The following is a 57671-nucleotide window of genomic DNA, read 5'->3' as shown; positions in this document are numbered from 1 at the left end:
GAGGAGGCTGGCGCGCGGATGCGTCGATGCGGGGGAATTGATCTGTACGAATGGCTGCTTCCGTTCTTTAACCGCAGCGGCAGATATGGCACGACTGCCGAACTATTGAGAGCATTTCCTTATCCCGGCGATGCGTCATCCCAACCTGACGGCGAAGCTCCAATCTTTGGGCGCGACTTCGCAACCTTTCTCAATCTCAGCTTGCCGGAATCGGACCCCGTTTGGGGGGGCTTCAAGTTCGACGGCGTGTTGATGAAAGCACTCACGCTGCAGCAGATCACCTCCAATCCCGAGGTGGGTCATCTGACTGCAGAAAGGAAGCACGCGAAGCATCTGTTCGCCCGCTTTGACCGGATGCCTGAGAATGCCATGTTGTCGATGACGATCATGATCACCCCCCAGGACGTGGTCCGCGACCAGGTGGAACGCATCCGTGATCGCTCGAAAGCGAAAAGTCCCGATGCTGAAAAGACCTCAGATGAGTGTAATAAGATTTTACGGCACATGCAAACGGGGGACTGGCTTTTGCCCACTTTTACGGTGCTGTACCTCTCCGGGACCAGCGAGAAAGCGCTACGCAAGGATATTGCAGCAGTCAATGCCCGGATGGGAACCTCGGGTTTTCGCTTCATCGAACCTGCACATGATCTGACCTCACTCGATGCCTTTGTTCGGGGCTTGCCTATGTGCTTCGACCCGCAATTCGACGCGAAGTACATGAAGCGCACACGGTTCCTCTTTGCATCTCAGATCGCTGCCATGTCGCCGGTGTACGGACGGCAAAGGGGCACCGGACATCCCGGCTTTCCGTTCTGGAATCGAGGTGGAGAGCCGCTTTGGATAGACCCGCTGAATCCACTAGACCGAAAAAAAAATGCTCACATGCTCACCTTGGGGCCGACGGGCGCCGGCAAATCGGCCACGTTGAATTTTCTGGCACTGTTCCAAATGGCTATTCACCGGCCTCGGTTGACAATCGCGGATGCGGGAAAATCGTTCCAATTGCTCAAGGACTACTTTAGGACGATGGGCTTGACCACGCACTCCGTCGAGCTCACACCCAACAACGATGTCTCGCTTCCACCGTTTGCCATGGGCGCCAAGCTAGTCAGGGATCCGGAAACCATCGCCGCTTACGCCGCCGCGAGGACGTCCGCAGACGTCGCCAGGCAGCTCGAAGAGAGGATAGAACAAAGCTTGATGGACGGCCCGCCGGACCATGGGGAGGATGCTGCCGGGCGCTCCTCAATGGACCAGGACGACGAAAAACGGGATTTCCTTGGGGAGATGACCATCGCCGCGATCATGATGATCACCGGTGGCGAACCGAGGGAGATTGAGCGCATGACGCGTGCAGATCGATACGTCGTGAGCCGCGCGATCATCGCCGCATCGATGGAGGCACAGAAAGGTGGCAAACCGCATCCCCTCACACAAGACGTGGCCAAGGCACTCATGGACATGAATCAGGATGGGACGCTGCCGCACGAGCGGCGCGAGCGTGCCTACCACATGGGCGAGTCGATGATGGTCTACACGATGGACCTAAGAGGCAAGCTCTTTAATAGATACGGACAACAGTGGCCGGATGCTGACGTCACCCTGGTGGAACTGGGCACGCTTGTCAAGGACGGATACGAAGACGCTCTGGCTGTCGCCTACACGGGCCTGCTAGACCACGTGCACGCCAACGGTGAGGCCCATCAGCACGAGGGGCGGCCCCATATTTTCCTGACGGACGAAGGCCATCTAATCACTACAAATCCGCTGCTAGGACCAAAAATTGTGAAGGGTACGAAGATGTGGCGAAAGCTGGACCTTTGGTTCTGGCTCGCCACGCAAGATATGAAGGACTTCCCGGAATCGATGAGCCGGGTGCTGAACATGTGCGAATTCTGGTTGCTCTTGACCATGGAAGCGGAAGAGGTGAAGCAAGTGTCGCGGTTCAAGTCGCTCACTGAAGAGGAGCGACTGTTGATGCTGTCGACGCGTAAGGAGCCACCTAAGTACACCGAAGGAGTGCTACTCAGTAGTACGCATAAGGGGCTGTTCCGGAACGTTCCGCCCCCCTTAGCTATTGCACTGGCGATGACAGAAGGGCACGAGAAAGCGTGGCGCCAGCGGATTATGAATCAATTTGGGATTACGGAATTGGAGGCGGCAGTACGCATCGCGCGTGAGCTTGCCGTACGTGCAACATGAGCATGTAGCGCGGCGATACGTAAAGGACAACGAGATGAACAGGAACAGGTCTGATCTGTGGACCGGCATTGGCAATGCAATTGTGCGTACCAAGGGACACTTACCGATTGTGATCGTGGAGCGAGAAGAGTCGAGGTTCAGGGCGGCATTAGCGGCGCATTTCATCGGCAAAGCGTTGGCCGATCACGACACCCGACGTGCATGTCAGTCCTACGTGAGCATGTTTGGGCACCCGCATCTCCCAGCCGACATTGTCAGTGGTGGGAGACGAAGTTCGTTGGCCGATCTGGCTAGCGTTCCGCTTGGAGCGCTGTATGGGGTGGAGCTGATCGCGATAGATGGGCCGGAAAGTATGTTGGTCACCATGCCGGCCAGGCTTAAGCGTTTCATCAATTGCTGTGCGCAGCGTGCGGAGACGGTGGTGATACTGACGGAAAGTGCAAAGCGTCTTGTCGACGCCGGGATCGACGGCACGCTGATGATTGTTGGGGCGAGTACCGATCAGAGACTTCTTGCCCGGTCAAAAAATAGCAGTGGAATGGTGTCGGAAATCCAGCTGGCAGCGCTTATACGGTTATGTCATAAGCGAAAAGGGGATAGCAATGATGACCAATAGTCTGATAGCGGTTTTTTTATTAGCAGCTGCGACCAATACGGTAGTAGTGCCAGGAACTCGACTCACGAACACACATCCCGCGAATGTGGTGATTGAGCGCCCATCGATTGGCATAAATAGCTCGCGCCCAGTAACAACTGTGGAAGTCTTTTCGAACTCAGCAATCTATCTCACCAATATCCGCGATGCGCGCGTGTATGTACTGGACGCGATGGAAGCGCTCGATAGTGAGCTTTCCGCTGGATTGCCAGGGAACGAGCTGGAGGCACAGAGCATTTTGCGCCAGCGCCTGCACGCCCTTGGCGCAGCGGCGCTTGCCCGCCGAACCAAGTCGGCTGCCGAAGGTATCGTTCAAGCGGCCCGGTACGGTGTTGACCGTATTCCCGCCGTGGTTATCAATGGTGAGGCAGTGATCTATGGCGAGACTGATATCGATCTGGCGCGTAGCATTTTTCAGCATAGCAGTCGGCAATAGTTAGAAGGGGGGAGCAAGTGAATACTTTAATACAGGTATTCCTGACAGCTTTGGCGCTGCCTGGAGCATGTGCCTGGGCGCAAACCAATACCGCAGACATCGTGGCTAACACCCTCAAGGCCGTACCTGCATGCAGCAACTACAGGGTGGCGGGCGCTTGCTTTTGGCTAAAGTGTGAAGCATTTCCACCGCATTGCCGCGTGATCAGTAATGTGAGAATCTCCCATTTTTCACCCGAGGTCGTTGTCAGCACCTGGCATGATGCGGCGAGCCATCCCTGGGCCGATTATGGCCGGACGGTCACGAAGGCGGTAGGCGGAGTCGCCTCCGGCCTCGTTGGCATGGCAACCGATTCCGCTGGCAGCAGATTTTCTGGTGAGCGAACCGACCGCAATATCCTCTATCGTGATGCCGATGCCATCGGTAACCCTACGTCGATGATCGGTCTGGGTAACTCGGCAAGCCAGAACAGTGCAGGCGTTTTAGCGCCGGCAATACCGGATGAGAGCGAGCTGAGAAAATTTTTGCGAAACCCGCGCGTCAGTAATCGTAGTGATACTGCTACTGCGGCCGCCTCATCGGATATTGAAGCACTGCGACGCGGGGCGGACATTTATACCCGCGGTGCGGCGGCAGTTGCGCAAGTGCGTCAGACACTGGCATCCGGCGCGCCGACGTCCACCGCTCCTGCCGACAGCCTGGCGCGTGCCGCGGGGTTTGCGGCACCGGCCGCCGCAAGCGGTTTGATGTGTCCATCGACGTCGAAGGGTCTGATGGTGCATTTTCATTCCTATCTAGATGCGTTGGTATGGCGCGGCATCGTGCCGGCCGAGCTGTTATACCCGTCGACGTATCTGCCCGGGGTGCAAGAAGTTGGCAGCTCTGGCCTCAACACTTGGGGGAGCCTGTACCCACGCGTGGGCGCGGTGACGCAGCAAATACCAATGAAGGGTGCTGCGGTTTTGGCCCAACGGGTGGCAAACATTATTTCTCAGTCGGCGCAACCGCATGTGTACGCAGCGCTCTCATCGGACTCGGGATACCGGTACTTCGGACTCGGGCCAGTGCTTCCCAACGATTCTAAAGACTCGAAATGGCAGCGGCTGTATCCACATCCTTCCGCGACCTGCGAAGTGTTCGGTACCAATGACGCCTTGTCGCTGACCACTTGGGGCGATGGTCAAAGCTCGTCCGAAGAGGCCTATAGCTGGAATCTATGGCGGCGCCTGGAATGCTGCAAGGTAGAAGGCATCTTTATCGGATCGATCGCATTTTGAAAAGGGGGAGGTAATGAACTCATTTTACCAATATCGCATGTTCATTGTGCTGGTTGCTGTATGTGCCGGGGCAACATCTGCGATGGCTCAAACACAGGATGTACCAAGATCGCAGTCCCAGCTTTATTACCGCATCGGTGGCAGTGCGCCTGCCGCTCGATCTCCGAATCCGAACGCTTTGGCGGTCAAGATGGGATTTGGCATCAAGCTCAACGCTAACTACACCTGCGGCAAGTTCGACGTCGGACTTAGTTGGGCCAATCTGATGAACGGATTCAGTAGCCTCGGTACCCAAATCACAGGTGCCGTCAAAGCTGGGATCAGCGCCCTTCCGCTGTATGTTCTACAGCGCGCCCAACCGGGCTTGTATGAGCTTTTTCAGACGTATGCCAAGAAGGCCGAGATCAGCGTGAATGCGGCGCTGGACAGCTGCGAACAGATGGAAGCGCAGATCAAGCAGGGGAAGGATCCCTATGCGAAGTGGGTAGGCCTGGCCAAGGGCGAGGGGTGGAGCGTGGAAGCCGGCACGAATACGGATGTTGTATCTGCGAAAAGCAAAGTCGAAGCGGACAACGGCCGAAAGGGGGTCACCTGGATCGGCAATAAGGTTGCTGGCGGCTTTACGCAACCGGCTATTCGTCCCGTGAACGATATCGTCGTAGCTGGCTACAACCTGACGATGATGCAGCCTGTCACCGCCTCCAACACGGCGAACTACTCGACAGGCGGCACGCCACTGGGGAAGGTATTTCCACGCCCGCAGGACGCTGCAGACTTCGCCGTCTCCGTCCTTGGAGACCATCTGATTGCCACGTGCGACGAAACGTCCTGTGCCCCAAAAGGTGTATATACGGCAATCGGCTTGCAACCGAAATATGACGCCGAGATCCCGGCCGCGCTTAACCAGGTGAAGCTTGCAATCAGTAGCAGTAGCCCGACCTATGCAGCCCTGGCTGCATCTGGTGCGCCCGACGTCTCGATCACAACGGATGTAGTGCGCGCGATTCGTGAGCTTCCAGCGGATATGCAGGCGATTAGTTCCGAACGCATCGCCAAGGAAATAGCACTTGCCCGTACTATCGAAAAGGCACTGGCAGTGCGCGCGGTGCTGATATCGGGAATAAGCCTGCCAGAGGTGCAAAAGCATGAGCCGGCCGTGGCGATTGCGAAGGAGAAGGTTGACCAGTTGACCCAGTTCATCCAGGACCTGTTGTTCGAGAGCCGTGTTCGACGAGAGATTGTCTCGGACACTGCCGGCTCCTTGCTGCAGGCGTATCAAGGGCGGCGGGCCATAGCGGCGCCTCTGCCGACCCAGCAGCCAGCGGATAAAAACATCATGAACAACGGTCGAGTGAAGTGAGGATGACATGTTCGACAATAGCTATTTGCTCAAACGAGCACAATTTCGGCTGAAGAACACGCCGTATTCTACGGTGCTGTGTCTCGCGGGCACGCTGATTCTGCTGATGCTTGCCATGGTCATGCTGGGTGGATTGTGCATGGTGCTTGGAGGGTTGGCAGACGAGGCCTGGGCAGTTCTGGAGTCCATTGTTATTGATCTCGTCCGGCAGAGGCGGTGGTGAGGCCGATATGTCCGACAAGATACGCTCCATTAAACACGCAAACACCCGGCCGAACAAATCGCTGTATCGCGGCCTGTTTCGCGCTGCGGGCATGTTGCTTGTAACCATGCTGGCCATGGCAGTGCTGGTCGCACTGGGTCTGCTGCTCTTGCTGGTATCAGACGAAGCCCGCGCGTTGTTCGAATTCATAGCTCGTTACCGCATAGTTGCCTACTGTATGCATCTGGTTGTCACGATCTGTCTGTGGATCGGGTGGGAGAAGATCGTTGCGTGGCTGGTGACGCGCGGCGTGGCGCCGGAATCCGCGCGCGAGGTACTGATCGAACGCAAGGGCAGGTGGTTCGCCGCGCTGGTGACGCTTCAACTCATTTTGCTGGCATCTGCAGCTGGCCAGCTTGCGTAGCGGAGGGAATATGGGTGTCGATAGTTACCTTGAGCTGTACACCACGCTCTACGGCTGGTTCTTTAGCGGCGTGATATGGAGCGTCCTGTCGGCGAGCGGGATCATCTACATCCCGTTTTTGGTGACAATTGTGCAAGTCTGGCGTGAGGGGCATGAGATGGACGACGATGCGCAAGGCACAGCCTGGATGATTCGACGGATGGAAGTCGAATTGTTTTCGGCGATTGTCGTGTTTGCACTCTGCCTCGTTCCCTCGTCCATCACATCGCTGTCGACCATGAAACTGTATCACGCGCCCACGCCGACTTCGCTTCAGCCAGCCCCGGTGAAAGCCACACCCTCTGCATCGGACAGCAGCTACGGTCGTCCCGAGGTTTTCGGTAACACTGTGCCCAGCATTGCGGCCATTCCTCCATGGTGGTATACGGTGCTCGGTATCAGTAGCGGAATTAACGCCGCCACGCGCGCTGGGATCCAGGGAGGCATCCGGGATTTCCGCCAGTTGGAGGATCTGGCCCATATTGCGACGGTCGAAGATCCCCAACTTCGATCCTCAGTACAACGTTTCTATAGTGAGTGCTTCGTGCCGGCCAGATCCCGGTTTCTGACGGCCGGAAGCCCGTCGCCTGTCGCGGCTGCGGAGATCGCGAAATACGGGCAGGCGGACACCGACTGGATCGGAAGTCACGCGTTTCGTGATGATCCCATGTTGTATGCCGATTTGTATGCCAGGAGTGAAGTGGCCGGCTTCCCATTCAATCCCTCTCGCGATGTCGATGTCAATACATCCGCAGGTAGCCCGGCTTTGGGACGGCCGAGTTGCAAGGAATGGTGGGAGGCAGGTACTCACGGACTGCGTGATCAGTTGAGTTCGACTATTGGCGGGCTTCAGGGACTGGGTGCGGCAGTTCGGTCGTTGACGCCTGGTATATCGGAAGAAGAGCATAGGGACTGGGAGGCTAGGCTGGCGTACCAGAAGACCGCTCCTACCTACGTCGACAGCGAATCGATGACAAACGGTATCGGCGGCGAGACGGGGGGAATCGGCTGGCTTATGCATCTGCCGGCGAACATCGCTGGCGCGGCCGGTACCGGCTGGCAGGCGTTCCAGGCGTCGGCATCGATGAAGCCCTTGATCTATTTCATGACAATTGCACAGCCGCTTATTCTCATGGGGATATACATTTTCCTGCCCATCATTCTGGTGTTCAGCAGGTACAATCTGGCCGTCATGTTCATCGGCGCGATTGGCATTTTTTCAGTGAAGTTCTGGACAGTGATGTGGTACGTCGCCCGGTGGATGGACGATAATCTCATTGCTTCGATGTATCCCGGCATAAGCGGCAACGCATTGCTGGAGTTTGCACTCGACAATCCCACGACCGAAAACACTTACAAGCGTATTGTGCTCAACATGGCACTGATGCTGATGTTCATCGGTCTGCCCATTCTTTTTAGCGGCATGATGGCGTGGATAGGCATCAACGTCGGCCACGGCGTGCAACGGATGCTTAGCGATGCTGTCAATTCCGGGCGAGACGCTGGGCAGACAGGGAGCAATATCGCGGGCGGCGCGGCAAAAAGGTTCACCAAATGAATGCTACTTCATTTCGTCGGGACGGCCATTCCAACTGTAACCATCATTGTCCCAAGAGTAGCGTCGCGCACGCGCATCCCTTTGGGGGCGCTCCTTCTTTCCCCCTGCGCAGAGCGCCAGTAGCTCAATCAGGATCCTGCCGGCCCAAACCAGCGCGAGACCCAAAGAACCTGCGAGCCAAAATAACAGTCGAGCAATTTTCTTCATTGTCATCACGATGCACCTCCCTCGTTCTCAAGCATATATCTTTCGTCGAGGATGTAAACCCGAGGTTGATAACTCATGTGGAGCCAACATGGACGAGCAGACCGAACCTGTTGTGATTGAACCGCCCTTTGCCGGTGCCGCGGCGTTGCTGCCGGAAAGCACTCCTATCTGGAAAGCGACTGAAGGACAGATCGTCAACGCCCGATGGATGTTCCTTTCGCTGATCGGGTTCTGGCTTCTGCTGCCAGTACTGTGGACGGCATGGCGAATGATTCGGACTGCCTGCCATACCTACACGCTGACCACTCAACGTCTCAGGGAGCGTTCTGGTGTACTGGCTGTCCAGGTAGATGAACTTGAGTTGTACCGCGTCAAAGATATTGCGGTTCATCAGCCTCTGGTGCAGCGACTACTGGGACGCGGGCAGATAGTATTGCTGACCTCTGATCGGTCGACGCCCCGTGTCGTACTAAACGCGATCCCTGCTCCGGCGAAGGTCGCCGATCTCATTCGGGCACATGTCGAGCAGTGCCGTGTGCAAAAAGGTGTGAGAGAAATTGACTGATACAGATCAAAAAATCACCTTATAGGAGGATCTATGCTGCGATCATTTATTCCGCTTCTCGTACTTGGCTTCGGCTTGCTACACGGCCCGGCGGGTGCCGAATCGAATGGTTCCGTAATGCAGGACACGGGTTCTATTAAGGATGCGATTGAGCGGCGCACGGACAAGGGGGTTGTGATCGATAAAATCACTCCGACACCGATCGCTGGACTATACGAAGTGGTCGCCGGTTCGGATATTTTTTATACCGATGCCCGAGGACGCTACGTCATTTTGGACGGCCGGCTAATGGATCTGACAACCAAGGAAGATCTCACCCAGAAGAAGATCGATACACTAAGCAGCGTGAATTTCGGCGCCCTCCCCTTCCACCTTGCGTTGAAGCGGATTCAAGGCTCCGGCAAACGTGCCATCGCAATTTTTGAAGATCCTACCTGCCCTGCTTGCAAGGTGGTGCACAAGTTCCTATCACAGTTACCAGATTTGACGGTGTACACATTCCCGCTGCCGATTGCCTCGCCGGAAGCATTGCCGCTCGTGCGTGCGATATGGTGTCAGGCCGACCGTTCCAAGGCCTGGGAAGCCGCTATGGCCGGTCGACATCCACCGTTGGACAATGCATGCGATGCCACGGCGGTAGACGAAGTGATTGAACTTGCCGCTCGGCTCAAAATTGCCGGCACGCCGACTATTGTCTTGGCGGACGGACGTAGGATTGTCGGCGCGTTGCCCCCTCGCCAGTTGGTGGAGATGATCGATCAATTGGGCGCCGCGACGCGCTGAAAGGAAGGCACGATGAAATCGAGAGTCCTGTTGCTCGCCGCACCCATCGTGCTGTGCGCGCTGAACGGCTTTGCCAGGCCGTTGGATGCCACCGGCGCCTGTTCCTCGGCGGGTACGCTGGTGGCGGCAGATATGCATGTCGATCCGCGAATGGCGGCTGAGATCCAGCGCCGCGCCGCGCAGCTGCCGCCTTGGTTTTCCAGTGTTGCCCTGTCAAAGAACACCTTTCGTCTGTTCAGGACGGCGAACTCGGACGTTTTCGTGCTCACGCGTTGCAACCGGATGAACTGCGACGCGGAGCGAGCGTACATCGGCTTTGCGCCTCGCTCTGTCGGCTGGGGAGCGAGCTTGTATTTGGGTGCAGGGGTGGTTGAGTTGGGACGGCCAGTGGTTCCTGGTGCTGCGCAGGAGATCATGCCCGACGATATCGCACCGGCGGTTATTTGTGCACAGAACCTCGATTGGGGGAATTGATCATGCGGCTACGATTAGGGCCAAGTTCCTACCTTGGTCGGACAACTTGGCGCTCCAGCGTTGTCAGCTGGCTGATATTTGGAATGATCGGCTTGGCCGTGGCTGCCACCGGTTACGCTGACTTTCTAAAAGCGATTGCACAACGTGAGTCAAGCCTTAACCCCGGTATTGTCAACAACCAAGGTTATGCGGGTCTGTTCCAAATGGGCACCCTGGCGATGACGGATGCCGGCTATTATCGATCGAACGGTAGTGCGGTCAACAGCTGGGGTGGGACATTCACCGGCAAGAATGGTGTGACCTCGCTAAATATGTTCCTGGCCAATCCCGACCTGCAGGTCAAGGCGATCACCGCTTACTATGCGAAGCTGCAGGGTTATATCGATTATTTCGGTCTGTCCCAGTACGTTGGTCGAACGCTTAATGGCACCCAGATCACAGCTTCGGGCTTGATCGCTGGTGCCCACCTGGTAGGAATTGGCTCGCTTAAGCACTATCTCGACAGTGGTGGTTCCGTCGTTCCTCGGGACGGTAACAACGTTCCCGTGACTCAATACATTGCACAGTTTGGCGGCTATGCGGTCGCTGCGGTCGCGCCGACGTTTGCGGAGGTGCTCGCTGCGAGCCCTACTGGCGGTACTGGTTCAAATCCGTTGCCAACGAACCCTGGTGGAGGATCGCCGTCGTCACCGATCTTCCCAACGCCCCCGTCCTTCTCGAATCCGGATGCCGCGTTCGCTGCTGGTAGTGGCTACTCCATGGCTGAATTTGCCGAATTGTTCCGGATATTGTTCGGAGCGGTGCTCTTTCTTTGGGTCGCCTACACGTTTGTCGGTGCGTATCGCGGATATGCATCAGGAAAGCGTACCCCCATTTTTGTCAGCAAGATACAGATCAAAGTCGTCATTGTATTACTCGTGTTTATGGTGCTATTGCGCTGATGGTCGCTAGTGACCTCTTAATGAACTATCGGAAACCCAGTCCTGAAGACCGTGACCTATATCCATGGTGATGGTGGCAGCAACCATCTGATGATTGAAGCTAACGACGTGCATGCCGTCGCGTCCTGACAATTCCCACGGCAAAACATTTATCAGAGGAGAACTAACCATGAAAAAGTATCTTTACGCAATAATCATTATTCTGTCTGCCGCACACGCGCACTCAAATGCGACGAGCGCGGAAGGTTCGTTATCGAAACGTGAAGTGATTGAGAAAGTATCTCCGGTTGCTGCAGAGGCGTTGCGTCGCTTGGAGGTTCGTCGCGGTGTTTCCTACAAAAATTACGAGCTAAATTCTGTTATGCAGAATTCTGAATATAGACGCGAATATGCCACAGTTCACTACGAATTTTGTGCAAAGAAGGAAAACGCCACTAACCTCACGTGCATTGCTAAAAATTGATCATTGACGCAGCTGCATGGCGACTTGAACGGTTCGTACCAAGTTCGCGCGGGTTATTGGAACCCCAGATTTTTCCCGTTCCCGCCATGCGGCGCGGCGCACCAGGCATCGGTTTGCACGGCGCCAGCTCATGGACTATTTGAGCACTGGTTCGCCCTGGACGAAGTTAGGCACTATATGTTGCCAAAAATACTTCTGGACGAGTTGGTCGGCATGGGTTTTGACGTAAATCAGATACAGCTCGACACACTCACCATCGCCTTGACATAGTAACGTCGTGTTACTACTCTGTGTTAACTGTCTTAGGAGATAGACTATGAAAGTCTTCTTATGGTTGTATGCGGTAGTCGGCACGCTGTACTACCTGTTATATCTAACGGGTGCACCCATCATCGTGAAGTATGCGGTTGGCCCACTGTGGCTAATGATGGCAACCGCTCCAGTTGTCTTAGCTTTGTTAGCCGTTTTGCGGTTCGTTTGGCGGGTTGATCCTTGAATGTTGTTTGACTGGGTAGAAGAACATGGCCTCTATTGAAAACACCGGCGTGCTTGACGCAAGCGTATTCCGCACTATGCCAGACGAATTGCTGCTCGCTCAGGACTTAGTACAACAGGGTGCCGTGCATGCCATCAGCTTTCTTCTGGAGCAAGGCTGCAATGAAGATACGGCCATGCAAATGCTGGCGTCGCTGCGGCAAAACGCCAGCCACATTCGAGCCGAAGCAAAGCGGCGCGGCAAGTCATTATTCGATCACGATCAGACCAGCTTCAATTAGATGAAAACACGCACATCAGCGATCTAGCCTTGGCAGGTACTGTGATTACGACTTCACCGAAGCGCATTCGCAAGAAGCGCGCACGGAGCAGGCATACCTGATGATTGCTGGCGTCGAAGCCGTAGGCGGATCTTTGGCCGCGGTCGGCTGCACACCACGGGAAATAATGCGGAGAACGGCCATGATGAACTACCGTCCAGTTGTACGCCGCGGCTGCTGTGGAGTCGGCGCCGCCAGATCGTGTCAATGGAAGCTAGTCGATGACGAGACTGGTACGTGGGTCAGTTCGTGCGGTGAGCGTTGGGCATTCATCAATGGCGGCCCGAAAGAAAATCGAGTCAGTTTTTGCCAGCACTGCGGTGGTACTGTGATTTGTGTTCGAGCAATATAGCCCTGAAATGGCAACCGTGCACCACGGTCACCATGGCGCGCGCCTCGCGATCATTAGGGCGCATCTGCGCTACGCCTGGAGCTGGTTGGACGAAATTGAAATTAACCTCACTCAGGGCCCAGATTGACATACACTTTCGAAAGGCCTAACATCGCTATATGATGATCTTTTCAGATCACCAAGTGCAAGTTGCTCCCTTTTCCTTGCACGTGCCCTAGCGCACGGGAGTTTCTCTCAATCTCAAGAGCATTCTGCTCTTAGCTTTTCTTTCCTATTTGCACACTGCTACCTATCCTAGTGGATGAGTGGTTTCGTGCTTCCTTTGTTCAATCTGGCCACCTTCCGTGGCCATTTTTTTTGGGGAGTTCAACATGAAAAAAGGATCCAACTATTGCGATGATGTCGCGAGAAAATTGATCACGCTGCTGGAGCGAGGCACTGCTCCATGGCAAAAGCCCTGGGCTCCATCGTCGCGTGGCTCAGCCCCATACAACATAGCTTCTGGACGAAGATACAAGGGTATCAATTCCTTGAATCTGATGGCCGAGCCATTTGAAGATCCGCGGTGGATGACGTTCAAGCAGGCGAACTTTAAGGGCGCGCGTATCAGAAAAAACGAGCGTGGTACGCCTATTCGGCGGTGGATCTTTTCGGAGGCCGCCGCGTCCGAAGAGCCCGACGATGCCGTCGCATCGAACAGTGTTCAGCCAACCGGCCGGAAGCCTAAAATGTACTTCACAACGGTTTTCAACGCTGAACAGGTAAGCGGGTTAGATCCCCTGCAGCCAGCTCAGCTTGAATTTGATCCAATCGAGAGGGCCGATCGGATACTGTGGCAATCGGGTGCTACCATAAAACATGACCAGCGCGATCATGCCTACTATGATGTGTTCGATGATGAAATGCATCTGCCGCCGCGTCGTCAGTTCAATTCCGCCGTAGAGTATTACGCCGTTGCGATGCATGAACTGGGGCATTGGTCCGGGCACCCGACCAGGCTCAATCGTGACCTTTTTCATCCGTTTGGTAGCCAGGAATATGCATATGAAGAACTGTGCGCCGAAATCGCGAGCATGATGCTTGGTGACGAGCTTGCGCTAGGCCATGATCCGAACCAGCACGCAGCTTATGTTGGTAGCTGGATCAAGGTCATCCGCGACGATTCACAAGCCATTTTTCGGGCATCTAACGCTGCGGAGAAGATCCGCACCTTTGTGCTAGAACTGGGTAATAGTGAGGGCGAAGTCGATCACGAGCGTTCTTTGTCAGGCAATGAAATTGACGATCTGTTTCCCCAAAAAAGCAGTGGACGGCAGCCGCCCCGCCAAGCGTAAAATCGGGTTGACAGCGACGTCCTCTCGTCCTATTGTTGATATTGAATTTGCTCGCACCTGAGCAACTGCGGTGGGTCAAACTCTTGCAACCCACACGTCCTGGCCAGCATCACCAGGATCAGAGTCTCTGTAGCGCTTCTACCACCCCGATCGGGAAGACCTCTTCTCGATCCCCTGGGGCTCGGATGGTCTTCCTTTCGCTTTTTTTGACTGGAGATCATCATGATGACCAATAACAGCCGCAATAATTCTTCGAAAACTTCTGGTTCGGCGCGTCAAGCCGTACAGGATAAAAATGCACCTGAGCCGTCAGGGTACTTCGATCTGCACACCAAGGGATGCGGCTATATGAACCGGATCCGTTGGGTAACTCTCAAGGGTAGCGGCCGCAAAGCAGAGGCGTTTTTGGCCTGTGCCATCAATGCGCTGCATGGACAAGTCGTCGATCCACAGTATAGTTACATGGATCTGCGGGTAAGCGGCCAAGAAGCGATCGAACTCGTCTCGGAGCTGATCAAGGATAGCGAAGCTGGTCGTAAGATCTTCGTCGCCTTCACCGTCGGCGATACTTATGCGCATGCCTATTTGCGAGATATCAAGGAGCATGGCCGTAAAACAGGTGAGCAGGAGCCGGCCGCCGTCATCAAAGGGCGCCTTCTCCTTATTACCCATATTGCGATCGATGACGTTGTGGTATTTCAACGCGATCGCGAAGAGCGAACCGATGATTTGTCCGCCGGCCTGCATGGTGGACAGGATGCAGGCGATGGTGGTAGTGGTGATGGCGATGGTCAAATGGATGAGCAACATAATCCGCTGGAAAATGCTATGTCGGACGGGCCAGCTGGTAGTGTTAGGCCATTCCCTTCACGCATAGGCGGGGTGGCAAGTCAGCCAGCCAGAGGGGTCCGCAACGTCCCGGAACCAGCGTTCCGCAGCAGTTCCCGTGGTCGCGTGTAGTTTCAAACTGAGAGTATGCAGAGCCTTAGCAACTCGATTTTTATGGTCTGATCCGAATCCCCTCAATACGAGGGGATTCTTTCCATTGCAGACTTGATGGGAGTCCGCTATGGAAAGAATGGCACTGATTTCACCACGTGTTTTCCAGTTTTTGACGCATCAAAAACTGGGTCTTTGCAACGCGTCAACTCCTGGAACGCGTACGGTCTTCGGACCTGGAGTCCTTGTGTAATGAGCGGTCCGCTCCGGCCAACCCCGCAAGTTGACGGCATGGATCGTGAGCTCCGGGTTTGGAATCCCGAAGCAAAGTCCCATCTGCAGCCAGTCTGGAGCTGGCTGCTTTCGCATTGAAAGCCGGGTCTAATCACTGTACCCACTCCCTTCGTTCAGCCAAAAGCAGTCACGACGTCCACGCGGCTTTCGAATGGTGGCGGCGCAAGCGGTAACACGCTCGCCATTCGAAAGCCGCGGGTTCCGCTGGAAGCTGAAAACTGGGCAGCAGCCGCCCCCAGAGCTGTAGCCTTTGCTGCTTACTCTAGCGCAAACCTGTTGTCACCCTTGGCCTTCGCATTCGGGTGATCCGAGAAGCACCGTCGCATAGTGACGATCACCGCCAGATCTTCATTGGCACTGGCCGCTGCGGAGAAGGCAAATTTCAAACTGCATCAGTCCCAGATGGGTTCCTGGAGGAGACATTCGTCTCTTCCAGGGAAGTACATGGCAATCTTACTCATTCATCTTCCTGGCAAGGTCCTGGCGCGTTGCGCCAAGCGACCCAACATTTTTTCATACTGCGTACGGCTCAGTTGAAGGCAATTTATTAAACCCGTTCGCTATCAGATGTTCGCGTTGATCGCAAGCGCATAACAGCTCCTTGCATGACATTTTTCCCAAGGACCTGTTACCCACCTCACGCTAAGTTAGCGGCATGCGGCAGGGCAATCCACTGTCGACTGGTCGGCTGCAGCGTCAGGAGGCTATTTCGACGCGGAATCAACCCGGTGATGGAGTTTCGATATTTTTGTGATGAAGGGAGATTCACGATATGGATACGTTTTCAAGTCGGCATCCCGTTTCAGTGATTCGGCCGACAAAGGAGCAGGTACGGCGCTGGATGGCGGATCGGCGGTGTTCTTCGTTGCCACCGCCATCGCAGAGCGAAATTCGGCGTCAGCTCGGATGGGAGCTCGTCCATCCAGAAACATGGTTGACGAGATAGCTAGGTAACGTTTACAGGAGGTTATGATGAAAATGATCACAAAAGACTTTCATGGCGCAGGTGTCGCGCCAGATAGCAACCACAGTTCGACAAAATGTGCTGGTCAACGGGAGAGGAATGACTATGTCCATTATCGCGTTGCGAAACGCGTCGAGGACTTGATCGTAGCGGCGGGCCAGATCACGGGCAAAGACCTGGCGGCCGAGATGAAAATGTCAATGGACCAGCTGCGTAAGTACACCAGATATCTGCAAGTCGGCGGCCGTGCGCACAAAATGCGAGGCTTGCAGTATCCGACCGGCGTGTGGATACCCGGTCCCGAAACTGCCCACGAACATGAGCGGGGCCAGGTACCGGTGCACCTGCGGGTGAAGCACTGGCAACGCTCCGCCTGTCGAGTTGAGCTGGTGGAAGCGCTTCTTTTTAACCGCTTTCCTGCTCTGACGAGTGCACTGCTCGATGACACCAAAAGGATAACGAATACCATTCGCTTTCCTAAAGCCGAGTAGATCCGGAATTGTCGTCGGCGCGTACAGATCCGGCTAAATGTTGCCTGTTGGATTTTGCTAAATTTGATATGTCATTGTAGTGGACGATTTTGGTCACTGCGATTACACTGACTTTTGAGGTACGCTGAATTTCGATTCAGTGCAAGCTAGTCAACCCCTGAAACTAGCGCAGCTTTTTGCTCGGGGTACATGTCCACCATCACCGCTCCTTAGGCCAGCCCTAAGGGCGACGCTCCGGGAGTTTTGCTGACCAAAGGAGCTTTTATGTCGAGCTTTCAATTTGATTCGTTAGGGTATTCCGAGCGTCTTCAAGAGGCGGGTGTGCCCGCGGCACAAGCTGCTGTTCACGCAAAGGTCATGGCCGAAGTTTTGTCCAGATCTGTTGCATTTCCGGAGGATATGATGAGACTTGAATCCTCACTGTTGCAGAAGATCGAATCCTCACAGTGGAGAATGACAACCGAGCTTGAGAAGCTTCGTAGCGATACGACGTTGCTCAAGGCAATGGTGGGTTTCTTGATCAGCTTGCAGCTTCCGGTGCTCTTTAAACTTTATTTCGGCTAGCCGCCGACATAATGTACTTCCCGCGTAGGAAATCTTCTACGCCTTGTCTGGCCTGTACCGGCATTTTTTGGTATGTGAGCCTCTTTTTGACCTTCCTTGTTCAATGATTTTTCCAGCGAATTTTTGCTTGGAGTTAGTCACTTGCGCGCAGTTTTTAATAAGTTTGTAGCTGACGTATGTGCCCGGCCGGGAAGAATACCTTCCCATCCGGGACTGCGTTCTCCCGGCTTTTTTTTACTTTTAGGAGAATGCTATGTCATCGTTGACCCTTGAACAAATATCCGTGGTGGAAAACGAAAGCATGTTGCTTGCAGTCGATGCATTTGCCGGCACAGGCAAGACCACCACTCTGGTTGAGTATTCGAAATGCAGGCCAGATAAACGCATCCTGTACATCGCCTTTAATAAATCGGTCGCATCGGAGGCCTGCGCGCGGTTTCCGGAAAATGTTCAGTGCCGAACCACCCATTCCCTGGCATACACCCGGGTGGGAAAACGTTATCAGGAAAAGCTTGGCAGTCCCAAGGCTTGGGAAATTGCCCAGACTTTTCAGTGTAATACCAAAAGGGCTAAGGATGCATTGCAGACTTTGGCCAATTGGTTCTGTTCGGCGGATTCTTTGGTCTCCGAGGAACACTTGGATGTGGAGCTGCAGGGTGATCCGGCCGGCGCGGCCGACATCGTGCAACTCGCGGACAAAGTGTTTGCTGCGATGAAGGATAAGCGGTCACCGATTAAGATGCCGCATGACGGGTATCTGAAGATATGGGCGCTTGAACTTCCGAACTTGGCATTTGACATTATCTTGCTCGATGAAGCCCAGGATACCAATCCGGTGACGTTGGACGTGGTGATGCGGCAGGACTGCCAGAAGGTGTTGGTAGGCGACCGGCATCAGGGGATCTATGGCTTTCGTCGGGCGGTCAATGCGATGGAGAAGGTGCAGGCAAAATCCCGCGTGGCGTTGACGCAGTCGTTCCGATTCAGTGAGCAGATCGCAGGTATCGCGAGTGCGCTGCTCGCCGACTTTAAGGGAGAGGAAAAAACCATCGTGGGACGCGCGGATATGAACAATGCCTGGTCCGTTGACCGGTCGCAACCATTTACGATCATTGGCAGAACCAACGCCGGCTTGTTCAGCAGTGCGGCGGAGTTGGTACTGGGCAGCGACGTGAAGTTGCATTTCATTGGCGGCTTCGACAGCTATGTCTTTGGGAAAGTTTTGGATGCCTATTTTCTATGGGCGGACGAACGGTCGCGGATTTCAAATCCCAGCATTGGCAGGTTCAATAGTTTCGTGGACTTCCAGCAATACGGGGTCGAGGCTGGCGACCTGGAGATCGCCGCGCTGGTGAAAACCGTCGAGCAATACCAGGGCCAGATACCGCGCATCTACGAAGCCATGAAAGCATCGCAGGTCAGTCTGCAAGAGAAGGCGGACGTTACCTTGACTACCGCTCATCGTGCAAAAGGCCTGGAGTTCGACCAGGTGCATATGCAAGACGACTTTATCGAGCTACCACCGGAAAAGCAATACGATCCGGAGGAAATCAACCTCTTGTATGTGGCGTTGACCCGCGCAATCCATGCAGTGAGGTTGCCCGAGAGCCTGACGCAGTGGTTGAGCGGACGGGGCCAACGGCAAGGCTCGGTAAAAGCCTCAGAAACCGGCGACGGTATCGAGCGCTGGCATTCACTGCGGGGTTCGATGTCCGAACGTGAGGACTGGATCCGGGAAAACGTTGAAGCGTTCGATCGGACTTCGGCAGATGTGATTCGGTTTCTCCTCCAGAAAGTCGACATTCTGAGGGAAGCATTGGGTTAATGCTGAGTGGAAGGCGCTTCTTACGAGGCGTCTCCTCTCTTTTTATTGTTTTAATTGAAACTATTTGAGTTGGATTTTGGTGAATATTTGGGCAATTTCGACAGCTGTGCAATATTTTTCTTGTAAACCAAGGAAAGTTATATACGTTTTTGACTGTAAACGTTAATATCCGGTCGCGTCATCGCTTTTTGGGTTTTTTTGCAAAAAGCGGCGACAATGCCAAAAACCACCAATCACCGAGGTAAGCGCATGTCCGCCAAACGAATTCTGCCTGCACGAAACGTCGTCGATATCGACGGGTTGATCCGCATCGCCGATCGCGCGGAGGCGACCCTGCTGCAGCTGCGTGACGATCTGTTGGCACCATGGCCACGGAAAACGTCACCCATGATATCGGGTACACGACTGGCACAAATGTGCCATATCGAGCGCACGAAGCTCAATCATCTCTGCAGCAAGGGAATCATACCAGCTGGTCAGCTGAAGGGTAACGGCCGCAGCCGCATGTTCACCCTGGCCGAAGCGCGAGCCATCGTGCGGCAGATCGGCCCGCACAAGCGGCGCCCTGCCGGCACCCTGGGTCTTGTCGTCTGCTGTGGCAACTTCAAGGGCGGCGTGGGCAAAACTACCACTACGGTTGCGGTGGCGCAGGGGCTGACCTTGATGGGACATGACGTTTGTTTGGTCGATCTAGATCCGCAGGCATCGACTACCACCTTGATGGGATTTGTGCCAGATGCGGAGGTGAACGAGGATATGACGGTCATGCCGGTCGTCTATGGTGACAAGGAAGATCTTCTCTATGCGGCACTACCCAGCTACTGGGACGGTATTGATTTGATTCCATCGTCGCCGGATCTGTTTGGCGCCGACTATTACTTGCCGAACAAGCAAGCCGGCGATCCGAATTTTCAGTTCTGGGACGTCTTGAACAAGGCCATGCAGCCGTTGCGTGAAAAATATGACGTAATTATTATTGACACGCCTCCTACCTTGTCGTACCTGGCGCTGGCCAGCTTCATGGCTGCAGACGGCATGATCATCCCCCTGCCCCCGGAAACGCTGGACTACGCATCGTCAACGCAATTCTTCCGGCAGTTTTCCGAGTTGTTCAACTCGATGCGGGAAGGCAAGGACATCGACAAGGAATTCGAGTTCATCAAGATCGTGCTGTCGAAGGTGAAGTCTTCAGTGTCGATGACCGATATCGTCAAGACGTGGATCAAGCAGACCTATCCGGAACTGCTAGGAACGGCTGAGATTCCGGAGACCGATCTGGTGAAAAATGCTTACGCGGAATTCAAGACTATTTACGATCTCGAGAGCTATGACGGCAGTCAGCGCACCTATAACCGTGCTATTGAGGCGTTCAATGCCGTCGTGGCGGAACTCGACGTTTCCCTGCAAACTTGCTGGGCGCACCGCGAAACGAAGGAAGCAGTATGAGTACCAAAGACGACAAACGCCCGCCGCGCGTCAATAAGCTGGCGGCGCGACTGCTTGGTCAGACGGCCAATCTGGAACGCAATGTCAGCGAGAATCCCCCTACGCCGATTGCCAGCCAGCGCAATGTGACCATGCCCGGCCAACTCGGCGCTTTCCGCCTTGATGCACTGAAGTACCAGGCCAAGATTGATGAACTGCAGCGGCAGCTCGAGGAGGCGCTGGCCAAACAGGCTGATGGCGGTTCAGAGGCCGAGTCCGCTGAGCTTCGCGTGCGCCTTGCGCAACTGCAGGAAGCAAGCCAGGCCGAAGTCGAGTCGCTTAAAGCCGCGCTTGACGAGGCGGCCCGCAGTGCGGGTGTGCCCTTCGAGGCACCAGTGGCCCGCATCCGCAAGATTCCTGGGCGCCAGCGACAGCTGACCAATGCGGAAAGGGAAGCGCTGTACGCCAACCTCGATAGCAACAAGCTGGTCACGCCCGTGACGCTGCGCCCTGCCCGGGATGGCTGGTATGAGGTGGTGTCCGGACATAACCGGTTTGATTTTTTTGTAGACCGTGGCCGCGCAACAATCCCTGCCGTACTGGATCTGTCGGACGACGAACACGCTGACCGTGATGCTTTCTACGCGAACTTGCTTCACAACACTCTGCCGGATTATGCGAAGTATGTAGGCTTCAAGAAACTGCTGGACGAAGATCCAAAGCTGACCATTGCCGATGTCGCAAAGCATGCCGGCGTGCCTCGAACTACAGTTGCCAATCTGATGGTGTTCGGCGAATTGCCGGCTGCGGCGATACCGCTGCTCGACGCACAGCAGGATAAGCTCGGCCGCAATGCGGCCGCCGAGTTGGCTGCGCTCCATGCCAAGGGCCACACCGAAGGGGTCATGGCAGCGATTGAATCGATTGTCAGTGGTACATCCTCCCAGTCAGAGGCAGTGGCGATGGCGACCAGGTCAGCTCGGCCTGCGATTACGCCGCGCGCAGCGCCGGCGCCGGTGACCGTACGCTCGGGGCGTGCAACTTATTGCAAGGTCCATCAGGCCAAAAAAGTGCTGCGTCTTGAATTTACCAGCGATGTGGATGCCGAACTGGCCATGAACGAAATTACCAAGGCGCTACAAGTCTTGGCTGATGGCAACAAGAAATAACCGGTCAATCAACGAAATATAAGGACTGCGATGACGAGCTAATCTGAAACGCTAACAATTTGATGCCCTGAAAAGCAAAAGGCCCGGCGGGAACCGGGCCTCTGCTAATGCTCTGGCAGTGCCAAAACATGAATCACGTACTCTTCAGCCGTGATTCTAGTTCGGTGCTCAAGTCAGTGCAAGGGATTTTTTACGCCTGTCACTTGGCAATTGGAGCTCCCATGAAGAATCATGGCCGAGGTGAGTATCTGCTCGCCCTAAAATTCGAACTATGTACCGGGCTTGTGCTACAAGCTGGCACCGTTTTGCTGCTCCCTGGGAGCAAAAGGTGAATAGCGTCGCTGAGCCCGATGCTCGATATTTCGAGCAAGGTACCGCCCTGCACCGGGTGCTGCAAGAGGCGGCCTATATTCCGCGGTGCAGCGACAACAAAACGGCGACCCGCACTCGCCCACGTGAGTTCGCGGTACGTTATCCGTATATGCAAATCAATCGGCCTGGTCTTGTCAGCTGGCTGATCTTTGACCTCGACCATGCAAATTCCATGATATGGGAAGATGCAGGCCTGCCTGCGCCAAACCTGATCGTGCGAAATCGCGCTTCCGGAAATAGCCACCTGTATTATGCGATTACCCCGGTGTGCACGACCGAGGCCGCGCGCGACAAGCCTATTGCATTCATGAAGGCCGTCTACGCAGCATTCTCGATAGCGCTGCGCGCAGATCCCAATTTCCACTCAGGACCGGTGGCCAAGACGCCAGGACATCCATGGTGGTCGACCGAAGAGTTACACAACTCAGTGTATGAGCTGGGCGCCCTGGCCGACTACGTCGACCTGGCCGTGGCAGCTCCTTGGGCAAAGAGAGTCAAGGTCGACGACATTGCACACTCCCGCCACTGTCTGCTCTTCGAGCATTTGCGCCACTATGCTTATTCCATCGTCAATCGTGAGCGTGAGAAGGGAAACTACGACAGTTTCGTACGCTGGCTTGATGCCAAAGCCCACGACTTGAATAGATTCACGCAGCAAGGCTTTGCCCAGGATCTGCCTGTATCGTCGCTGAAGGCAACGATACGCTCGATTGCGCGTTGGACGTGGACTAACTACACGGGCAGTGGCCGCTGCAAGCGCGGCATCATGCAGCTCGACCCGGACCTGCCGCTTCCGGCGCGCCAAAGCCTGGCTGCAGAACGCACTCACTGCGAACGGCAGAAGAGTACAGCGGACAGGATCCGCGCCGCCTGCAGGCTTTTGCTACAACGCGGAGAGAGTCTTACCCAGATCGCGATCGGACGCATCGCCGGCGTAACCCGGCAGACGGTGGCCACCTACAAAACGCTTGTTGAACAAGCCCGACAGGTTCTGAAAACGCCGGCTGCACCGAGCGCCGGCGCAGCCCTGGCGGATGTTAAGTTTGCTACACATCAGGTACCTGCAGTGGGGGTTGCTTTTTTGCAACTTGTTCCGCTTGCGGGTATTTATGGTGTGGCTGGTCAGATTGCTGTTGTTTCTGATGGTGGGCAGCAGGTCGAGGACGGATAATTTTTTCAGGATCGTGATCTTGGGGCTGGTGGTGCTTGCAGCATGTAGTCGGTTGCGTGCTGTTGGTGTTGGTTTTTAGGATGTTGAATTTATGGGTTTCCAAGTTAGCCGGGCGTGGCGACGGGGGTTCCGTCGGGGCGCAAGCAAGCGGGGACGCCCGCGCGCGAAGGCAGGCTCAAGAGCTTTTTTGTTCAGCGGGTTTTTTTAGCTGAAGCCGGCTCTTGCACAATCAAACAATCGAGCATACACTGTACATCCATACAGTATTCGTTGATAAAGATTGTGCTTTCTCATGGCTTTGCTCTGTTCTCAAGTTTGCTCTGAATTATCCACGGAGGTCACTGATCCGCTGGTGATTTCTCACGTCTGGCGTGCAAGTGAGCTGGCAGTGTCACACGATGTCAGCTGTTCGTCCGGATATTCGTCGCTGGATGGAGAATTGCCTGGTGCTGGCTGGCCACGTTCGTCGCTTATTGAGTTGCTTGTTCAGCAATCAGGTATTGGTGAGTTGCAACTGCTTAAGCCATTGCTTGCGAAGTTGTCGGATAAGCAAAGAATTGTAATGGTTCAGCCTCCTTATATTCCGCATTCGCTTGCATTCAAGATATGGGGCATCGATGTCGGTCGATTGCTATGGGTTCGGGCCCCCAGCACTGGGGATGCTCTTTGGACGACGGAACAAATACTTAAAAATGGTAGTTGTGGTGCTGTCGTGTTTTGGCAGAACCATATCCGCTCCGACTCGTTGCGGCGCTTGAATTTGGCCGCCCAGGGTGCAGAAACATGGTTCTGGTTGATTCGTCCTATGGCGTGCGCAAGTGAAGCCTCGCCCGCGTCCCTTCGGCTGGGAGTTCGACCAGCGATGGGTGGTGTCCACGTTGAGGTTTTAAAGCGACGTGGTCCTGTTTCCGATAAAACCTTGTTTATTCCGCTTGCTGATATGCCTACTGGTCGTCACCCCGTGCATCATGAAAACGCCCCTGCTATTAACTTTATACCTGCCGCTGTTACCGCTCGAAACGCTCCGCCCGTCTTGGTCTGAGTCAGGCTCTTATGTGGTCGTGGATGGTGGAAAAGTGCTGGTCGCTTCGACAGAGGCGATCGATGCCGGCGTGCGAATTGGCATGCGGTCTGGCGGCGTGGAGACCATTGCACCTGGTGCGATCATTTTGGATCGTGAGATAGAAAAGGAATCGCGAGCGCTCGATTCCATCGCGATGGCCATGCTGCAGTTCACGCCCGAGGTTGCGTTTACTGATGATTTCAGCCTGTTGCTTGATGTCGGTGCGAGTCTTGCGTTGTTTGGTGGTCCGCTTGCATTGTGTCGGCGCGTACGCGATAGTATCCGCCTCCTCGGATTTACCGGGCGGTTGGGTGCGGCGCCGACGGCGGAAGGTGCCTGGCTGCTTGCTCACGTAAAGAGTGGACGGCATTCTCCGCGTAGAAGGTGCCTGCAATCCGCAACTCTGGCTTTCCGCCTCGACGGGTTACCCTGTTCACTTGTTCCATCCGCCGCGCCATTCCTTACCTGGTTCGATGGTATCGGCGCCAGTACGCTGAGCGATGTGCGGAAATTGCCGAGGGCTGGACTGCTACGGCGGACGAGCAAACAGCTCTTGCATGCCCTCGATCGTGCGTACGGCGATATTGAAGAGATGCATCGCTGGATATCGGTGCCGGCGCAATTCTTCGCCCATATCGAAACCTTCGATCGAATCGAGCATGCGGAAGCGTTGATGCATGGCGCCACGACCTTGATCTTGCAGCTCACAGGCTGGCTTGCTGCACGCCAGCTGGCCGTTATTACTTTTAGACTGCAGCTGGAGCACGAGCGCGGCCGTTCTGCAGTGCCGCCGACGCCTGTCGAAATTTCCTTGGCCGAGCCGGCGTGGAAAGAGACGCATTTGTTGCGGCTGTTGCGGGAGCGCCTGGCCAAGACAGAATTGAGCGCGCCGGTCATTGGTCTGCGACTGGAGGTGGTGCAGCTCGAACCGAGGCAGCCGCTGACCGATCAGCTGTTTCCGGAACCGGGCGGCTCGCCGGCTGATTTCACTCGTCTGTTGGAACTGTTGTCCGCGAGACTAGGTCCGGAAAACGTTTTGGTGCCGGTGGCGTCTCCCGACCATCGGCCCGAGCAGTGCAACAGCTGGGGGCCGGCCACGGCAAAAATGGCCTCTTCCACTGTAGATGAATTGGTATTGGATCGTCCGTGTTTTGTGCTGCCCAAGCCGATACAGCTGCTGACGCGCGACGAACGGCCGTTTTATTTGAGCCCTCTCAGGTTGATACGCGGACCTGAGCGACTTGAGGCCGGCTGGTGGGATGCGAAGTCGGTCGCGCGCGACTACTATGTGGCGCAAGGTACCGATGCGACGTGTTACTGGATTTACCTTGAGCGCACCGCGGATAGTCGCTGGTTTCTGCATGGGCTTTACGCCTGACCGATGCGTGCCATGGCGACCGCCCTCCCCTCCTATGCCGAATTGCAATGCGTGAGCCATTTTACGTTTTTGCATGGCTCGTCCGCGCCAGAGCAGCTGGTGCAGCGCGCCGCTGGTCTGGGCTATCACGCTCTGGCTATCACCGACGAATGCACGGTGGCCGGTGTGGTGAAGGCACATCTCGCCGCTAAAGAGGCCGGCCTCAAGTTGCTGATCGGGAGCCAGATGCTGGTGACGCCGGAGGATGGCACCCCGCCCTTCTCCCTCCTAATCTTGGCCATGAATCGGAACGGCTATGGCAACTTGTGCGAGCTGATCACCGTCGCCCGCAGGCGCGCGAAAAAGGGAGAGTATCTTGTGCGGCCTCGCGATATCGCGGCGCCGCCGCCTGACTTGGCGGCGTTGCGTGGTATGCCCGATTGTCAGCTGATACTGCTGCCACACTATGGAGCGGGACTCGAAGTTATCGAGCGGCAGGGGGCCTGGCTGTTGCAATGTGCCGCTGGTCGTGCGCGAATCGCACTGACCTTGCACTTCCGATCACGCGACCAGGAACACAAGGACATCGTCGCTGCTGTCGCTGCGCAGTTCGACTTGCCCGTGGTGGCTACCGGCGACGTCGTGATGCATGTGCGCTCGGCCAAGCCTCTGCAGGACACCATGACCGCGATCCGCCATGGTGTGCCTGTTGCACACTGTGGCTATCGGCTGGCGTCCAACGCCGAGCAGCACCTGCGCTCCAGGGTCCGGCTGGGGAATCTTTACTCGCGCGCCGCGCTCGAGGAGACGGTCCGCGTCGCAAATCTGTGTACGTTTTCGCTCGACGAGTTGCGTTACGAATACCCGGTGGAGATTGTGCCAGAGGGGATGACGCCAAACGGTTATTTGCGGCAGCAGGCTTACCTCGGCGCCCACTGGCGGTATCCCGCGGGCGTGCCGGCCAACGTCCAGTCTCTCATCGAGCGGGAGCTCGAATTGATTGCTGAGATGTCCTACGAGAGCTACTTTCTCACGGTCTACGATATCGTGCGCTTCGCACGGGCCAACAGGATTTTGTGCCAGGGACGGGGTTCGGCGGCCAACAGCGCAGTGTGCTACTGCTTGGGCGTGACCGAGGTCGATCCATCGCGTGGCACCCTGCTGTTCGAACGATTTATTTCCAAGGAACGTAACGAACCTCCCGACATTGACGTGGACTTCGAGCACCAGCGCCGTGAGGAGGTGATCCAGTATATCTATCAAAAATACGGCCGCACTCGCGCTGCACTCACGGCCGTTGTCATCAGCTATCGCCCGAAGAGCGTGTTGCGTGACGTGGGCACTGCGCTCGGCGTTGATCTTTCCATTGTCGACAAGGTGGCCAAGGCCAACCACGGATGGGGAGGACGGGCCGAACTGGCGGAGCGCATGCACAGCTGCGGACTGGATCCCGAGTCCGACGTCGCCCGGAAGTGGGCTTTTCTGGCTGAGCACATGATGCGCTTTCCGCGTCACATGTCACAGCACCCTGGCGGCTTCGTGATCTCGCACAGCAAGCTATCGCGTTTGGTGCCGGTGGAAAATGCCAGCATGGAGGACCGTACCATCGTGCAGTGGGATAAAGACGATCTGGATGCGGTGGGTTTGTTAAAGATTGATATCCTGGCGTTGGGCATGCTGAGTGCAATGCGTCGCACGCTGGAGTTGGTATCGGCCAGGCGCGGCGAGCGATTTGAACTGGCAGACATTCCGAAAGAGGATGCGGCGACGTACGAGATGATCTGCCAGGCCGACACGGTCGGCGTGTTTCAGATCGAGAGCCGTGCTCAGATGTCGATGCTGCCGCGGCTGAAGCCAAGGGTGTTTTACGATCTGGTGATCGAGGTTGCCATTATCCGCCCAGGCCCGATTCAAGGTGGGATGATCCATCCCTACCTGCGCCGGCGCGAGGGAACTGATCCCGTGTCTTACCCCAGTCCTGAAATGGAGGCGGTGTTGTCGCGCACACTGGGTATCCCAATTTTCCAGGAACAGGTAATGCAGATCGCGATGGTCGCGGCCGGTTTCACTGCCGGTGAGGCAGATCAACTGCGCCGTGCTATGGCGGCATGGAAGCGGAAAGGGGGCCTGGAACAGTTCGAAGACAAGCTTAGAACGGGCATGGCGGCGCGCGGCTACAGCGAGGATTTCGCTAACGGCATTATCGGGCAGATCCGGGGATTCGCCGAGTATGGGTTTCCGGAGTCGCATGCCGCCAGCTTCGCTCTCCTCGCGTATGCATCGAGCTGGATGAAACGGCATGAGCCGGCCGCGTTTCTGGCTGCGCTGCTGAACAGCCAGCCGATGGGTTTCTACAGTCCATCGCAACTGGTACAGGACGCCGTGCGTCATGGCGTCGAGGTGCGTGGTGTGGACATCAATATCAGCGGCTGGGAGGCCACGCTGGAAGATTCAAGTGGCATCCAACCTGCGGTACGCCTCGGACTCAATCTGATCCGTGGTATGGAGCGTGAAGCCGCCTGGCGGATCGAGGAGGCGAGGGCTGTGCGGCCGTTCAAGGATTTGCATGACTTGGGTGTACGCGCGGCGCTCGATGCGGCGCAATTGAAGCTACTGGCCAGTGCAAATGCGCTGTTGGAGATTAGCGGCAATCGGCGCCAGGCGATATGGAATGCGGCGGGGAGCGTTCCTGATCGCGGATTATTACGAGAGGCCTACATCGTCGAGGAACAGTTGACGATTGCACCGGCCACTGAAGGTCAGGAACTCGTGGCGGATTACCGCCATATGGGATTGACGCTGGGCCGGCACCCTCTCGCGCTATTACGTGAGCGATTGCATGCGATGCGCTTCATGCCAGCGGAAATTCTGAATTTGTATGACGACGCGCGTCTCGCGCGTGGCTGCGGGTTGGTAACTGTACGGCAGCGCCCGGATACAGCGAAAGGCGTCGTATTCTTGACGATCGAGGACGAGACAGGAAACGTCAACGTCATCGTCTGGCCGAGCCTTTTGGAGCAGCAGCGTCGGGAGGTGATGAGCGCGCGTTTGCTGGGCGTGTATGGTCAATGGCAGTGTGCGAACAATGTCAGGCACCTAGTGGCGAAACGGTTGGTGGATCTTTCCCATCTTCTTGGGGAACTGGACACACGAAGTCGCAACTTTCATTGAGCCGGCTTTTATTCCAACGGTTACTTAGATGTTTGATAAATCTCAAACATTACGCATTACGCATTACGCGTCGGCGAATTGTGCTTATGTGTGTGTAGATATGAAATTGTAAGTCGTTGATTTTATTAGGTGTTCAAGTAGAACAACGAGAGCAACGGATCGATGGTGTAGGAGGGGCCGTGCCACCATCGAGTACTCAAGCCCCATCAAGGGTCTCGTGTTCAAACAAATCTTATTTGCGCGGCCAACCGACGACAGTCGGTGCGCGGACATTTGCCGGAGTAGTCACGAAAGCTATGATCCGGACTGTGCATTTTAGTACGGTAATGTAGCGTCCCATGATCTATTCGAGGTCATGACACAACTACAGAAATGCGGCTGTTAGCGCTTTTCAGAACTTGGTCGAGTGCTTCTTCCGACCGAGCCCTTGCCAGCTCCTTCAGATCTGCCTCATTGATGATCGTGACTGACACACCAAATTTACGGCCGCGGTATCTGTAGAAATTCAAGGTCGCCTCCTCGTCGGGAGCCAGCAATGCGAAAATCTTCCCATTCAGGGTTTTCACGGATTCAATGCTTGGTTGAGTGGTCATGTTCCTTCTCCTAGTGTCTGTACCGGTCAATTACGTGCACCGGTTGGCTTAGTATCCAAACTATCCGATTTCAGTTTCAGTTCAGTTGCTCGGCCGGGCTAGTTCCCCCGGAGCGTCATCTGCAGTAGCTAGTAGTTTGATTGCATTTCCGGACAACTAGTTCCAGGGCGCAGCGCAGAACGATTCCGATGACCGATAGTGACCGGGAGGCGCACGCTATGGTGACGGTGGCGCCAAGGTGCCATCCAGCCTGCGGAGGCGATATCGCTTTCCAGGTTAGTTGGTGGTAAATTCGGGGCCACACAGCGAATCGGGCATTGCCTTGCACACCGCTAGGTTAGTGCGTAGGCTTGGACTTAAAAACAAACAATTTAAGGATATTTTGATGCTGCCACGAACGCAGGGACTGTTTGAGCGCTGGTTTGCCCTCGAGCGGGCGACCGGCCGCGCTGTCGGAGATATCCTCGCCGACCTGAACGCTGCTGCAGGTACCAAATATAAACACAACTGGCCGTCCGTCGTGGCATCACGGGGCTATGAGCTGGAGCGCTGCCCGGTCGAAGTCCGGCGCTATATGTTGCGAAAAGTACTTGTTGACGAGTTGGCCGGCATGGGGTTTGAGGTAGATCAAAGCCAGGTCGAAGCACTCACGATCGCCTTGACATAGTAACGTGGGGTTACTAATCTGGGTTCACGAACTTTGAACCTGCATTGAGAAGACCCGCGCCGTGCTGGCCAGTGAGGAAAATATGAGCGTTTTATCAAAAAAAGAAGTCGAAGAGGCAAAGGCGCAGCTTACCTTTGATGCGTTTGTGGCTCACTTTGTGTGCATGCACGTGGGCCGCCCGATGCCACTCTGGCTATGCACAACAGATGCAGCGAAAGCTGGAGCTATGGCAGTCGCTCAGGCAGAGTTTGAAAAATGGAGGAACACTGAGCTTGATAAGCTTGAGCTCCGAGAAGCCGGTGACCCCCTGAGACGCCTGAGACCCAGGGGCGTAGTCGACAACGGTTAGGAAAACGCCCCTTAGTCGCGCCCGACTCAAGAAAACTTACTTTAGCGCGCTAAATCGCACAACGAAAATATTGACCATGGCTGAAACTACCGGCATCTCCTGGACCGACGCGACGTTTAATCCCTGGATTGGCTGCGCCAAAGTGTCGCCAGGCTGCGATCACTGCTACGCCGAGGTCAGCACCCCATCCCGGACGATGAAGATCGCCTGGGGGCCGCAGGAGGCGCGTAAACGCACCAGCACGGGCAATTGGAACCTGCCGGTGCGCTGGAACGCGGCGCATGCCTCTTTTCTGGCGCAATACGGTCGCCGCCGGCGCGTGTTCTGCGCTTCCCTGGCCGACGTGTTCGACAATCGAGCGGATCCGCAGTGGCGGGCAGACCTGTGGGCTCTGGTACGCTCCACGCCGAATCTGGACTGGCTGATGCTGACGAAGCGCATCGGCAACGTGTCCGGCATGCTGCCTGCGGATTGGGGCTACGGATATTCCAATGTTTGGCTCGGGATCAGCGTCGTGAATCAGGACGAGGCCGATCGGGACATTTCGAAGCTGCTGAGTGTTCGAGCTCGCCTCCGATGGCTGTCGATGGAGCCATTGCTTGGGCCGGTGAATCTTCGCCTCGACAGACCTGTGACGGAAGAAGATCGCCAGGATACGGACGGCTGGTGCAGTACGATCACGACGGCTGTAGGGGTTGGAATCAAGTGGGTCGTCGTTGGTGGGGAGTCTGGTGCCGGCGCCCGCGATATTCCGCCTGGTGCAGCCGAGAGTTTACGCGAGCAGTGCAGGAGAGCCGGCGTGCCGTTCTTCTTCAAACAATGGGGCGGGGCGGCCAAGGACAAAGGGGGCTGCGTCATGGCCGGAGTGGAAGTCAAAGCGTGGCCGCTCGCGGCCTGAAACTTAAGTAAGGGCCGGACGCCATGTATGGCCGTCGAGGAAAAAATCTTGATTCTTCCACTACGTTTCGTGCAGCTTGGCCTGTTCCTTGGTGGGTGTGTTGCTTTTCGATTGATCGGTGCTATAGATATTCCAATGAACTCAGCTTTGGCTAATGAGCGCTTGGATTCAAAAACATGTTTTTCGGTCGTGAAAACGCAGGGCCAGCTGCTAGGATATGAATTGAGCGACATGCTAGTGTCGTCCGGTGGATGGCTTGAAGTGCTCCCTGCCACTGGTAGTTTCGATGTTGGCGACGGAAAGCGTCGCACATATACCAACGGAAAAATTACTGTTGCGATCACGCCGATCAGCATGAAGAGACACGATATCGAAAAAGATGTAGTGTTTGAGATTATCGAGAAAGCAGAGGCGGTCATAAGCGAAGGCAAACTGCGTCAGAGGTTACAACTACAGGTAAAACTGCATTGTTCACCGTAGATATACGAATGGTGTGGTGACGAATAAGGAAAAGTTGTTCTGGTTCTACGTCGCAATTTCGGGCTGATGCCCTCCAAGGAAATTGCGCCTTGGTGGCACCGAAGGTCGGCTGGTCGCCAAGCGCTAAATCAAGGAGTGAAAGAGATGAGTGATTACTGGACTGAAGCTGCCGCTGTTCTGCAAGCCGGACTGATTGCACGTGGCATCAAGCTGGATGCGCCCGATGATATGATTGACGCGAATGCGGGTGATTTGTTCGCTGATATGGGCGAGAACACCAAGACCGCAGTGGTAGCCTCGATGCGTACTATCGTTGTCCAATGAACTGCCTCGGAAAACGCAGAAGATGAATCTGCCGAACATGAAGGCACCGTGCCGCGACTGCCCTTTCCGAAAGAACGCCACAAAGGGCTGGATTGGGGGCGCTCGAATGGAAGAAATCTTGGAAGCAGATTCATTCGTCTGTCACAAGAACACCGACATGCAGTGCGCCGGTCACATGCTCATCAACGGTGAGAGCAATGCTTTTGTGCGGCTCGCCGCACGACTGCGGATAGCTTTGCACCTGACCGGCGTGGAACAGATCTTTGCGAGCAAAACTGCCTGCATTGACCACCACAAGAACTGAGAGGAAATCGATGAAGAAGAAAATCTATGGCCGCAAGGTCGGCTCGACGGACGAAATGGTACTGTTGATCGAGGGTGAAGGCGTATCGACTGGTAGCGTCAAGATTGAGCAGGACAAGTTGAACCAGTTCTCGGTTGAGAATGCTCGCCTTGCAGTGCAAGGCATGCGCGAGCGCGGCATCGAGGGTTACGTGCTCTTTGAAGGCGATCCGACTCACTACCAGTTCACGCCGGAATCGGACTTCGTGTATCCGGCCATCGTTCACTTGCAAAATTATGCAAATCATCCATCCATGTAACGCATTCGCGCAACGAGCTGGCTATACCTCGTGGACTACCGCGCTGGAGAGAAGGTCAGCACGGCGCTGCCCAGCGAGGAAAAAATGATCATGGCACTTAGCGCAACTGAACAACAAGCTTGATCGCAGCGGCAAAGGGCGGCAACTGCGCGCTGGTCATGATATCTGGCACCGATGCCGACTACGCCGATGTTGCACCCGAACTGATCCTGGAAGACGCGCTGCGCCTGAATCCGCATGGCTGGCCAACCGGGTTCTCTATCGATTTACTGAATCAATCTACCTGATCACGGAAAAGAGCATGCTGAATGAACTGCAACCCGATCTGCGCGAATTGATTGACCTGGTGCGCGCCGTCGAGAACTACGACACTACGATGGCCGCCGCGGCGCTGGCTGGTGCACCAATAGCGGCCGCTGCCGAAGCTGTTGCCGAGCGCACACGCAAAGGCCATCGCATCGTACAGCTCCGCGATAAGTGGAACATCTGACCCAAGGAAATAAAAGTGGCATTTTTTTCATTTAGGGCCGAGTGCCCTGATGATGTCGAGCAATTCAAAACAGCTTGCAACGCTGCTGGCATTACCACGTCGCTCGACCAGCGACCAGATGGTGAGTTTCCAGACGTGTAAGTTGAGGTGGAGTCATCGGTAGGTCTTGAGGCGCTGCTCGACATCATGCGCGGTATCGTAGACGGTCATGTGATGCTGCAAACGCTCCGAGAGTGCCGTCTCAAGGACAACTCGCTTGAGCGCGATTACGAATTGGAATAGGACGGAAACGACCGGTGCTACGTGGCGCCACTGAACCGGCCGGTATCCGACCAGCCGTCGGCGCGCGTAATCCCGAACCACAATTAGTTATTCTGAGAGATGTCAATGAATCACCCGAAGCGAAAGCTCATCCCCGACGAGCAGACCATTGTCGTGCTCGATACAAGCCCCGTGCGCAACATCGCCTATGCAGATGCAATACCGGCCTGGGTTGCAACTTTTGCCGAGATGGCGGACGACGGTTATGCATTCTCGCTTGCCGATGGTGCCTTGGCAGAGCTGCTTGCGCAATACAACCGGGGTTCCCTGACTGACGAGGGTCTCACCAAAATACTTGGTGCCATTTCGCAGTTTCTCAATCCTGACCTACCGGTCCTGCCGGGGAAGCGGGATATCATGGCGATAATCGGTGAGTTGACGGATAAGGAGTGGACCGAGGATGAGGTGCGCGGATTTGCCTTACGTGGGTGGGAGATCCTGAATGATCCGTCGCTCCTGAATGAGGAGGAGCGTGAAGGGTTGACGCAAACGCTGCAGTATGATCGGGATGAATGGATCAACTCGTTCAAAAAGTTCGACGAAGGATACGCGAGATGGACTGCCGCGCTACCTGGGCGCGAACAGCAGGAGTTGAACCAGTACAAACACGATCTGCTCGACGAGGAGTTGGCCGATCTTGCTGCGCGCGGCCGCAACGCGCATCCGACGATGGCTACGCGCCTTGACCTCCAGATGCGCTATCTCTGGCGACAGTGGGTCCGCACCCGCCAGAAAAAAGATGGTTACTGTCCGACCAGCGTGAAGAAGGTCAATGATGGCATCGACCTCGATCTGTACCGCTATCTGATTTTGCCGGCGCTAGTTGTCTCGGATGACCGGGGTTTTCACGAAGGTCTTATGGATATCAAGAGTTATCAGCGGCACTGGTTATGGCGGCCGCAGGCACTGGCTGATGCCTGGGGGCGCGGCGAGCGTCCCCAGCCGGTCTGGCCGGCGCCCGTGATCGAACCGCCGGAGACGCAGAACGCTGGGTAAGGACGGCGGACAAGGGGGAAAGGTTTTCATATGCAAAAATGCTGTACTGTCCTCCTCTACCTCTACCTCTACCTCTACCTCTACCTCTACCTCTACCTCTACCGACAAAGAACAGCTAGGAAATGCCCACTTCAACCGCACAATGGCGAGTTGGCCAGCTGGTTTCCTGCAATGAACGGGTTTATGATGGTCTTTTTAGCCATGAGTACTCCATGAAATTACGCGAGCTTTACGACGTGCCGGCGCGCCCCCCATCTCTTGACGCGATCATGCTGGGCGAATCACCCGCCAGTCCGGGGAACATTTGGGCGCTCAACGAAGAGCGAAAATGGGTGAAGGGGCGGTTCGATCGCAATATTGGCATCGACCAACCGTCTCACCTGCATGGTGACGGTCAGACTCATGCCCACGTCCTGGGGCGTCGGGGAAATGAGCTGGGTGTCGTGAACCTCGACGGGAGCGCCAGTCATGGAACCAAGGTCAGATTGCATGCGAAGGACGCCGATGCGCTGCGTGCGCGGGGCTTCACCGTACGGGCTGACAATATCGTCGAGTGGCTCACATTGGGTGCCATGCCCAATATGATCTTAGGCTGACAACTCCCTTTGATCGCCTCTGCACCTTTCACCCCAATCAGGGCCAATAAACGCTGGGCCGCGACTTTCGCGCGCGAAAGTTCGACCCGGCATCCCTACCATATTCCGACCCATCCATGACTGATTCCTCCGCGACGCCAGCTCCGGTACCATTCACCCTCGCCGACTTCGTGGCCGCCGAGGTGCCCAAGATTCTGGGCGCACACGCTGATGCCGACTGTCACGCGCTGAACAAGGTTTTTTGGAAAGCAAAGGAAGGTGCACAGAGCGCCGCCGCCTCACGCGCGCTCGAGCTGCTCGCCGGGATCTGTTCGATGCGACTTGTCCCCGAGGAGCCGGGCCACATCTACAGGCCGATGGTCGAGTTCAGCGACGGAGGCAGCAGCATGGCTTTGGGCCATATTCCCAAGGACGCTGTCGAAGCGCTCGCGCAATTGGCCGGCACCCTCGACAGCGCGCCGCTGCGGGCTCGGGTTGCGGACTTGGTCTGGTTGCTGGATCGATCACGCGGACGCCCGTTTCCGCTGATGGCGGTCCAGGCCTACCGCAGACTACCGTTGTCGAGTGACGCTTGGTACGGGGAGTCGAAAACCGGCTGGCATCGCGCGCTGCAGCTTGCCAAACAGATCCACGCGGAGGACGAAGCGCGCGCCATTGAAACGGCCCTACTGGACGCTTTTTTTGCGGCTGCTGGTGAGGAAGACGGCTATCAGGCCTTGCATTACCTGCATCCTCTGCGTGTGGAACGCCGCAGCGGCGGGCGTGCACAGGCCGTCGCCGAGCGGCTGGAGGCGATCGGTAGGCAGCGGATGGCCCTCACGCACGCATTCGTCGCCCAGTCTCATTTCGAGGCCGCTGCCGAATGGTACGAATGGGCGCGTGACCGAGATCGGCAGGCGCTCATGCTGTCCTTGGCGGCCGAGGCGATCACGATGCAGGCCAGACAGGCCGACGGCGCCATCGTGGAGCACCATTGGCTCAGTAAGGCGATAGAAGCCTACCGGCGCGTGCCGGCACGCTTCCGTACCGAGCTGGCAACCGAGGGCGCGATAGAAGCACTACGGCGCCGGCGGGAAGACGCTGGCCACGCCATGCTGGGCGAAATGGTGGTGATACGAGGGCCGCGCGAAGAAGTCGGCGGTCGTATTCAAGCCGCGGTCGCCCACGTTAAAGGACGGCCCTCCTTTGAGGCCTTGCTGGCATTCTGTGGACTAGATAGTCCTCCAGACGTTGGGGCGCTGAAGGCGGCGGCCGAATCTGCCTTGAACGCTACGCCGTTGAGCACTCTGATGGGAATGCACGTTGTGGCCGGCGATGGGCGCCAGGTGGAGCACATTGGCCCCGACGATGGTTGGCAGGCACAGGTCGACGCGCGAGCGCGTGCCATGTTCCTTGAGCATGCCAGCAAGGTGGCGCTGGCCGAGCTGCTGCCTGCACGCGATCAGTTGCGCTTCGAGCATGACTTTCGGCTGGGTGATTTCATCGCGATCGCGGAGCGATCCCCTGTAGTACCAACTGATCGTGCGCGCATGCTGGCACAAGGTCTGTACGCCGGGTACTGCGGTGACATGGTACAGGCCATGCACATCCTGATGCCGCAGTTTGAGCACGTCGTGCGTCACGTGTTGCGCGGCGCTGGGGCATTCACCGCGCAGCATGATAAAGGACTTGATATGGAAGTTGCACTGGGTCGCCTAATCGAGCGGACCCAAATGGCGGAGGAGTTTGGCGATGGGCTAACGCTGGCCATCCACGCGGTCATGTCCGACCGCGCGGGACCCAATCTGCGCAATGATGTGGCCCATGGTCTGGCGGACGAGGAGGCGTGTGAATCGGCCCTTGCCCTGTATGCATGGTGGTTGATTCTTCAGTTGGTGACGGAAACTTGTGCCGCTGCGATGGATACTTCCACCTCGCCAGACCAACGGTTTGTTTGAGTGCATAATTCTCTTTTTATTCTGCGAGGAGCAGGTAATGCGTGAGATGTCGGTTTTAGTCGGTCAGGGCCTGGACGCGGACCAGCTTCAGCAGGTCCTGCAGGAGAACGGCGGAAGGCGCTTATATGAGGTCGCGCACGCGCTACTGGACGACCACGCCGACGACCGCGCGGAAATCTACGACGTCAAGGTGGACAGCGTGGAGATCGACGAAGACTGTCCTACTCAGGTCGACATCGAGTTTGAAACCTCGTGGAGCATCTACAAGGGCTGTGAGGACCGGAACACCGCAGGGAGCGAGTATCAACAGGAGCGGGCCACGTATGAGGCAGACGGCCACCTGGTGTTCCTCGTGCCGCTGGCGCGCAAACACACCGATCCCTGCTGACAGCGTATGACGATGAACGCTTCCAGTCTACCCCGTCAGGCCATGCTTATCCTGGCCATGGTCGCCATGCAGACCGTACGGGCCCAGGCAGTGCCGGATGCCGCAATCTACACCCTATACCGGAACAGCGTGACCAATGCGGCCTTGCGCCTGCATGTCGCCACTTTCGACGCGCTGGACGGAGCGGCGTATAACCTCCAGAACTGTGCCCAGGCCCAGCAGCTGTTCGCTGCTCAGCAAGGCGTCAGAGTTGCATTCTGGTGCGAGTCCGGTAAATTCCGTTCTGTAGCCGCCAGCGAACACATGCCAGCCCTCGGCAAGCAGTTCATTACCGGCAAGCCGGCTGAGCGGAACTGCAGCTCGTCCGCCTCGGAACTGGCGCGCGGCGACAAGCGGCCCGCCAGCGCCGGCGATAGTTGTTCGCCATGACGGCGCTGCGCACCTTCGCCGGTGTTCACCTTATTCACCACTTCAAGGGCGCGCTGTTCACCGTGCACACCGACAGCGACACGGTCTATATGTCCGAGAAGGATCCAGGATCTGACGGCGAAGCATGGGCGGTCGTGGAGGTTGACGCCGAGCGGTTCCTGCAGCTATGGCGCCGGCCGGGCAGCAGCCATCCAGAGGTGGCGCACCAAAGCCCCGCGACCTGGCCGCTGGACCGCAAGTTCCATTGGCCGGACAAGCATTTTACGGAGGGCCGTGTCAACCCGGTGCCGCTGGCCACCGTCAGCTGTGAACTGCGACGCTTGGAAACGCCTGTGTGGCGTCGCCGGTTGCTGGGGCAGGTGCTGGAGCGCGTCGACGTGACCGAGCACTCGGTCCTCTCGTTCACCGACGGGGTCACCCGCACCATCTGGCTGCTGACTCACGGCGTGCAGGCCATGCCGGTCAAATGCCCGATGGCCGACGCGGCACGGTTGCAGGCGCTGGCCGGCGTGGATGGCGGCCAGCCGGTCGCCATCGGTACCTTGTTCAAGCAAAAAATGGATTGAAACCGTTAGTTCGATCAGCGGCAGGGGAGTGGCGGCGGACCTGCCACCTGCGGCAGGCTATAGCACCAGGCGACAAGTGCCGGCATGTCGGGCAGATGCCGGGGCGTGAACGATAGAACGAGAACAAGCCGACGGTGGATGGCCAGCGGCAGAGGAGGGCGCCCGTCGCAACGGGCGGACGGGGCGAGCACCGGGTCGAGGTCCACCATACCGCCCTGGCGCTCGACAAGCGGCTGTAAGTCGCGAAGGAGCACATCGGATGGTCCTGCCCTTCCGTGATAATCCGTATTATCACGGAAGGATTATTCGTCTTTTTGCGCGTGAAACAGGTATGATAGCCGTGTAAACCCCCATTTTGATGGGGCCGCCAACTACACGCCATGCCGGGCGCCGTCCCACCGTCCCGGTCACCCAGGAGCCACGCCGCCATGACTGCCATTCCTTCCATATCGCCCGAACTGCCGCTGACGGCTGCCGACCTGGCCGGCTGCGACTATCAGCGGGCCATCGCGCGCGATTCTGATGGATGGTATCTTGGAATGTCGACGGAACTTGACCTGGAGATAGGCACGGCACGGCGCGCGGGGGAAGCGACGCGTGAGCGCGCGCTGATACTGCTCGCCAGGATATGCTCGCTGCAGCTGGAACCGGACCACAAGAGGGCGCCATTTCAACCGGCGTGGAAAGCAGCTGACGGCCGTCGCGGGTTCATGCCTGAGGACCTGACATCTGACGAGATCGCAGCCTTGTCGGAGTTCGCCGAGGAAGTGGAGAACACCCTGTTAAAGGCGCGCGTGGCCGATATCGTCTGGCTGCGTGAGCGGCGCCGCGGCATCGCGTTCGTCCACATGGCCATCGACACCTATTGCCAGCTACCGCTCGATGGCGACAGCTGGTTGCTGTCGGGGCGCGATGGATGGCGGCGCGCGCTGCAGCTGGCGCGGGGGATCCGCGACACTGGGCGCGTGGCCACTATCGAGGCCGGCTTGTTGCAGGTGTTTTACGATGCGGTCGCTGCACCAGATTGCATGGCTTTGTCGTATCTCGGGCCAATGTGGGCGGAAGAGGCCGGGCGCGCCCACGCGGAGGACATTGGTGAGCGCTTGGCGGCGCAGGCCGAAGCCCGGCAGCGGGCGGGCCAGCGTGCCGATGCCCTGAAATATGCCGAAGCGGCGGCACGGTGGTTTACACGAGCGCCCGCTGGTGCCCCGCGCGAGGCTGCCATGCTGGCCCTGGCCGGCCAGATCATGGTGATGATCGGCGACGCAGCCGGCGCCGCCATCACTCGAAAAAATTGGTATGCGAAAGCGATCGAGATGTATCGCTCGGTGCCGGGCGCGTACCGGGAAGAGCATCAGGTTAATACCATGATCGCCGCAGTGCGCGCGCAGCAGGATACGGCCGGGCGTGAGGCCCTGAACGAAATGGAATCGTTCGAGCACGTATTCGACCTGTCGCCTTTTGCCGCAGTGGCGCGGGATCGCGTGCAGGGCCGGTCGCCATTCGGCGCGCTATGGGCACTGACCCGGATTCATGCGCTACCGAACCGTGCACAGTTGATCGCGGCAGCTGAGCGGCCGCTGCCAACAGGGCGTATCAGTAGACTGGTCGATTCGGTGGTACTGGCCAATGACGGCCGGGCCGTCGCCCGGCGGCCCGGCGTCGGTGTGGATGGCGATGGTGGTGATGCCCAGGTGCTGGCCGAGGCCACTCAGGCATGCCATATCCTGTGTACTACCACGGTAATCGGTATGATCCTGCCGGCACTGGAGACTATGTGGCGGGAAATGCATTTCGACCTCGGAACGTTCGAGGCGCTGGCCAGCAGAGCACCGCTGGTGCCAAACGAGCGCGCTGCGTTGGTCGCCCAAGGGCTGCACGCCGGCTGGTGTGGTGATTTCGTACAGGCGGTGCATATTCTCGTGCCGCAGTTCGAACATATCGTCCGCATGAAGCTGAAAGCCGCCGGTGCGCTCACCACGACCCATGACGCAGCTGGTCTCGATACCGAGATTGGCCTGTCCAACCTGATCGAGCGTCCTGAAATGCGTGACGCATTCGACGTTGACCTGACTTTTACGATACGCGCGCTGATGTGCGACCCGTCGGGACCGAATTTGCGCAATATGGTGGCCCACGGCCTGGCCGACGAGAGCCTGGTCAAAGGGCCATACGGGATATACCTCTGGTGGCTGGTGATGCGCCTGGTGGTGGAGCAGTGCGCCGCCATGGAGCCTGTGGCCGGTACCGTTGATGCAGCTACCACCGACCACCCGGCGCACGCAGGCGATTAAATGGCACAGAATACCCATGTCGTGATCCCGCCGATCAGCTATAACCGGACTGATTACACGGCACTGCGCGCTTTCGTGCAAAAAGTGCCTATTCAGCGTATCGCCGACCTGTACTACCAGGACGACAGCCCTCAGGTGCAACAGGGACTCGAACGATTCCTGATCCACATGCGCGACGAGCTGGTCGAACGCGCGATCGGACATAATCCGGCGTTCGCGGACATCCTGCAAAACGCACGACGCGGCGGCACAATCTCCGTCAAGGCGCTTGCCATCCTGGTACAAGCGGCGGACCTGCCGGAACCGGTCCCCATGCCGGATGACGCGATCGGCCGGTGGTTCCGGCCGCGGCTGACGGCCGCGCTGCGCGGTGAGGACGTGCGCACCCTCGGCGAACTGATGGCGATGATGCGGGTGCGCGGGCCGGCCTGGTGGCGGGCGGTCCCGCGCGTCGGGTTCGGCCGCGCCAAAGTGCTGGCGCGCTGGCTGCAACGCCATGCCGAAACGCTGGGCGCCATCGATTCGGATACGCGCGCGCTGGTGACGCGCGACGCTCTTCCGGTGCTCGATGTGGCCGAGGGCGTGCTGTCACCGCTTGGAACATTTTCACTGCCCGCGCTTTACGACGGCAGCCGCGGCATCAATCGCGCCGAGCGGTTTTGCTTCATCAGCGCCACCAACGATCTGGAGGCGATCGAGTGCTACCTGGCGCGGTATGAGGGGCAGCCGCATACGCTGCGCGCGTACCGGCGCGAGCTGGAGCGCCTTGTGCTGTGGAGCGCGCTGATCGCCTGCAAGCCGATTTCGTCGTTGCTGGTCGATGAATGCCAGGCCTATGTGCGCTTCCTGGCCATGCCGGCGGCGAGCTTCTGCGCGCCGCGCGCGCCGCGCACCAGCCGCCGCTGGCGGCCGTTCTCCGACCAGACGATGTCGCCGGCCTCGCAAAAGCAGACGGTGCAAATCCTACGCGCCGCGTTCGAGTATCTGGCGCGCGTGCGCTACCTGGGAGGCAATCCCTGGCTCGCGGTCAAGGATCCCGTGGTCGATATCGAGACCGATCCGATCCAGGTCGACAAAGCGTTGACGGCCGAAGCCTGGGAAGTCTTGATCGCGGTGCTTGAGCGACGTGCCCAGCAAGCCGAGGGAGGACGGGACCGGATCGCCCTTGCGATGCTGCTGCTGATGGGCGATTCGGGATTGCGTCGCGCGGAAGCCGTATCGGCCCGCCGCAACGCGCTCACGCCCAGTCGCCATGTGCCCGGCATCTGGATGCTGAAGGTGCTCGGCAAAGGGAGGAAGAGGCGGGTGCTGCCTGTCAGTCCCCGCACCATTGACGCGCTGCGTGCGCACTGGGCTGATCTCGGAGCAGACTTTGACCAGGTCGGCGATGATCGCCCGCTGTTATCGCCCTTGGTCATACCGGCGACGCCGGCAGCGCTGGCGCGCCATGGCGATGGCACTGCTGGCCACCGCGGCTACACGGCAGGAGCGCTTTACGATGTGGTCACAGGGGCCTTGCGGCGGGTGCATGACGACCTGCAGGCCCTGGGCACCGAAGCCGAACTGTCACCAGAAGACATGTTTGCCCTGATCGAGGCCACGCCGCATGCCTTCCGGCACACGTTCGGTATGTTGGCGATCGAAGGAGGGGTAGAACTGTATGTGGTGCAAGAAATTCTCGGCCACGCCAGCGCCGACACCACGGCAGTGTATGTCCGGGCGCGGGAGAAGCGTCTGGCGGAGGCGGCCGGCATGTTGCATCGAAAGGACTTGCCACGAATCGAATGAAAGCTCACCAACGATATCAAAATCATTGACAACCATCGGAATTTGCAGTCCTGTAGTTCACCACACGAAGAGTTGAGCGACTGTGGCTAGTTAGACGTAGAAGGGCCGGTACTACTGGCAACAAGGGTCCCGTTCGTAGCACCTAGATATCCCAAATCTCCCCGTTGAAAAGCTGTTCGTCTATCTCAGGTGGACTCCTCTTGACCGCAGGATGGCTGGCGAAGGCCTGGCGGATGGTTCGGACGGCGTCGTACGCCTCGATCACGATGTCCCGCTGCTTCAGGAATATTTCCTGGTCGAACGCGTCTGCATTCACCTTGTGCGCCGGTGCTTGGCGGAGCTTCCGGACCTTCTTGAAGCTTGCGATCATGGCTTTCATGTGGCCTTCGTCGGCTGCTCGGAACAGCTTGGCGAACCACGCTTCCAGTATCTGTACCGTTCCCTTGGGCTTGACTATGATCTTGCCATCGTCGCGTGCCTCGTCGGTTTCGATTTCCACGTCGTTGCCGAAGAAGTCCTTGTTAATGTTGTCGGACATCATTTTGTCCAGGAGTAGGATGAAGTCGTTGAATTCCGCAACCGTCGGTCGTAGGAGAAATCCGAACTCTTTGGGGCGATCCTCCTTGAACGAATTTCGGAACAACGGGGGGCGTTTCATAAGCGCGCACATCTGATTTATCGTTTGCAATTCCATAACGAACGCTTCGAAGATCGAGATCCGCGTTCCCCAAGAACCCTCGATGGAAGACGCATAGTAGTCGGGGTGGAGCTTGATGTTTCCGGAGACCTCCTTGGCATGCCATACCCGCTGGTGTTCCGGGCTGAGTTTCGAGATATAACGCAAGAAGACCGCTACATACCGGTTCAGGTCGTCGTCGTACGCGAAGCCGAAGGTTTCGAGAAGTATCTGATCGTGTTCGGCCATTTTTCCGGATTCGTAGTATGCATCTTCGATGCAGATCTGACCGTGGATAAAGTCAGTGCTGTACGAGTAACGGGGATCGTTCCGGTAGTGTTCCAGAACCGACAGGTCGAATGTCCGGAAGTCGAGCTGACCGCCGCCCTTGGCCAACTCCAGCTCGTATGGGGCCTGCGTGTAGCCGGAGAGGCGCGGCGAACTTGCCAGCTTGCTGGGATGCGGGTAAAGGCAAGTATGGGACGGGTACTCAGCGGAATCGAAGTCTTCAAGAACCTTCGCCGTCGGCATCTTGGAAAAGGGCTTGATGTGGGTGTTGCCGTGGAAGTTGGCGGTCAGTACCTCGTTCTCGATTCCCTTGCGCAGGACAGAGCGGAACTCGGGGGTATCCACGTCAAAAAAAACCTTTAACGCGTAGATCGGCATGCCGTTGAAATCTCCCGATTCGAAGTATTGCCGTTCCACTGCTTCGTAGATTATGTCGATCATTTTTCAATCCAAGTTAGATGCAAAATTTGCTTGCGGTAGTCGTGACATTCAATGATACCTTCGCTCGGAAACCATAGACCCAGCCTAAGTTGAGCGACGATTCAGCCGCGCCATCGATATATACGCGTCCCTGTTTTCTGCTCTCCTCAAGACAGAAGGGGCGAAGTCACGCAAGTACTGGCGCACGTTGAAACAGATCCGTGAAGACCTAAAAGAGCTGTGTTTCGACGAGCCTTACGACTGGGCTGCGGCGTTCGCGAGGACCTAGAGGAACGGGCAATATGAGTGGGGCAATCCGTCCAGCAATAGAACATTCAGGCCACCTGGATCTCATCGACGGCAGGGAGCCACGCCCGGAAGTCGGCACCCGTCGCAAGCCTGCGGAAGCCAAGCGGCGTAACCATGAGCACTGTTACACCATCGGGACTCGGCGCAGGATCCCAAAGGCTGTGCGTCTCGACCTCGGCCACCAGCGCCTCGTATTGGTTGGTCGTTTCCATGGCGATCACGAGGACCTCGAAGCCCTCCGCCGAAATTTCGTTCAGAAGGGAGGGCTGGATCTCGGTCTCAGGGCCGCTGTAGGCGGCTACCATCCGGCCGCCCAACTTTTCGTTTACCCGCCTCTGACGCTCATATACGGCGTCTACCTGGGGGCCGGGAGCGCTGCTTGAGATGCTGAACGCTTTTTCCTCGGTCAGCTCAATTGTCCACGGCATCGGCGGGTTCTCGCTAAACCGGCCAACGATTGTCCTGGGGGAACGATAAGTCTCCATGGCCGATCGTTGAAAGTATTGCAATAGTTCGAAGAAGAACATCGCGGTTTGCACACTGTTCTGAATTTGATGGAGTGATACGCTGACTGGTTGACCGCCGTTGCGGCGCCGTAGTCGCAGACCATCCTGATCTAGAACATAATCGGCGTGCGCCATGCCGTTGCGAATATCGTCGCGGAATGTGATTTCGAGCAGGTGGGCGAGGCCTGTCATGCCGATTTCCGTTGCGACCTCTGCTAGGCGCCGAAACATCGCATTGGCGTTGGGGCCGATCACTGCACGGGGCTCGCGGCGCACCCGGACTAGGTTCTGAAAGGGCCAAAGGTTGTAGGCCTTCAACTGCGCAACGCGCATGGTGTTAAGCAGGCCTTCGTACACGCCGCCGGCTTCGGCAAGGTGAGCGTACAGACAAAGCACCTGGCGCAGTTCCGGCTTGGTTAGGGCGGCGCCCTTGTTGCATAGCGCATTTAGTTCCCCAAACACTTCGTAAGCCGTCTGGACTGTTGACCAGCCGGCGTCCTGCGCCCCGCGAAACTCACCTGACAAAGCTGCGGCGGTGTCGATCTCGTTAATCGTCCGCGCATAGGCGAACAGGTAGGTGAATTGTGCGTTAAGGGCACGAACGTAAGCTTGCGGTTCCATCTCTCAGTCGTCCTCTCAGTCAGGTATTAATAGCGGCTAATCGACAGCGAAGAATTCACTTTCGGAACGACCGTGACCATCCCCGGACCTTCATGATCAGCGGCTCTAAATCGCTCGCGAGCACAGGCGATCGTCACCGGAACACGCCGGACATGGGTCAATAGGTCGAGTGAGGACACTGTGTCAAGCCTCTTGCGGCGCAACATTTGATGGCTTCGCGGTAGCGGGAGTGTCATCGAACGATTCCGACCACTCGATCGGCTCCAGCATTTTCGCTGAAGGGGTCGAGCGTTTAGGATGCTCGCGGCGCAGACGCCGCGCCACATCACCGAGGGCATTCGCGCGGTCAATGGAATAGTGGATAAGGAGCGCCGCCGTTTCGCGCGGGTTGGCATTCTTTGTATGCTTGCGATGGGCTTCCCCACCCAGCAGAGCCTTGCGCCATCCCTCCGTGGCACTTACCGGATCGATCTGATCCAGGATGCGGGTCAAGCCTGGTTCATCGACTTCGGCGAGAACGCGGATAAACAGGGCGGCTTCATCCCAGAAAGACGGACTTTGCTGCGACAAGATCGCAGCGATGGGGGCATAGTGCGGCTCAAGGAGGGCGGCCAAAAGGCTGGGTCTAGTGCGCGCGATGCGTGCCAACATGGCTACGCCGAGCGGCCATTCACCGTGACCGTGCTTGGTAATGGAAACGGGCTTGCCCGCAGCCAAGTGACGAAACGCAACTTCGGGAGCCATCCAAGCGAGTCGAGGCGATAGATTGGCGATTTGGGCTTCATTGCGTGCAATAAATTCGCTGATGGTCGGTCGGGCAGTAGGAAGCAGCCACGCCACAGATAACAGCATGCGCGCGTCGCCGATCTCATCCTTCCAGCCGGATCCGATGGCGTTTCCGATCCTTTGCCAATCGAGCGCTTGGACCGTTGCCGCGAAGACGGTGGGGTTGACTTTCCTCAGGACATCCAAGAGACCGGCAGCTGCTTGAAATGATCGCTCGTCGCTCCGTGACAGCTTGTCCGCTAGGTGTCTCGGCTCCCAGCAGGCGCATATTCGACGTGCGGCGCGCTTCATCTTGGTCGTGGCGCGCCGCTTTCCAACGTACAGTCCAAGGGGATCGTAGACTCGCAGCGCATGCCAAAAGAGATCGTTGAGTTCTTGGAACGCGCCTTGAGGATCGTTTTGAAGCCGCACTGCGATCGAGGGGGCGAGCGCTTCGATCAGCTCGCAGCCCAATGCCTCATCGACATGGCTGATGTGCTTGGAAAGGTCTGCGACTAGGGAGAGCGAGGCCTCGGGGGGCCAAGTGGAGACCAGATGAAAGAGGTGGTTGCGATCAAGCGCAGCCAAGTAGGTGACCTTCCACGGCTCATCGCTCGTCAAGTGACTCAGGGAAATCAACTCGGCGATCTCGCAGGCATGGATTGAGGCCGCGGTGTTGATCGAATCCGCCATGATATTTGGAGAGACTCGACCCCTAATCGCTGTGCCAAGTTCTTCTTGACGATACGTGATTTGGTTCACAAGGCTGCCCAGGGCATAACAAGCGCCAATGGGCGTGGCCTCGATCCAGCCGACGATGACGTCTTGATGGTCAGCGGCACCGATCCCATCAAGTTCAAGGTAGTTCCTGGCTTCATTCAGGGCCCAGCTTGCATGGAGAATTTCAATAGGTGTAAAGGCGGCCCAGGCCCGATCGACCAGCGGACGCAGCCATTCCGACTTTATCAGGTACGACCAACGCCCATAGTTGCCAGTGCGCCGCAACTCACCTAGAAGTACCGAAAAGCCCCCCAAGGGGAGCTTTGGGTTGGCAAGCGTAGACTGCAGCAGGCGAGCTATTCGATTGATGCCTTCCGGGTCCTGGCCATCGAGAATTTGCCCGAGCAGAACGGCGGCTAGGCGTTGGTGAGGGCAGCGCAAGTCGGAACGTGTGAGCAGCAAACGTTGGGCAACCAACCAGTCAACTGCGCTCTGAAGTTCGGCATTAGCGACCTGGTCTTCTACTTGTGCTCTCAGACTGTCAAACGGACAGGACGCGTCGCGAGAGGCAAGCTGTCGGATGGCTGCAGCAGCCAATACCACGTCTGCACCGGCGGCGCGGGCAGAATCGGCCATCGATTTAGACCGTTGCCAGCCTCCACCGAGGATGAAGCAGAATTGCCATGGAAATTGCGCGGTTTCGGCTTGATTGAGGCGCCAGTCGAGAGACTCCTCGGACAACTCTGACCCTTCATTGCCGTCGGCTTTTCGGACGGCGGCAAGTGTGCGCTCGGCATCCGTACGAAGGCTGCGGGCAATGACCGCGACCGCTCTTTTGGCGTCAAGGTGAATCGTGCCTGCGGCAGTCACCTTTCCATCCGACAGCGTATGAGCACTTAGCACCCACCGGGTAGCTGAGGCAGATTCCTCCAGCGCCCGTAGCTGCGCGGGTGGCGCCAGATGGGCATCGTCAACGATGTAGAGCGTCCGTTCCGGTATCGACGCCGCGGGGGGCACACCCGCCGCCGGATCGGTAAGACGGAAGGTGCGCCAACCGCTCGCTCCCATGGCGCGCGCGGCCTGCAAGGCACATATCGATTTGCCTGCGCCGGGAACACCGGCTAACCGCGCCGTTCCAGCTTGGCGAAGCTCCTGAAGCAGGGTTTCGGCCTCTGGCAAGGTAGGGCAGGCGCCAACGTCCGCAGGCCCAAGTGGGCGTCCCATAAGGGCAGGGCCGAGATCACGCCGCGACGTGAAGGATATCTCTGCCCAGTTGGGAGCCGCGGCAGTCTTTTCGGCCAGTGCGCCTAATAGCTGTTGAATCGCACTAGATCGTTCTGGGTAGAATTCCTCGACAACCTTGGGGTGGGACGAAATCAGGCTAACGATTGACTCCCACCCGAGCACTCCCACGGCGAACTGGCCAGCCTTTACACGCCGCTCCGATACAGCCGCGACGTGTCGTTGAAGCGCCCCGTCGTTTGGAGCGGTGGTGGCAAATATCCATAGACCGAGTTGGGGTGAAAAGCGCTCCGCTTTCGCGAGTTCGGCATCGAACTCGTCAGCAGTCGCGGCGGCGCCGTAGAGCTGATCCTTTCCCTTGCACTGTACACCGAAGGTGCGACTCGGGAGTTCCTTTGGTGAACCAAAAATGTCGACTCCGTATTGCGCTTGACCCGCCCGGCCGTGCCGCTGGATGAGCGGATTCTCCCAGACTGCCGCGAATAGGGCACGCGTCAGATCTTCAAACTTGTCCCAGTTTTTCGGTGCCGGAATTTGCTGGTCGAGGAAGTGCATCGTTTTGTGAAATATCCTATGGGTCAGCTTCGCCGATGTTCAGAATCTGGATTGGCCTCAAAGTGTACTTTGGGTGCTGCACAGTCCCCTTCCTGCTTGAGGTCAGAGTGCCGAGAAGAGCCTCCTGCTCTGTGCCACTTCGGTGTTGAGCAGTGCGTGTTAGCTCAGTATATAAAGGAGGTCTACTGTCTCAACGTCGCCGCACAATTGTAGCCTTAAAGTTCACAAATCTGTGGGTTTTTACAATTTCCAGGGTTGTGTTATGGCGCGTGAATTCAGCGACGTGTTGCACACCGGATGTCCCTGGCGGTTCGCGCTGTTTCTATCCCACCCATCGGTCAAATGGCGATTAGGTCTCGGGATGCTATTGCATGTGGAAAAATCGGGCACGAGAATGGAGAGATTCTCCCTCCAACTAGTCAAAGAGGATTTCATTCCCTAGAGTACCAGCGGCAAAACACTTTGCAAAATGTCGCAGATATTGTTGGGGGCAAGCTGCTGAAGCAGATGAGTACTACCGCTCATCATCCACTGGCCAAGGTCGGTTGAGAGGAAATTCATGGTCAAGCTTTTGAGCATATTGTGCCAGCACCAGGCCTTGTAGGTGAGCTCCATCAGTTGTTCAAGGACGGTCTTGTTTTGATTCTGAAGCATTGTCAATCTCCGTAAAGTGGAAAGTAGGCGCGCGGTATGCGTTCCTGCCAAATGAAGCGGTTGCTGTTTAACCTGGCTGGCCTTCAGCTCGCTTCTTCATATATACATATAGTGTTGTTTGCTGCTCATGACGCGGAGGACTTTCAGCTCCTCGCCAATGCACGTGTGTGCTAGTATTTTTGCGGATTGTTTCTCCTATTTCATGTGGTGGGTTTTCCGGGGATCAGATTCATTCAGCCTACTGTCACGAATTGACTGACTGGCATCCATTAGTGCATGTTGCGCCGACTTGCCTTTTGCTTCCTCTGGTGGGTTTTCCATGCGGTAAAGCCCTAGGCGATGCCAATGGCGTAGTAATCTCAAGCACTGGCGCCTGCGTCAAGCTTGAACCTGGAGGTACGAACAGTCGACTGCTGCGGACGTGCGCAGGGCTTGATGCCCTGCGGCGAATGCAGTTCGTAGCTGGAAAAAAGATTGGTCAATGGGATGGGATTAAAGCGAAGTGGAAGCAAGCCAATGAAAGCGATGTACCCGGCAGGTACGATCACTGGCTTTTCATCCAATAGTGGGGGTTAAAGATACTGCGGTAAGACGATGGGAATGCCTTGCGGCGGCTTGTGCTGTAATGGCAGACTCTAATGGCGCCTTCCTCTGTCTATAGTGTGGGTTAGGCGTTGAGTTCTGTAGATTATGCGACTTCTACCGGAGCAGGCTGCTACCTGTCCTGTTACAGTACCAAAAGGTGCGAAATGCCCTTTTCCGCAATCTAGTCGTGATTACTAGACTAATCACGACGAACCGCTGGTACAGATTGAAGGAATCCAGGTGACTGGGGCAGGGACCAGGCGCAGCGGCAAGCCGGCCTCCATGGGTATGAAGCCGGCGCAGACGCCCGGCAGCGGGGAGCGAAATCTCGTTCTGGGCGTCAACTGGCTCCAATTGATGCATTCGTGAGAAGCGCTGGCGTTAATGGACTATAATGATCCTTATAAGGAAGTTGAAGGGATATCATCATGACACTCAAAATTCGCACTAGCGCACCTAGGTTCAGCTCCCCGACAGTATTGAAGGGCGACGCCCCGTTCCTCGGCGCCACCGTCCAGGAGTGGGATAAGGCCATCACAGGCAACATGGAGAAGACGCTTGCCCAAGTCAAGCGGCGGGCAATGGGAAACGGCCCTAAACGCGATGCTTCTAAGGCCACCACGTTTGATCTCGCGAGCTTTGCCGGAAAACGCTTGTCCAACGTGAAATAATTTTCCTTCTCCTTACTTGAAAACGCGGCTTCGACCGCGTTTTTTATATGTCCAACGAAAAAAAAGATAATGTGCTCGATCTGCATGTGGTTGTATTCGCCGGTCCGAACGGGTCCGGGAAGACTTCGCTGATCGACGAAATCAAGCAGACAGGTCTGGAGACCGTCAGGGGTGTCTATCCTCTACCTGCTTACTTCATCAACCCCGACCAGGTGGCCAAGGACCTGCAGGGTGACTTCCCGAACCAGAACGCCAGGGACGAAGCGGCCCAGAGCGCTGCCATGCGTATCCGCGCAGAAGCGACCGAGAGCAAACTGCCATTCGCCTTTGAGACTGTCATGTCCCACCCGTCGCGTATTAGCGAAATGCTGATGCTCAAGGAACAAGACTACCGTCTGTTCCTGACCTTCATCACCACCGACGACCCGGAAAAGAACGTTGCCCGGGTGACGCTGCGTTATGTAACTGGCACGACCACGGGGCACTACGTCGCGCCCGAAAAAGTGCGGGAGCGCTACCACCGCACACTCGCCCTGCTTCCGCGCGCGGCCGAGATTGCCGATGCCGTCTACATCTACGACAACTCCGTCGATTACGAGAAGCCCAAGCTGCAGGCGGTCATCGAGCGCGACGGACAGTTCTCTGTTTCGCCCGATGCGAAGGATTGGGTACTCCAGCGCCTGGTTTATCCCCTGCAGCAGCGCGAACAGGAACTGGACCAGTTGATCGCTGATCTCGATAAGGTCGGATATCAGGTTGCAGTCGTAGACGAGCTGAACGGCACCTACAAGGGCGAGATACTTGCGGCGACCACCTACTTCCTAGCCCAGATGGATGACGCGACCAAGCAGGCCGTGATCCATGACCGGCTCATGCTCGACACGGCTTCCAAAGGGACTGGCAACGAGCCCCCCACGTACGCGCAGCGGGAAAACCTCGCGGTCCACTATTCGCCGTCGAACGCGCCCCGGGTGGAGAATCACGGCTTGGGCCCGAAATAGGCTTCCGCTCGTGCGTTTGGGCGCCTACGGAAAAGCCGGAATGACTGACTGCTTTGCAATACCGCATCACGATTTCATTGGTGATGTATTGGCCGTGCCGCTACCGAAATTTCTGCAAAAAGTGTCGATTCCCCTTGGATGCGCTTGCGCGCCATTTCCGCATAGGCCGGGTTCAATTCGATGCCGATGCAGTCGCGCTGCAGGCGATCAGCGACAAGACCGGTGGTGCCGGCGCCGAAGAATGGATCCAGCACCGTGCCGCCAGGCGGGCAGCCTGCGCGGATACAGTTCTCCGGCAATTCCGGCGGGAACGTGGCGAAGTGGGCCTCGGCAAACGAATGCGTGGCCATGGTCCAGACGCTGCGCTTGTTGCGCATATCTGGGCGGGCGCCGGGATCCTCGCGGAAGCCGGCGCCGCCGGCCGTACGCGCGGTCGTGTGCAAGCCCAATTCATCGCGCCCCTCGTCCTTGCTGCATGCCATGACGCGGCCACGTTGACGCGCATTGGCATCGGTGCCATGACCAAACCCGACGCCGCGTGCTGTGCGCTTCTGCGGTTTCTGGCCCGGCACGTCGTAATCCTTGGTGCCGAAGCTGTTTCTCCGATGGTCCACGGCGCCGGCGGCCGGCTCCTTGATGGCCTCAGCATCGTAGAAGTACTTCTCGCTCTTGCTAAGCAGGAAGATGTACTCGTGGCTCTTGGTGCAACGGTCTCGCACGGATTCGGGCATCGGGTTCGGCTTGCTCCAGACGATGTCCTGGCGCACCCACCAGCCAGCGTCTTGCAACGCGATGGCCAGGCGGTGAGGCATCATGACAAGATCCTTAGGCTTCAGGCCCTGCTGCGGCATGCGGTTTGGCTGTGTGAGCGTGCCGGTGCCGCGGGTGCCGACACCGTACCCGCGCTTTTCATCATGACTTCCGCGAGCCCCCCGCCATGCTTGGCCTTGCGCCCCGCCACCTGGGTGATTGCCGACGCGCCCAGTGGCGGTCGCGTAGCTGTCGCCCATATTGATCCAGCAGGTGCCGTCAGCGCGCAACACGCGGCGCGCCTCGTTGAAAACGTCGACCATCACAGCGATAAATTCCGCCGGCGTGGCTTCCAAGCCGATTTGGCCGTCAACGCCGTAGTCGCGCAAACCCCAATATGGCGGGCTGGTGACGATGCAGTGCACAGATTCGGCCGGCAGCGCGCGCAGCTGCTCCCGCACGTCACCGATAAGAATTTTGATCGTCATGGCGCGCGCTCGTCATTAATTGAAGTCGGTTAGTTCCTGCGTAAAATATATGGAACGTATATTGGCCAAAACCAAGCGTAAAAAATTCTGAGCCAGAGGCGCTCCCAGAACTTCAAGCTGCTCATTTCGTTTGCAGACGGAATTTTGACTAGGTGTTGCACCACGAAGCCGACAATGAGGTAAAGCAGTCCAATCCAGAGCATAAAAATCGAGCGGTGGCTGAACCACAACCAGCCATATAGAAGATTGGCATTGAGTACTATGATCACTAACGTTTTGATCGGAGAGCCGAACTTATATGCGTCTCGCTGCGCACCCTTGGCCGGCGCTTGGAGGGCGCGCTCAATCATTTGTTCCGGTGTCAAATTTTTACGCTCCTTAATGATGGGCCACCACCATTTCAAGAAAAAGTGGGCGCCAATGGCACAAATCAGAAAAAGTAGGATCAGGCTGGGGATATCCATTGGTATTCCTTTCATTCTTTAAGGCGCTGGAACAGGTTTAAACACCGAGAATCTGCTGGATACGAGCGCTAATTTTCTGGCGTGTATTGCTGCTGGACGCTATTGGGTCGGTGGGATCCACACAAAACTCAGCAGAAACGTCGCTGCCAGTACCATTTTTTGAAAACTTGAATTCGAGCCACATTGCTCGCGATCCTCCAGCCACGTCGTACGCAACCGTTTGAGCCAAATGGTAGAAAGCGCCACCCTGTTTCTCGTGTTTGTACCCTTGATCGACCAGATAAGTTCTATCGACTAATTTTCGATAAATCGCAATTTGCTCCGGTGACTTGAATCCGAAGCGCGACATCGCTCGCCCATAGAGAGTATCCACATCGAGCTTGCTTTTCTGATTAGGAAGTACGGTGCAGCCTTCTTCTTTGAAAGAAATAGCACCCGATGTATAAATTGGCCCTGTAGTACGATCACTCAGTCCTGGTGGTTTGGCCACATTAGTATCAATTTTTAGCAGGCCATTCAGCGTGGGATCAAAATTCGCGCAGCCCGAGTATATTGTCGCGATTACACCTGCGAACAGTACATTGATGATTTTCATGATAATTCCTCGAAAAGGGCCGGCACGCTGGCCCCTGTTAATCAGGAACAGACCTATGCTTGCTGCTCATAGAAATCGGTATCGTCAAATGGTGCAGGTTCGTCCATGGTGCTTGGCGCGCTTCGAGTGCGAGACTCAGCAAACTGGACCGAATTAACTCGCGTAGGAGACAAGAAAACAGCGCTTGCTATGACCGAGAACGCGGTGACAGCATTGCCTGCTTCATCATGGGCTTCAAACTGCGTAAGGCGCCCTTCAACCTTAACGCGCGTCCCTTTACGCAGCAGTCGTGCGCAGTTTTCAGCCGTATGCTCATATGTAGTTACTGGTAGCCATATTCCCCCACTTTGCGTATAAGAACCGTCGCCCGCCTTTTCGTATTCATCAAAAAACACGCGCATTTCTGCCGCCTTCATCGGCTTACCTTTTTTCGCGACGATGTTTTTAATGGAAGGTGCATCAGCTAAATTACCGACCCCTTGAAATGTGTTTGGCATTACAACCTCCGAGTAAATATGGCGCCACATGTTTCCACAAAAGGCTCGGCGCGTCTGCCTATTATGGATTTGAATGGAATAAATGCATCGGCATTCGTTTACGTTTTATCGTCGGATTTGATCCTCGAAATGCCGTAAAACCGAGCGATTATGTTTTTCCTGGCTGTTTAGAGAGGCGGCCGTTTCATTGACCGTCTGATACCACTGAACAAGATCTGGTGGAAGCGGTGACAGGAACTCCTCAAGCTCGTCCCATGCGATGTGGCTAGTATTGGTTGTTCCGGCGCGTCTCCACCGAAGGGACAGTTGACCAGTGGTTCCTCGAGTGTGGATCGCCAGGTAGAAGCGTTTTGCCTTAATTGATCTGGTCGCAGCAGCGAGCCGTCGCATATCTTGATGGACCTGGTCAACAGCTGTTTGTGCCTTGAGCAGGCGACGGCGGTCCCCCCTACCCTTAAAGGCTTTTCGGTCTACATGGTGTTGACCGGAAAAACCGGAAGCAATAGTGCCCGCTGTTGACGATGGATTGGCAGCGTCGAGATCGAGGCCATTAAGGGACATCGTTGGCAACGAGGGCAACCGCACCGGTCGGAAGGGAAAACTGTTGACTCGTGCACTTGTGGATTCCCGACCCAGTTGTTCAACTTGAGAAGGAAGATTGTCGCAGTCCATATTACCTCCTGAAGATATCAGCAGCCCTATTGCAGCCGCCTAAAGTAATTTGTCGATTGCCGCAGCCTCAATTTCGCTCCCTGCCTGCTTTTCCATCTCCGAGCTAACGTGCGCCAGTATGGCTTTTTCGTTTGGCGCCAAATTCAACCGTCTACGGCTATGGCGTGGCTGAATTTTTCCGCTGTACACATCCGGGGGAATATGGCCCAATAGTTGAGTCACGTCCGTCTGGCGTCTTGCCGCATCACCGGATGCATTTGGGACAAAATCGGCTCGGCATAAGTCGCGCAGCTCTGGACGCATCAAAAATCGTTCAAAGCGGGCCGTCTCGATGAACGCCGCCCGTATTGCTCGTGTTAGTTCGCGGATGCTTTGTCGGCCTTGATCATCGGTGAGTTGGTCTTTTCGTACCAGCGTTTTTACAGTTCGAATGTAGTAGTCAAAATGCGCGACGAGATCGCTGATTGCATAGCCGTATGGGCTTTTGAAACCCAGTAGAAGCACCTTTGGTTCGGCTGAACACAAAATAGAATATTGCAGACCTCGGGATCGCTGCGCTTCCAGTTTTTGATGTAGTCGTTTAACTTCTCGATCCAATCGACGGGTGATGTCTTGCATTAGCTCTTCGTGCCGTAATAGTGCCCAATCAGCATAGGGATTATCAGCACCGGATAATAGCCATAGACATTTCAGGGCGGCGGCAACTCGTTTTCCGCCCACGATTTGCGCAAACTTCCCATTTGGATCTTTGGCCCGGCCCATAAAGAGGCGAAACGCTTCTTTTGTGTGCAGTTGCATCGTGTCTTGGTCCTCATTGATTAGAGATCCTAGACTTCGCAAATGTGCTGCTTCTTGTATTGAGACTATCTTTTCTGCACCGGCTCTATTTTCATACTCTTCCTGCATGACGTTAAATTCTAAGAGGCGCTCTTCGTACATCATTAGTCTTTTGAACCGTGGATCATTTTCGTTAGGTGTGTCGGATTCCAGAAGATCACGCAATGCCTCTCGTTCTTTAGATATGGAATAACCATCAGAAAATGGTGAGTCTTCTTCAGTTTCAAATACCACTTCGGTTGTGGTCGCAAACGGAGACGGTATAGAAGAATAGATATCTGCTATTGAAACGAGACGTTTTGAAGCGTCATTGCCCTCTGGTGCAGAGCCGTCCTGAATATTCGTCGCCATTTTAGTCCCCTATGAATGGAATATGCTTTATGAAATATTCGAAGTCGTTCTCTTGGAAAGGTTAACTACTTTATGCACACAGCTACCACCCTCCCATTTGGTTCCTTGTTGAGGGAACTGCTCGTTTTTCTTCGCAGTTCCTTGATTCGTAAATGGTTCAAACTCATTAATAACGAGCCACAAGGTCGCCAGGGTATGAGATGAATAAATTTTATGAAGTAAAACAATTTGCTCCCGTACCGGAGAGTTTTGATTAGCTTTAACAATTTTGTCCCAGCTATCATGTATATCTTCGCGTTCATAAGGACTTGGCATAGGAGGTCTACCTAAGCGCTGTTCAGAGAGGAGAAGTTGCTTAGCTGCCTTTGCCTCTTTGCTACTCATCTTGAACATTTTGCATATCATCGAAACAGAAGCCCCATGGCGTACAAAATACTCTTTCAAATGGCGAACACGCCGCTCATCTGCGGCTTGCGCGAAAGCATGGGATAGTTGTTTTTCGTTTAAAGTTACCTCCATGGTGACATTATGAAAATGTGACGCCCGTAAGGCATCTCGCGACGAAAGGTTGCGCAGGTTTTCAACCCATTCGGCGTCGATTCCTTGGCTTAACAGGGAGGCAGAATCGTTGTCTGCTTGATCGAGCAGAGATTCGATAATTAGCGCGCGGATTGCAGAATCTTTAATATTGAGCTTGATCATTTTTCGCCTCTTGCAGTTGGGAAGTTGGCGAAATTGACGTAGCGATGCGAACCAAATGTTAAGTTTGGTTCGATTTTGAGGAAATGAGTAATCTTTGCACCGCTGGATCGAAAGCCGGTGGAGAAATAGGGAAATGCTACAGGGCGAGGAGGAGGTCTCGTAGCGCAGAGGCTGTTTGCGCGGGAACTCGCACCAATATTTTGCGATCTGGAAAAATTAACCGAGCCCGGCCTTAATATCGCAGGCGCGAAATTACTGAAGGGTTTGCTTTGGTTTGTCATGATAACTCCTCAAGTTCACTGAACATGAGGAGTTGGCCATGTAGAAACTACACTTTCATTCCCAAAATGGATGAGTCCGCATTTTGTATTAACGCAATTTTGTATTCAACCTTCCACCGACCAACCCCGCAAAGTAAATTTAGCACAAAAATAGAGATGTCAACATATTTTTCAACCGTCTGCCTTATGAGCTGTCGCAAGCAAGTTAATAAACGCTAACCAAATTTCATTTAAAAAAATTATTGAATGCAATTAAATATTGTTTTGATAACTTCCGAAGCATAAGCAGCAGTACCCGGACGAAGGCGCCGGCGGCGCCGGCAGCAGCTGCAGCGTTGACGGTAGGGCGCGACACCGTGCCGGTGGCACCGTGCCGCGCTGCGGCCGGCGGGCAGGAACAGGGGAGGGACT

General features: G+C 56.3%; 57 protein-coding genes (1 of these 57 running past the window's edge). 43 read left to right on the top strand and 14 right to left on the bottom strand.

All coding sequences use genetic code 11. The features are described 5' to 3' along the window. The 25 genes from CSQ92_RS27900 to CSQ92_RS27775 form a co-directional block, all read left to right on the top strand. Nucleotides 1–2202, top strand: partial view of a conjugative transfer ATPase gene (locus CSQ92_RS27900; protein ID WP_099396001.1) — the 3' portion only. 690 nt of this gene lie to the left of the window's left edge; the window shows 2202 of its 2892 coding nt (coding positions 691–2892); its start codon lies off the left edge, out of view; it ends in the stop codon at nt 2200–2202. 34 nt (nt 2203–2236) lie between these two features. Then, nucleotides 2237–2818: a hypothetical protein gene (locus tag CSQ92_RS27895; RefSeq protein ID WP_099396000.1), complete on the top strand. Its 582-nt coding sequence runs from the start codon at nt 2237–2239 to the stop codon at nt 2816–2818. After that, on the top strand, nt 2805–3293 hold the full coding sequence (locus CSQ92_RS27890; protein WP_099395999.1) for a TIGR03757 family integrating conjugative element protein: 489 nt from the start codon (nt 2805–2807) through the stop codon (nt 3291–3293). Before CSQ92_RS27895 ends, CSQ92_RS27890 begins: the two co-directional genes overlap by 14 nt. A gap of 17 nt (nt 3294–3310) precedes the next feature. Continuing rightward, the gene (locus CSQ92_RS27885; RefSeq protein ID WP_143450455.1) at nt 3311–4570 is read left to right on the top strand and encodes a TraU family protein; all 1260 of its coding nucleotides are present in this window, start codon (nt 3311–3313) and stop codon (nt 4568–4570) included. A 13-nt stretch (nt 4571–4583) separates the two neighbouring features. Then, nucleotides 4584–5930 (top strand): integrating conjugative element protein, encoded by a 1347-nt coding sequence (locus CSQ92_RS27880; RefSeq protein ID WP_099395997.1) that lies wholly within the window; start codon nt 4584–4586, stop codon nt 5928–5930. A gap of 7 nt (nt 5931–5937) precedes the next feature. Continuing rightward, on the top strand, nt 5938–6153 hold the full coding sequence (locus CSQ92_RS27875) for a hypothetical protein (protein ID WP_099395996.1): 216 nt from the start codon (nt 5938–5940) through the stop codon (nt 6151–6153). A 7-nt stretch (nt 6154–6160) separates the two neighbouring features. Beyond that, the gene (locus CSQ92_RS27870; RefSeq protein WP_099395995.1) at nt 6161–6556 is read left to right on the top strand and encodes a hypothetical protein; all 396 of its coding nucleotides are present in this window, start codon (nt 6161–6163) and stop codon (nt 6554–6556) included. Nucleotides 6557–6566: 10 nt separating this feature from the next. Continuing rightward, a complete protein-coding gene (locus CSQ92_RS27865) occupies nt 6567–8153 on the top strand; it encodes a conjugal transfer protein TraG N-terminal domain-containing protein (RefSeq protein WP_099395994.1) in 1587 nt (528 codons plus the stop codon). Nucleotides 8154–8448: 295 nt separating this feature from the next. After that, nucleotides 8449–8925, top strand: a complete 477-nt coding sequence (locus CSQ92_RS27855) for a PH domain-containing protein (RefSeq protein ID WP_180277136.1) — start codon at nt 8449–8451, stop codon at nt 8923–8925. 33 nt (nt 8926–8958) lie between these two features. After that, nucleotides 8959–9708 carry a DsbC family protein gene (locus CSQ92_RS27850; protein WP_099395991.1) on the top strand — a complete coding sequence of 250 codons (750 nt, stop codon included), beginning with the start codon at nt 8959–8961 and terminating at the stop codon, nt 9706–9708. 12 nt (nt 9709–9720) lie between these two features. Further along, a complete protein-coding gene (locus CSQ92_RS27845) occupies nt 9721–10182 on the top strand; it encodes a hypothetical protein (RefSeq protein WP_099395990.1) in 462 nt (153 codons plus the stop codon). Nucleotides 10183–10265: 83 nt separating this feature from the next. After that, the gene (locus CSQ92_RS27840; protein WP_180277135.1) at nt 10266–11123 is read left to right on the top strand and encodes a DUF3262 family protein; all 858 of its coding nucleotides are present in this window, start codon (nt 10266–10268) and stop codon (nt 11121–11123) included. A 169-nt stretch (nt 11124–11292) separates the two neighbouring features. Further along, nucleotides 11293–11586 (top strand): hypothetical protein, encoded by a 294-nt coding sequence (locus CSQ92_RS28935; RefSeq protein WP_143450454.1) that lies wholly within the window; start codon nt 11293–11295, stop codon nt 11584–11586. A gap of 521 nt (nt 11587–12107) precedes the next feature. After that, nucleotides 12108–12362 carry a hypothetical protein gene (locus CSQ92_RS27830; RefSeq protein WP_257219389.1) on the top strand — a complete coding sequence of 85 codons (255 nt, stop codon included), beginning with the start codon at nt 12108–12110 and terminating at the stop codon, nt 12360–12362. Between the two features lie 762 nt (nt 12363–13124). Next, nucleotides 13125–14087 carry an ArdC family protein gene (locus CSQ92_RS27825; protein ID WP_143450453.1) on the top strand — a complete coding sequence of 321 codons (963 nt, stop codon included), beginning with the start codon at nt 13125–13127 and terminating at the stop codon, nt 14085–14087. A 222-nt stretch (nt 14088–14309) separates the two neighbouring features. Beyond that, a complete protein-coding gene (locus CSQ92_RS27820) occupies nt 14310–15047 on the top strand; it encodes a DUF3577 domain-containing protein (RefSeq protein ID WP_099395986.1) in 738 nt (245 codons plus the stop codon). A gap of 1242 nt (nt 15048–16289) precedes the next feature. Further along, complete coding sequence (locus CSQ92_RS27815; protein ID WP_143450452.1) at nt 16290–16775, top strand: hypothetical protein; 486 nt, start codon at nt 16290–16292, stop codon at nt 16773–16775. Nucleotides 16776–17039: 264 nt separating this feature from the next. Then, nucleotides 17040–17339, top strand: a complete 300-nt coding sequence (locus CSQ92_RS27810; RefSeq protein ID WP_099395984.1) for a hypothetical protein — start codon at nt 17040–17042, stop codon at nt 17337–17339. A gap of 253 nt (nt 17340–17592) precedes the next feature. Further along, complete coding sequence (locus CSQ92_RS27805) at nt 17593–19164, top strand: UvrD-helicase domain-containing protein (RefSeq protein ID WP_099395983.1); 1572 nt, start codon at nt 17593–17595, stop codon at nt 19162–19164. Between the two features lie 249 nt (nt 19165–19413). Beyond that, complete coding sequence (locus CSQ92_RS27800) at nt 19414–20610, top strand: ParA family protein (RefSeq protein ID WP_099395982.1); 1197 nt, start codon at nt 19414–19416, stop codon at nt 20608–20610. Then, on the top strand, nt 20607–21758 hold the full coding sequence (locus tag CSQ92_RS27795) for a ParB N-terminal domain-containing protein (protein WP_099395981.1): 1152 nt from the start codon (nt 20607–20609) through the stop codon (nt 21756–21758). Before CSQ92_RS27800 ends, CSQ92_RS27795 begins: the two co-directional genes overlap by 4 nt. 328 nt (nt 21759–22086) lie before the next feature. Beyond that, nucleotides 22087–23301, top strand: a complete 1215-nt coding sequence (locus tag CSQ92_RS27790) for a replication initiation protein (RefSeq protein WP_257219388.1) — start codon at nt 22087–22089, stop codon at nt 23299–23301. 292 nt (nt 23302–23593) lie between these two features. Next, a complete protein-coding gene (gene imuA, locus CSQ92_RS27785; RefSeq protein WP_143450451.1) occupies nt 23594–24343 on the top strand; it encodes a translesion DNA synthesis-associated protein ImuA in 750 nt (249 codons plus the stop codon). Then, on the top strand, nt 24270–25742 hold the full coding sequence (locus CSQ92_RS27780) for a Y-family DNA polymerase (protein WP_099395978.1): 1473 nt from the start codon (nt 24270–24272) through the stop codon (nt 25740–25742). Before imuA ends, CSQ92_RS27780 begins: the two co-directional genes overlap by 74 nt. Nucleotides 25743–25745: 3 nt before the next feature. Further along, entirely contained in the window at nt 25746–28892 is a 3147-nt protein-coding gene (locus CSQ92_RS27775; protein WP_099395977.1) for an error-prone DNA polymerase, read from the top strand. Between the two features lie 353 nt (nt 28893–29245). Here CSQ92_RS27775 and CSQ92_RS27770 read toward each other — a convergent pair whose 3' ends face one another. After that, on the bottom strand, nt 29246–29485 hold the full coding sequence (locus tag CSQ92_RS27770; RefSeq protein WP_099395976.1) for a hypothetical protein: 240 nt from the start codon (nt 29483–29485) through the stop codon (nt 29246–29248). Nucleotides 29486–29870: 385 nt separating this feature from the next. Between CSQ92_RS27770 and CSQ92_RS27765 the strand changes: the two genes are divergently transcribed. The 16 genes from CSQ92_RS27765 to CSQ92_RS27690 all read left to right on the top strand — a co-directional run bounded on the left by CSQ92_RS27765 (nt 29871) and on the right by CSQ92_RS27690 (nt 42610). Further along, nucleotides 29871–30152, top strand: coding sequence for a hypothetical protein (locus tag CSQ92_RS27765; RefSeq protein ID WP_099395975.1), 282 nt, complete (start codon nt 29871–29873; stop codon nt 30150–30152). A 425-nt stretch (nt 30153–30577) separates the two neighbouring features. Then, nucleotides 30578–31399: a DUF5131 family protein gene (locus tag CSQ92_RS27755; RefSeq protein WP_099395973.1), complete on the top strand. Its 822-nt coding sequence runs from the start codon at nt 30578–30580 to the stop codon at nt 31397–31399. Nucleotides 31400–31426: 27 nt separating this feature from the next. After that, nucleotides 31427–31879, top strand: coding sequence for a hypothetical protein (locus CSQ92_RS27750; protein WP_099395972.1), 453 nt, complete (start codon nt 31427–31429; stop codon nt 31877–31879). 144 nt (nt 31880–32023) lie between these two features. Next, on the top strand, nt 32024–32203 hold the full coding sequence (locus CSQ92_RS27745) for a hypothetical protein (protein WP_099395971.1): 180 nt from the start codon (nt 32024–32026) through the stop codon (nt 32201–32203). Nucleotides 32204–32225: 22 nt separating this feature from the next. Further along, on the top strand, nt 32226–32507 hold the full coding sequence (locus tag CSQ92_RS27740) for a DUF6283 family protein (protein WP_099395970.1): 282 nt from the start codon (nt 32226–32228) through the stop codon (nt 32505–32507). Between the two features lie 10 nt (nt 32508–32517). Next, nucleotides 32518–32805, top strand: coding sequence for a hypothetical protein (locus tag CSQ92_RS27735; RefSeq protein ID WP_099395969.1), 288 nt, complete (start codon nt 32518–32520; stop codon nt 32803–32805). 119 nt (nt 32806–32924) lie between these two features. After that, nucleotides 32925–33092 carry a hypothetical protein gene (locus CSQ92_RS29155; RefSeq protein WP_180277134.1) on the top strand — a complete coding sequence of 56 codons (168 nt, stop codon included), beginning with the start codon at nt 32925–32927 and terminating at the stop codon, nt 33090–33092. Between the two features lie 14 nt (nt 33093–33106). Then, nucleotides 33107–33295 carry a hypothetical protein gene (locus CSQ92_RS27730; RefSeq protein WP_099395968.1) on the top strand — a complete coding sequence of 63 codons (189 nt, stop codon included), beginning with the start codon at nt 33107–33109 and terminating at the stop codon, nt 33293–33295. A gap of 387 nt (nt 33296–33682) precedes the next feature. Then, nucleotides 33683–34612, top strand: a complete 930-nt coding sequence (locus CSQ92_RS27720) for a hypothetical protein (RefSeq protein ID WP_099395966.1) — start codon at nt 33683–33685, stop codon at nt 34610–34612. 212 nt (nt 34613–34824) lie between these two features. Continuing rightward, nucleotides 34825–35208 (top strand): hypothetical protein, encoded by a 384-nt coding sequence (locus tag CSQ92_RS29150; RefSeq protein WP_180277133.1) that lies wholly within the window; start codon nt 34825–34827, stop codon nt 35206–35208. Between the two features lie 116 nt (nt 35209–35324). Then, complete coding sequence (locus CSQ92_RS27715) at nt 35325–37145, top strand: DUF4209 domain-containing protein (protein WP_099395965.1); 1821 nt, start codon at nt 35325–35327, stop codon at nt 37143–37145. Between the two features lie 37 nt (nt 37146–37182). Next, a complete protein-coding gene (locus tag CSQ92_RS27710; RefSeq protein ID WP_143450450.1) occupies nt 37183–37533 on the top strand; it encodes a hypothetical protein in 351 nt (116 codons plus the stop codon). Between the two features lie 6 nt (nt 37534–37539). Continuing rightward, on the top strand, nt 37540–37962 hold the full coding sequence (locus tag CSQ92_RS27705) for a hypothetical protein (protein ID WP_143450449.1): 423 nt from the start codon (nt 37540–37542) through the stop codon (nt 37960–37962). Continuing rightward, nucleotides 37959–38528 (top strand): plasmid fertility inhibition factor family protein, encoded by a 570-nt coding sequence (locus CSQ92_RS27700; protein ID WP_373606070.1) that lies wholly within the window; start codon nt 37959–37961, stop codon nt 38526–38528. The genes CSQ92_RS27705 and CSQ92_RS27700 overlap by 4 nt, the downstream gene beginning before the upstream one ends. A 428-nt stretch (nt 38529–38956) precedes the next feature. Next, a complete protein-coding gene (locus tag CSQ92_RS27695; protein ID WP_180277132.1) occupies nt 38957–40822 on the top strand; it encodes a DUF4209 domain-containing protein in 1866 nt (621 codons plus the stop codon). After that, on the top strand, nt 40823–42610 hold the full coding sequence (locus tag CSQ92_RS27690; protein WP_099395960.1) for a site-specific integrase: 1788 nt from the start codon (nt 40823–40825) through the stop codon (nt 42608–42610). A 142-nt stretch (nt 42611–42752) separates the two neighbouring features. On the opposite strand, the gene CSQ92_RS27685 is transcribed toward CSQ92_RS27690, so the two are convergent. The 4 genes from CSQ92_RS27685 to CSQ92_RS27670 form a co-directional block, all read right to left on the bottom strand. Beyond that, nucleotides 42753–44015 carry an AAA family ATPase gene (locus CSQ92_RS27685; protein WP_099395959.1) on the bottom strand — a complete coding sequence of 421 codons (1263 nt, stop codon included), beginning with the start codon at nt 44013–44015 and terminating at the stop codon, nt 42753–42755. 314 nt (nt 44016–44329) lie between these two features. Next, complete coding sequence (locus tag CSQ92_RS27680) at nt 44330–45430, bottom strand: hypothetical protein (RefSeq protein ID WP_099395958.1); 1101 nt, start codon at nt 45428–45430, stop codon at nt 44330–44332. A gap of 183 nt (nt 45431–45613) precedes the next feature. Next, complete coding sequence (locus tag CSQ92_RS27675) at nt 45614–48712, bottom strand: hypothetical protein (protein WP_099395957.1); 3099 nt, start codon at nt 48710–48712, stop codon at nt 45614–45616. A gap of 438 nt (nt 48713–49150) precedes the next feature. Next, on the bottom strand, nt 49151–49366 hold the full coding sequence (locus CSQ92_RS27670) for a hypothetical protein (RefSeq protein WP_099395956.1): 216 nt from the start codon (nt 49364–49366) through the stop codon (nt 49151–49153). A 1013-nt stretch (nt 49367–50379) separates the two neighbouring features. On the opposite strand from CSQ92_RS27670, the gene CSQ92_RS27665 reads away from it, so the two are divergent. Next, on the top strand, nt 50380–50622 hold the full coding sequence (locus CSQ92_RS27665) for a hypothetical protein (RefSeq protein ID WP_099395955.1): 243 nt from the start codon (nt 50380–50382) through the stop codon (nt 50620–50622). A gap of 47 nt (nt 50623–50669) precedes the next feature. After that, on the top strand, nt 50670–51623 hold the full coding sequence (locus tag CSQ92_RS27660; protein ID WP_099395954.1) for a zeta toxin family protein: 954 nt from the start codon (nt 50670–50672) through the stop codon (nt 51621–51623). A gap of 74 nt (nt 51624–51697) precedes the next feature. Here the strand turns inward: CSQ92_RS27660 and CSQ92_RS27655 are convergent, their stop codons facing one another. The 9 genes from CSQ92_RS27655 to CSQ92_RS29245 form a co-directional block, all read right to left on the bottom strand. Continuing rightward, nucleotides 51698–52861: a DNA-methyltransferase gene (locus tag CSQ92_RS27655; RefSeq protein ID WP_099395953.1), complete on the bottom strand. Its 1164-nt coding sequence runs from the start codon at nt 52859–52861 to the stop codon at nt 51698–51700. 29 nt (nt 52862–52890) lie between these two features. Continuing rightward, the gene (locus CSQ92_RS27650) at nt 52891–53325 is read right to left on the bottom strand and encodes a hypothetical protein (RefSeq protein ID WP_099395952.1); all 435 of its coding nucleotides are present in this window, start codon (nt 53323–53325) and stop codon (nt 52891–52893) included. A gap of 37 nt (nt 53326–53362) precedes the next feature. Beyond that, nucleotides 53363–53920, bottom strand: a complete 558-nt coding sequence (locus CSQ92_RS28930; protein WP_143450448.1) for a hypothetical protein — start codon at nt 53918–53920, stop codon at nt 53363–53365. A gap of 53 nt (nt 53921–53973) precedes the next feature. Then, nucleotides 53974–54417: a single-stranded DNA-binding protein gene (locus CSQ92_RS27645; protein WP_180277131.1), complete on the bottom strand. Its 444-nt coding sequence runs from the start codon at nt 54415–54417 to the stop codon at nt 53974–53976. A 105-nt stretch (nt 54418–54522) separates the two neighbouring features. Next, a complete protein-coding gene (locus tag CSQ92_RS28925) occupies nt 54523–55089 on the bottom strand; it encodes a hypothetical protein (protein WP_143450447.1) in 567 nt (188 codons plus the stop codon). A 39-nt stretch (nt 55090–55128) separates the two neighbouring features. Beyond that, complete coding sequence (locus CSQ92_RS27640) at nt 55129–56277, bottom strand: PFL_4669 family integrating conjugative element protein (RefSeq protein WP_099395950.1); 1149 nt, start codon at nt 56275–56277, stop codon at nt 55129–55131. A gap of 27 nt (nt 56278–56304) precedes the next feature. Further along, on the bottom strand, nt 56305–56979 hold the full coding sequence (locus CSQ92_RS27635; protein WP_099395949.1) for an STY4526/YPO1902 family pathogenicity island replication protein: 675 nt from the start codon (nt 56977–56979) through the stop codon (nt 56305–56307). Further along, nucleotides 56976–57260: a hypothetical protein gene (locus CSQ92_RS28920; RefSeq protein ID WP_143450446.1), complete on the bottom strand. Its 285-nt coding sequence runs from the start codon at nt 57258–57260 to the stop codon at nt 56976–56978. The genes CSQ92_RS27635 and CSQ92_RS28920 overlap by 4 nt, the downstream gene beginning before the upstream one ends. Before the next feature lie 226 nt (nt 57261–57486). Continuing rightward, on the bottom strand, nt 57487–57671 hold a 185-nt coding region (locus tag CSQ92_RS29245; protein WP_218964098.1), incomplete at its 5' end, for a hypothetical protein.

The sequence above is a fragment of the Janthinobacterium sp. BJB446 genome, assembly GCF_002735655.1.
Lineage (GTDB): Bacteria > Pseudomonadota > Gammaproteobacteria > Burkholderiales > Burkholderiaceae_D > Janthinobacterium > Janthinobacterium lividum.
The sequence above is the reverse complement of the archived record's forward strand: the minus strand, read 5'-3'. Positions and strand labels throughout refer to the sequence as shown.

What these genes read in the sequence shown, in the direction of transcription:
- CSQ92_RS27895 (WP_099396000.1), top strand. Translation starts at nt 2,237, where the DNA reads ATGAACAGGAACAGGTCTGATCTGTGGACCGGCATTGGCAATGCAATT.
- CSQ92_RS27890 (WP_099395999.1), top strand. Translation starts at nt 2,805, where the DNA reads ATGATGACCAATAGTCTGATAGCGGTTTTTTTATTAGCAGCTGCGACC.
- CSQ92_RS27880 (WP_099395997.1), top strand. Translation starts at nt 4,584, where the DNA reads ATGAACTCATTTTACCAATATCGCATGTTCATTGTGCTGGTTGCTGTA.
- CSQ92_RS27875 (WP_099395996.1), top strand. Translation starts at nt 5,938, where the DNA reads ATGTTCGACAATAGCTATTTGCTCAAACGAGCACAATTTCGGCTGAAG.
- CSQ92_RS27870 (WP_099395995.1), top strand. Translation starts at nt 6,161, where the DNA reads ATGTCCGACAAGATACGCTCCATTAAACACGCAAACACCCGGCCGAAC.
- CSQ92_RS27865 (WP_099395994.1), top strand. Translation starts at nt 6,567, where the DNA reads ATGGGTGTCGATAGTTACCTTGAGCTGTACACCACGCTCTACGGCTGG.
- CSQ92_RS27855 (WP_180277136.1), top strand. Translation starts at nt 8,449, where the DNA reads ATGGACGAGCAGACCGAACCTGTTGTGATTGAACCGCCCTTTGCCGGT.
- CSQ92_RS27850 (WP_099395991.1), top strand. Translation starts at nt 8,959, where the DNA reads ATGCTGCGATCATTTATTCCGCTTCTCGTACTTGGCTTCGGCTTGCTA.
- CSQ92_RS27845 (WP_099395990.1), top strand. Translation starts at nt 9,721, where the DNA reads ATGAAATCGAGAGTCCTGTTGCTCGCCGCACCCATCGTGCTGTGCGCG.
- CSQ92_RS27840 (WP_180277135.1), top strand. Translation starts at nt 10,266, where the DNA reads ATGATCGGCTTGGCCGTGGCTGCCACCGGTTACGCTGACTTTCTAAAA.
- CSQ92_RS28935 (WP_143450454.1), top strand. Translation starts at nt 11,293, where the DNA reads ATGAAAAAGTATCTTTACGCAATAATCATTATTCTGTCTGCCGCACAC.
- CSQ92_RS27830 (WP_257219389.1), top strand. Translation starts at nt 12,108, where the DNA reads ATGGCCTCTATTGAAAACACCGGCGTGCTTGACGCAAGCGTATTCCGC.
- CSQ92_RS27825 (WP_143450453.1), top strand. Translation starts at nt 13,125, where the DNA reads ATGAAAAAAGGATCCAACTATTGCGATGATGTCGCGAGAAAATTGATC.
- CSQ92_RS27820 (WP_099395986.1), top strand. Translation starts at nt 14,310, where the DNA reads ATGATGACCAATAACAGCCGCAATAATTCTTCGAAAACTTCTGGTTCG.
- CSQ92_RS27815 (WP_143450452.1), top strand. Translation starts at nt 16,290, where the DNA reads ATGATGAAAATGATCACAAAAGACTTTCATGGCGCAGGTGTCGCGCCA.
- CSQ92_RS27810 (WP_099395984.1), top strand. Translation starts at nt 17,040, where the DNA reads ATGTCGAGCTTTCAATTTGATTCGTTAGGGTATTCCGAGCGTCTTCAA.
- CSQ92_RS27805 (WP_099395983.1), top strand. Translation starts at nt 17,593, where the DNA reads ATGTCATCGTTGACCCTTGAACAAATATCCGTGGTGGAAAACGAAAGC.
- CSQ92_RS27800 (WP_099395982.1), top strand. Translation starts at nt 19,414, where the DNA reads ATGTCCGCCAAACGAATTCTGCCTGCACGAAACGTCGTCGATATCGAC.
- CSQ92_RS27795 (WP_099395981.1), top strand. Translation starts at nt 20,607, where the DNA reads ATGAGTACCAAAGACGACAAACGCCCGCCGCGCGTCAATAAGCTGGCG.
- imuA (WP_143450451.1), top strand. Translation starts at nt 23,594, where the DNA reads ATGGCTTTGCTCTGTTCTCAAGTTTGCTCTGAATTATCCACGGAGGTC.
- CSQ92_RS27780 (WP_099395978.1), top strand. Translation starts at nt 24,270, where the DNA reads ATGAAAACGCCCCTGCTATTAACTTTATACCTGCCGCTGTTACCGCTC.
- CSQ92_RS27775 (WP_099395977.1), top strand. Translation starts at nt 25,746, where the DNA reads ATGCGTGCCATGGCGACCGCCCTCCCCTCCTATGCCGAATTGCAATGC.
- CSQ92_RS27770 (WP_099395976.1), bottom strand. Translation starts at nt 29,485, where the DNA reads ATGACCACTCAACCAAGCATTGAATCCGTGAAAACCCTGAATGGGAAG.
- CSQ92_RS27765 (WP_099395975.1), top strand. Translation starts at nt 29,871, where the DNA reads ATGCTGCCACGAACGCAGGGACTGTTTGAGCGCTGGTTTGCCCTCGAG.
- CSQ92_RS27755 (WP_099395973.1), top strand. Translation starts at nt 30,578, where the DNA reads ATGGCTGAAACTACCGGCATCTCCTGGACCGACGCGACGTTTAATCCC.
- CSQ92_RS27750 (WP_099395972.1), top strand. Translation starts at nt 31,427, where the DNA reads ATGGCCGTCGAGGAAAAAATCTTGATTCTTCCACTACGTTTCGTGCAG.
- CSQ92_RS27745 (WP_099395971.1), top strand. Translation starts at nt 32,024, where the DNA reads ATGAGTGATTACTGGACTGAAGCTGCCGCTGTTCTGCAAGCCGGACTG.
- CSQ92_RS27740 (WP_099395970.1), top strand. Translation starts at nt 32,226, where the DNA reads ATGAATCTGCCGAACATGAAGGCACCGTGCCGCGACTGCCCTTTCCGA.
- CSQ92_RS27735 (WP_099395969.1), top strand. Translation starts at nt 32,518, where the DNA reads ATGAAGAAGAAAATCTATGGCCGCAAGGTCGGCTCGACGGACGAAATG.
- CSQ92_RS27730 (WP_099395968.1), top strand. Translation starts at nt 33,107, where the DNA reads ATGCTGAATGAACTGCAACCCGATCTGCGCGAATTGATTGACCTGGTG.
- CSQ92_RS27720 (WP_099395966.1), top strand. Translation starts at nt 33,683, where the DNA reads ATGAATCACCCGAAGCGAAAGCTCATCCCCGACGAGCAGACCATTGTC.
- CSQ92_RS29150 (WP_180277133.1), top strand. Translation starts at nt 34,825, where the DNA reads ATGAAATTACGCGAGCTTTACGACGTGCCGGCGCGCCCCCCATCTCTT.
- CSQ92_RS27715 (WP_099395965.1), top strand. Translation starts at nt 35,325, where the DNA reads ATGACTGATTCCTCCGCGACGCCAGCTCCGGTACCATTCACCCTCGCC.
- CSQ92_RS27710 (WP_143450450.1), top strand. Translation starts at nt 37,183, where the DNA reads ATGCGTGAGATGTCGGTTTTAGTCGGTCAGGGCCTGGACGCGGACCAG.
- CSQ92_RS27705 (WP_143450449.1), top strand. Translation starts at nt 37,540, where the DNA reads ATGACGATGAACGCTTCCAGTCTACCCCGTCAGGCCATGCTTATCCTG.
- CSQ92_RS27700 (WP_373606070.1), top strand. Translation starts at nt 37,959, where the DNA reads ATGACGGCGCTGCGCACCTTCGCCGGTGTTCACCTTATTCACCACTTC.
- CSQ92_RS27695 (WP_180277132.1), top strand. Translation starts at nt 38,957, where the DNA reads ATGACTGCCATTCCTTCCATATCGCCCGAACTGCCGCTGACGGCTGCC.
- CSQ92_RS27690 (WP_099395960.1), top strand. Translation starts at nt 40,823, where the DNA reads ATGGCACAGAATACCCATGTCGTGATCCCGCCGATCAGCTATAACCGG.
- CSQ92_RS27685 (WP_099395959.1), bottom strand. Translation starts at nt 44,015, where the DNA reads ATGATCGACATAATCTACGAAGCAGTGGAACGGCAATACTTCGAATCG.
- CSQ92_RS27680 (WP_099395958.1), bottom strand. Translation starts at nt 45,430, where the DNA reads ATGGAACCGCAAGCTTACGTTCGTGCCCTTAACGCACAATTCACCTAC.
- CSQ92_RS27675 (WP_099395957.1), bottom strand. Translation starts at nt 48,712, where the DNA reads ATGCACTTCCTCGACCAGCAAATTCCGGCACCGAAAAACTGGGACAAG.
- CSQ92_RS27670 (WP_099395956.1), bottom strand. Translation starts at nt 49,366, where the DNA reads ATGCTTCAGAATCAAAACAAGACCGTCCTTGAACAACTGATGGAGCTC.
- CSQ92_RS27665 (WP_099395955.1), top strand. Translation starts at nt 50,380, where the DNA reads ATGACACTCAAAATTCGCACTAGCGCACCTAGGTTCAGCTCCCCGACA.
- CSQ92_RS27660 (WP_099395954.1), top strand. Translation starts at nt 50,670, where the DNA reads ATGTCCAACGAAAAAAAAGATAATGTGCTCGATCTGCATGTGGTTGTA.
- CSQ92_RS27655 (WP_099395953.1), bottom strand. Translation starts at nt 52,861, where the DNA reads ATGACGATCAAAATTCTTATCGGTGACGTGCGGGAGCAGCTGCGCGCG.
- CSQ92_RS27650 (WP_099395952.1), bottom strand. Translation starts at nt 53,325, where the DNA reads ATGGATATCCCCAGCCTGATCCTACTTTTTCTGATTTGTGCCATTGGC.
- CSQ92_RS28930 (WP_143450448.1), bottom strand. Translation starts at nt 53,920, where the DNA reads ATGAAAATCATCAATGTACTGTTCGCAGGTGTAATCGCGACAATATAC.
- CSQ92_RS27645 (WP_180277131.1), bottom strand. Translation starts at nt 54,417, where the DNA reads ATGCCAAACACATTTCAAGGGGTCGGTAATTTAGCTGATGCACCTTCC.
- CSQ92_RS28925 (WP_143450447.1), bottom strand. Translation starts at nt 55,089, where the DNA reads ATGGACTGCGACAATCTTCCTTCTCAAGTTGAACAACTGGGTCGGGAA.
- CSQ92_RS27640 (WP_099395950.1), bottom strand. Translation starts at nt 56,277, where the DNA reads ATGGCGACGAATATTCAGGACGGCTCTGCACCAGAGGGCAATGACGCT.
- CSQ92_RS27635 (WP_099395949.1), bottom strand. Translation starts at nt 56,979, where the DNA reads ATGATCAAGCTCAATATTAAAGATTCTGCAATCCGCGCGCTAATTATC.
- CSQ92_RS28920 (WP_143450446.1), bottom strand. Translation starts at nt 57,260, where the DNA reads ATGACAAACCAAAGCAAACCCTTCAGTAATTTCGCGCCTGCGATATTA.